Here is a 56,622-nt window from a genome sequence, read left to right as displayed (position 1 = left end):
CGGCATCGGCGCTTGCGACGATTTCGTCCGACCAAGCCTTAAAGCGCTCCCGATCGTTGGCGGGTACTCCCATCAGTTCGGCTATGACGATAACTGGCAGCGGGTAAGCAAAATCCCGGATCAGATCGATCTCCCCGCCGGGAATGACTACGTCCAGGAGCTCTCCGGCGATCTGCGTAATTCTTGGCTCAAGAGCGGCGACGGCCTTCGGCGTAAATGCGCGGTTCACCAGTGAGCGCAGATCACTATGCCTCGGGGGATCGATATTGATCAGGCTGAAACCCTCCGGCTGCTTATGCGAATCGGCATCTCTGGGCGGCGCGCTTGGCCGTGAGGAAAACCGGGAGTGATCAGAGAGGACGGTTTTCACATGATCGTAGGTAAAGACAGACCACAATTGAAGCGGTTCCATGTACGCGACCGGTTGATTCCTTCTGAACGTCTCGTACACGGGATACGGATTCAAAAGAAATTCAGGGGATAACAGGTTGGTCATAATCGACACATCCTTTCAAAATGGTTTACTATGATGATAACGCCAAAAAGTGGAAGACACAAATGATCCGGTTGTACGGTCAGGTATGTTCGATGGAAAAACCGCCGGTGAACTAAGGAACTTGGTTGACGACCTTCTTTTCGGCAACGAGTTTCCTGGTCTGGCCAGCCTCGTAAAATTGATAATGATAAAAATGGATATAGTCCAATCGGTTATGCATTTCGGAATTCAGGGACAGATGTGCTCTTTTTTCTTCCGCTCCTTAGAAGCGATTACGGAGTTGAGGGATTGATTCGAAGGTTGAACAAAAAAAGGACTGCTCAGGGTTTCATGAAAATGACATCCCCGAGTAGTCCCTTTATGTCGTACAAGAAAGTAAGAAACCTGCTGTACAACAAACAAATGGTGAAGCCATTTCTACTTTATTGAATCGACTCCGCAAGGACGCGGTTCTTCATTAATCTTGAGCTGGCAAGTTTCAATAGGTGGGGTTATCCTCGGATTTTCTTTTCAGCATCAGCAAAACACCCGCTACAACCAGAGAGATAGACGCTGCGGTTTGTCCAATGAAGTGAAAGCTGAAGATTGTTCCCAGCGTGAAAGCGATAAAGAAGATGATAGAAGCGCTCCCGAGAATGAACACCGGCACAAGAATCCACCGGTTTCGTTTGCCGAACCAGTAGAATTCAAACAGTCCGAACGCTACAGCCATCGGAAAAGCCGGCCACATATAAGCCCAGCTGTCAAACAGCATGGAGATCTGGCAGACGATGCCGGCCCCGAATAAAATACCTCCCGGAATTAACAACCCAACCCCCCTGCGCTCTGTCGCATAGAAATACATCCAGTGAAACAGCAGCCCAAGCGGAATAACGAATAAACTTGGCCAAAAATAAGCCATGACCTTGCCTGGTCCCATAACATTGTCCCGGTTTGTAAATAGGAATATTCCGAACAAGACCAATAGTGCGCCGAGTGGTGCTTTTTTAGACACAATCTTTTCCTCCGTTCGTTTTCATAGGCTTCCTAAATCGTAACATGAGTATGTTTATTGTAAAATCTGCTTGAGGATGATTTCTTCTCAGTCTTCAGACTGAGAACCAGCAGACGACCTCTCAAAACTAACACTTGCGGAGCTGACGCTGCTAGCGGCGGTGACGTCCAGATGCCGGATTCGCATGCCTTCCGTACTAACAGAACCGATGTGACTCACGGCAGCGCTCAACTAACGGGCAGGATCAGTGCAACTATTATATATAAAACGGCGTCCTAATATATGGAATTTTCACATTTAACATCTCGGATAGCTTAGCAGTTGAACAAATGGGGATGTGTTACACTTTAGGATAATAGGAGGTATTACAAGTTATGTATGAATATATTTTTGTTGAAACCTCTCTAGGAGGGCTTTGGTCCGATCCTACACATCGGGAAACTATTCAAAAATATGCTAAAGAAGGGTGGCGCCTAGCTCAAGTTCTTCCTACAAATTATAGCATGGATGGAAAGCCAGCCTTTTGCGATATCATTTTTGAAAGGCTATTAAAAGAATAGCCGATTATCGTTGAGCTAGCGGGTACGATAGCTCAATGCATCAAGGAGCAGTTTGCCGTCGGCAACTGCTTCTTTTTCATTATGCTAACGGGCAGTGTAATGCAACTATCCAAGTATTGGAAACGTAAAACTAATGGATAAGGTTGTGGGTGTTCAAACCATATTGCCACATGAGGAAGGCGATCACATGAAAAGAATGATTATAATATGTTCATTTCTCGTACTTCTTTTAGGTTGTTCGCAAATTGAAGTGAAACCCGATAACCCAGTGCATACCACTCTCTTGATGAAAACCTCCATTGATCGGCAAGATTACGCTCGCTTTACTTAGTTGTTTTCTGAGGGAGGGCTAATAGTGTGCCGAAATCCGATTTTGAGGAGTTAAAAACCCTATCCTCCGCTAGTACACTCTTCAATAATTACGAATTGGTAAGGTTTGATAATGGAAATATGCTTCTGGTCAGACTGACTCCACCGAATGAAAATGGACAAGTTGAAATCGAGGATGCGAAAATAGTTCCAGAGGAAATGAAAAGTTTATTTGATTGCTAATATCGCTTTTATTTAATAAGTCATTTGAGCGGAAGGAACGATAACACTATGAAATCATCCCTGAGAGAGATACATGCTTCTCATGAAACAAGACTTGCAAGCTATGCCGCCGTGTCCACCGCCTTAACGTTGCTCAGCGATGAGCGGCTTCGAGAGCGAGTGGAACATGCTGCGATTATGGGGACTGGCATCGGTGGTACAACGGCGTTATTGCAACTCGAAGACACGTCAGTCTTTATGAAAATAATACCGCTGACGGAAATAGAAAGACGTACTCCGAATATCATGTCCACTAGAAACGTATTCGAACTCTCTCCGTTTTGCCACTATGGCATAGGTTCACCAGGGGGTGGCGTGTGGCGTGAGATCGCCGCCCACACCATGACCACCAACTGGGTGCTGGCGAAACAGTGTGAGAGCTTTCCGATAATGTATCACTGGCGGGTGTTACGCGGTTTGAAACGAAGTGCACCAATCTCTGACGAACTGAGCGATGTTTCCGGCATGGTTGAGTTTTGGGGATCCGAGACAGTGGGGAATCGTATCGAGGCAATTATGGACGCAGCGGATAGTGTTGTACTGTTCTGTGAGTATATTCCTCATAACCTTCACGACTGGCTTATCGAACAGGTAGCTATTGGTGAGAAGACATCCACCTCTGCTTTCTCTATGGTGGATTCCCACTTGCGGTCTGCTGTCTCGTTTATGAACACGAATGGATTACTCCATTTCGATGTTCACTTCAGAAACATTTTAACCGACGGACACCGTGTTTATATTACGGACTTCGGACTTGCAACGTCTTCTCGGTTTGAGCTGTCCGAAAATGAATCGGAGTTTCTCGATCGGAACAAGGCTCATGATGGGTGTTATGTGGTTACAGAGTTCGTGAACTGGCTTGTAACGGTGCTAAACGGTGCGAAGAATCATACAGAACGTGTAGACCTCATACGCCGATATGCTGAGGGTGATAAGTCAATCGAGGTGATGGAGGCAGCAACGTTATTTATTAAACGGTACGCTCCGATAGCCTTAGCGATGAATGACTTCTACATGAATCTCGGTTCGGTGAGCAGAACCACTCCATTTCCAGTTGAGGAAATTCAACGAATTTGTACAACAACTGGGTTTGAGCCACTAAGATCATGATGACTATAAGTGAACGGGGTTTAGGCAAGCGGATCATTGATTTGTGTGAAGGAGGGGAACGCATGAGGATGATACTATTAGTTTTTTTATTGGTGTCTTTCCTCACAGCAGGTTGTGGTATACAAAATAAGCAGTCAAACTCTTATCCAAGTGCCATAGCCTGGAATAATATCCTGTACGGACTTTCGATTGAGGAGGTTTCCATTGGAGAAATCGGCAAGGAGATTGGAAAGATTAAAAGACAAGAAACCCCTATGCCGAAAAAAAATGGGGACTCAAATGACCAACGTATGCCAACAGGAAGTATGTTGTTTGAGATAAAAGGAAAAGACCCCACTCAAGTAATTGCAGTAAAAGTAAATGATAAATATTATAATGCTTCAAAACTGGGACCTCTGAATTAAACTAACGGGCAAAATTACGCAATAAACACATTAACTTTACGTATAGGAAGTAAATGAAAACAAAGGCGGAATACAAGCGGATCTTCAACTAAGTACGGCACTAATTCAGAGTATAACCTTGCTAGTAATAGTGTTTCTGGGATTCGTAGTCTATAGGGTTGTAAAACGGAGAAAATAGTCATGCAACATGCGATTGAATTAACTGGGAACGATAATACAATAAACATCTTTGATGAAGCTGCCAGCACGTTCGGTGGCTTCATAAAGTTAACGGCAGGATACTTCCATAAGTCGGGTTGTTTGATTCGTTACCTTACTGGATAAAATCACTTATTGGAATCGTAGTATTAATAGCATTGATATTTAGAGGAATACGTGGAAATAAAAAATTACAACGATGAAATTAGCGGTTCCTGGTAGTATTGCTGTAGTTAGATAAAATGAAAGTGCCCACCTTTTGCAGGTGGGCACTTTTTAATTTGTTGCTTCTGGACGATCCAGCTGCCAAGTACCCATTAAACAACTTTACTTAGACCTTTGATCGGGGGGTTATTTATGTTTTTTCGTGTGAGTTAACCTCTCACTAATTATGAAAACGAGCCTTGGTAAATCAACGTTTTCTCAGTTGTTTTCTTAATTCTGACATCACACATAAATGCGTGGTGTCATAAATACTGAGAAAATTTTATCTAGCGATCAATAGAAAGGAGTCATCGACGAGATTACATTTTGGTCTATTGGATTCGAATTTCGAAATTGACAAGGACTTGATCTCATTCCCGTCGATTGGCAGGCAAGCGCATAATGAAACGGCTGAGTATTGCTACTATGATCGTAGGGATAGACATACGAATACTGTACGGGAGTACCCCCCTCCGAGTAGTCGCTGCCATCCACATCCAGGCCATCCCGCAAAAAAGGAGCAACAAGCGTCCACTGCCGCAGCCCAGATCAAGCGCGGGTTGTCCGGACGTCTCGATCAGTTTCTTGTAGTACGCCGCTTCCGGACCAACTTCCGTCCACAATTCGGCATGCGCCCGAGCGACAAGGCCATAGTGCCATATTTCGCGCCCCCTTTTCTTCTTTCCAAGAGTGGTAGCTGGTATAAGAGCAAGCAGACCTGACACAATGAACCGATCATTAAGATGATCGGTTTCATTGATCGGATTTATGTGCTTAGCATGTATCGCCCATCGAAATATATAGTTCGATTTTGTTTTTCAGATGTTCTTTTTCCTGAAGTCCAACAAATTGTTCTACCAGATAACCGTCTTTAAAAAGCATTAATGTTGGAATAGTCCTCACACCGTATTCCGATGCAAGTTCCGTTTCATTATCAATATCCACTTTCACGACGGCAGCATGTGATTTCATTTCTTCAGCCAATTCTTCTACGATCGGCAACTGAATTTTACATTGGCCGCTCCATGTCGCATAAAAATCAACGAGCGTAACCCCATGTTCGATCTGTCCACGAAAATTTTCCTTGTTAACTGAGGAAATTACCATCTTGTTGAAACCTCCTTCTCTTCGATGCCTTCATCTTAACCTGCTATTGTGCTACCGATTAACCTGCTATTGTGCTACCGAATTTCTTGTATCTGCATTCTTATAACCTCCTTGTAAACAGTAATGTGTAAACTATTTTGTATTTCCGCTCCTCTGTGCTATAAATAAATATATTTGCGATAAGTTGGTGTAAGAGGATATAACCAAGTATAGCGGCGATTACGAATAAACAGAATAAGTTGACGAAACGGTTTTCTGCTTCCAAGTTTCACGATGAAAGGATAAATCATTATGATTGATCATGTGGATCTCAAGATACTGGCTTTATTAAGGGAAAACTCAAGAATACAATGGAAGGATATTGGTAAAGAAATACATATGACTGGACAGGCTGTGGGAAATCGCATTCGAAGGTTAGAGGAATTAGGCATCATTGAACAGTATACGATTGGGACAAATAAGGCGAAACTTGGACAGCCTGTGACTGCGTTTATTACGATTTTTGTGGATGCAGCCAATCATCCAGCATTTCATGCGTTTTTCAATGCGGAAGAGGCGATTTCCGAAGTACATCGGGTCAGTGGGGATGGATGCTCCTTTTTGTTAACCGCACACTTTGCCTCCAATGAAGAAATGCAATTACTTCTTGACCGCATCTTAAAATATGGCCACTATCGCGTTAACCTATCAACTGGAAAATTAAAGTCCTAAAAGGAGACCGTGCGAAAAAAGACCATCATACAAAAGAAACCGAAAAACGGCACTCGTCGTTCGTTATGTCAGTCCCCTTGTGATAACAAGCCTTCTTTTACCTGCCGGTATGCTGCAGAAATACACATCAAAACTCCTGTTGTTACAAAAACACCAACTGGAAACCACCAGCTACCCCATTCTAAAGATATAAGAGGCATTAACGAAACCCCGAATGCAACAGGAACAGGGGCCTTAAACAAATAACCAAGCATGAATGTAATCAATACATTTACGACACCGACCCAAATAATTGAACCTGCCAATAAATGATAGACTCCAACCGAAAGAATGGCCGTTGTCGTCAATAGCGCCAAACGAAGAGGAATCAATTTCCAGGTGAATTTGGCATTATGAAAGAGCTCGAAAATAAGGACAAACAGAGGTGGAACCACCAGAACTTTCAAGTCTGTTGCGTATGCCAGCCCAATCCAAAGGGCTAATATCATGGTTACGATTACGGTATCCGTTTTCTTTCGAAAACTAACCAATCCTTCGGGCAACCGATCTGCGCTTCTCCATTTAAAAGCGGCTAACATAATTACAAACGTAAAGATCCCAGTGGAAATGGCAAAAACAAAATCATGCAGATTTAAATAGATCGGCAGCAGCGCAGCAGGAATCGTTGGCGCAAAATTGATTCGAAATACATGCATGAGAATGATAACAATCACGAGTCCAAGCCACATTTTCATCAGAGGGGTCAAGGATAAATCGTTCGATACAGTACCCAAGCATGCACCTAAGGTCGGGGAAAGCCAAAGGTGAGCCGGCTTCTTGATCCAATGCGCTACCGGCACCGCCATAATTCCCATGGCCATACCAGCAATTTCAGGAAAGAGAATGTCCCTTTGTCGTAGAACTACACTACTAACAAGCATAATAATGACCAACAAATAAGCGGATAAAAAACCTTTGGATTTCAAACTGCTCCAAACCATTTCAATAATTCTCCTTTTCGACCTCAATCTTGATTCCTACAAATCCTGAAAAGGATTGCGCATACCGCAACCTTATTTCCGGCATCTCCTCCGTATTTTCGCAATAAACGGCCTGCGAAGAGCCTTACCCCCTGCATTACGCACACAATTTATGACCCCTCGTATCTTCCCTGGAATGCATGCTCTTCGAACGAAGGCGAGTTGGTGACGTCGGACGTCGTAAGTCGGCGCAAGAGGATATAAGTAAGTATAGCGACGATTACTACTAAACAGAATAAGTTGATGAAACGGTTTTCCGCTTTCAATTTTCATGATGAAAGGGTATAAGAAATGTGATTGTTAACTTGGAGCTCAAAATACTGGGCTTATTTAGGGAAATCTTAAGAATGAAATGGAAGGATGTGGGTAAATAAACGCATATGACTCGGAGGTCGTCGTCGTCCGTTGTCCGTTAAGAAGAACATTGTCCGATTGAACTCCGCGCAAATCGCGGACTTTTTTAGTTATCGGTTCAAGTGCATGTCATTTGGAGATGACAAGGACTTTAAGCATAGTAAGCCATTGTTAATGGCGATGAGGGATAAAAATCATTGCTTGTTGGAAACTTAAGATTGGTTACGAAGGAAAATGAAAGGAGCATGTCTAATGAATCAATCCGCAGATGCAATGACGGCAAAGGAGTTGGAGTATATCGCCGATTCCATGTCCAATGAGGATTTATTGCTGAAACAATGCGCAGTCGCCTCTTCAACTGTCCAAAACCCGGCCATAAAACAAACCGTAGACCAGTTCAAGATGAAACATACGCAGCATTATCAAACGCTGCTCAACATGATGGAGCAACATCGAACGATGGCTCCAACGCAACCCCAACAATAAGAGGAGGACGTCAATGAATAGTCAACTCACGTTACCGGAAGAAGATATCGCAAATACCATTTTGGCAGACTTAAAACGCGTCACTAGAGAATATGCGACGGCTGCAACGGAATCCGTTTGTCCGCAAATCCGGACGATGTTTTCGAATCTGCTGAATGAAACCCTTACGATGCAAGGCGAATTATATACGGTTCTGAAGCAAGCGAACCTGTATAACGCGTCTTCTCCCGTTCTTCAACAAGAAATCGACAAACAACTTGCGCAGTACAAACAGACGCAGCAGAAAACAGCGCATTTCGCGGAACAAAGCGCCGTTCATATTCAATGATGGCGGTCAGAATTGCAGGGCAGAAGAGAACGGGAGCGGGGTGATAACAAGATGGAATCCGCAAACGAATTCGTGAATAAAGTCAACGAAACGCAAGAAAAGCAACGGAAAAACACGGAGAAACAGGGAAAAGGCAAGCCGTCGCAGAAACTCCAAAACGTACAGCATACGAATAACCCATAAGTGAATGTATAACAAAATACTTAGAAACGAAGGACCGTCTACATGGTTTAATCCATGACGACGGTCTTATTATTATTTTCAGGATGGTTGATGATCAAGTAACTCCGATCCGCACTATCTAGCGTTGACCCACGTCTAATTCACATAACGGCGGAAATTCTTCGTCCGGCGTACGAGCCTGCAGTGCCGCATATAACGGTGCGTGCTTTTTTTCTGCGTATGGCTGTTCCAGTTTTTACGTCGGATGCAAACATAATGCCGCTTGGAGACGGAATAAACGCGAAATCCACGGCGAACGCAGACCGAGAGCCATTTGGAATCCGTACCGGCTTTCCGGTTAGCGGGGAATTTGACCCGGCGCCATACCGACTTGCGAAATACCAGCGTACCGCCTTTGACTTTACGCTTGTATTTCCTCTCGCCGCCTCTCCGGAACACCATCAGCGCCCGCTTGGCTTTGAAATAGAGGTAGGAGGTATGCTTGCCGACGATGGATGCCTTCCCGTGCTTAATCGCGCGAGCCGCCTCCCGAAGAAACTTAGGGCCGTAGTAATCATCGTCGTCGAACTTGGCGATGAAGCCGTTTTCTGCTTTTTTAATCGCATAGTTCAGGCATTTGCCGAGCCTGTATTTCTGAGGCAACTGGTATACGGTGACTTCGCCTTCCGGATATTGGCTTGCCCGCTCCTTGTAGACCTCAATGTCCATTTTGTTATTGTTCAGAACGATGATCATCTTCTTGTTCTTCCATAATTGACGATCATAATTTTCGAACACGTTATCGATGCAAGACGACCTTATCGTGCAAGCGATCACGGTAATCATCTAATCCTCATCTCCGTTCGATGTGGGTTGGAGCTTCGGCGTTCATCCGGCCATCAGGTTGGCCAAGAAGACAAACCGCAAGCTCATCATGGCAGGCACCCTGAACGACAAGAAATATTACAAAGCCAAAATCAAGCCGCATCTGGGCAAAAAAATCCGCTACATCGGGCCCGTCGGAGGCGACCGCAAGCGTAAGCTGCTGGCTTTTCCTTCATCGGCCTGCCGAGGAAGAGCAGGTACTTTTGTTTCCTTTTCTTGAATAGGCATACACTCTAGGATATGAGCGGACTTCCCGGCGGGGCACGGCTCTGATGGCCAATATCAAGTGAAAACAGTCTCAAAAACTTGGCTAGCGAGGGAAGAGAGAGTCTCGATCTTTGGTGTCGTAAAAACTTATCCGCTCAAGGTCATTGTGGCGGGCCATGGAAAGCAGGTGCCGGAGAACGATGCGTATATGTACGAGACGGAGCTGCTGAATCTCGGCGGATTCGAATTCCGGATGACCGAGAATCTCGAAATCGCCCAAAGGCTCGGACGAGTTCTTTACTCCTTGACCGGTGATGCTCTTGTTAAGGTGGAGAATGGAGCCTGCATCATTCCTGTCAATGTCCTGTCACTTTCGCCGGCACAACTTCTCGTTTGGTCCTCCTTGGTCAACGAGCAGCTGCAAGCGGAAGATTTCGGGCCCGATGAAGCTATTATTCTTTGCGCCGGAAAGAAGTATCGCGGCTCTCTTCCCATCGGCACCGCCATCGCCCATGGCATCAGCATAAGAGCCTATTTTCATTACGTTTTCCCTCCAGGATACGATATCATCATGCCGACAATTATTGGCAATATACTGATATATTCCGTATAAAGGAGGGAAACACGTCCGGCTAGTTGGAATTGAATCAAAAGGCTTATTTTCTAATTATAACTAAGTCTTTGAAACTCATCCGATCAAAACTTCGCATCGGCTGGCAGCCGATTAACGCTTTTGAATGTTCTTGCCGCCTTTTTTCGCGTTTTGTCCGCCTTCGTTGGCATAGGTGCCGATGTTGCGGTTGATTTGCGAGTTGCCGCTTACCCGTTGGTATACCGTGATATGCTTGTTGACCGTGATGTAATAAATCGAGATGTTCTTGCCGCCGTGCTTGAATTTTCGCATTTTTCCATGACCTCCATGCTTGTATTTCGTACAGGATATGTCCGTTTCGCCATCCTGCTTATGTGGATGTCCAAGTGCCGGCAAGATGGGTGACAAGTATGCGCGAATGCCGGTTCATGATATAATGGCGGGGTAAGCCAAGCATTTCCATTCATTTAAAATTTTTGCAGGGAGCGTGCAGGGATGTCGGTTGAAGTGTATTTGAATTTTAACGGCAATTGCAGGGAAGTCGTCGAGTATTACGCGGACGTTTTCGGTACGGACAAGCCTAAATTCATGACGTTCGGGGAAGTTCCCGCCGATCCGTCGTATCCGGTTCCGGAAGAGGCGAAGTCGATGATCATGCATTCGCGCTTGAAAATCGGCGGCAGCACCGTCATGTTCTCCGACGTTTTCCCCGGCATGCCGTTCGTCCAAGGCACCAATATCACGCTTGCTTACGTGACGGAGGATCGGGAAAGCCTCGAGCGCGTGTTCAATCAGCTGCAGGACGGCGGCCAAGTCGTGATGGCGCTGCAGGAAACGTTCTGGAGCAAATTGTACGGCAGCGTGACCGACCGTTTCGGTATCCAATGGCAGTTGAATTTGGGCATCGGCGAGTGGTAACCGGCGACTTTCAAGGCTAACCTGCTCCTAAAATATAACGCTGCACCAAGAAAGAAATTATACTCGCATTGCAGCTCACACCCCGGCGGTGTGAGTTTTTTCTTGTTACGGGGTAATAGGGACAGACAAGAAAGGAGCGTCCGCCATGCGTCTGTCCGAACGAATTTCATCCTGGAGGCACGCCGCCATGACGCTGCTGATCATTGCGGCCAGCCTGGAATACGCGGTTGCGCACACGCCATATCACGGGGCGTTGAAGTCGGTTAAGGTTGCGGCGGCGCTTGTGCTTGCCTGGGGGTTCTACAGGGATCAGCGGCTCGTGTTCGCGAACTGGCAGATGAAGCTTTCGCGGCAGATGCTGCTTCACGTCGCGCTGCTTCTCCTGGCGCTGCTCGGTTTCCAGGCGTCCGTTGCCGCGATTCAAATCATCGTTCGGGAAACGAACGCATACGGACCGGATTCCGCGCAGGGGCTGGAAACCGCGTTGCAGATGGCGGTATATCCGCTCCTGACCGCGGCGTTATGCATCGGCACGAACGGCTACGCAGCTTGGCTCAGGCGCAACTCGAAGCATTTGACGATGCTGCTGTATCTGTTCGTGTGGGTATGGTTCGGTTCGTATTATTACTACATGGCGAGCCGGACGATGGGGGACGACTTCGTGTTCTCGGAGCAGGCGAAGATACAAGCGACGCTCAAGGGGATAGCGGCTGACGGCCAGTACGATGAGTACGACGAATATCGGCTGAAGGAGATTTTGGAGAAAGCGCAGTATAAGAAAGATTACCTGAACATGGAAGGGAACGCTTATCTGACGCTGGATGCGACCGGCATCGATTGGGGCGAGATCTATGAGCATCTGTTCGCGAGGGAAGGCTATGCGTACTATTCGTTCGAGGTGTCGGGCAAGCCGCTCGTCATCGAGCCGGCCATGCTCGATTACGATTCCATGGCTGCCTGGGAGAATGAACTCGGCAAGCGATACACGGAAGTGGTCGTGAAGCTGTATCCGGCCGAGGAGCCGGGCCAAGCGAACGAGAACGGGGTGCGATATACCGAGGGAAACGGCGGAGAATCCGTTGACGGAGCACCGCCGAAGAAATCCGTCAAATCGCTGACGCTCTATTTTGCCGGTCGGGATTACGCGCATTTCAAGCAAATCTTCGAACGCGACCCGGCAGACCGCCATCTGAGCCGGTTGATCGCGGCTTCCCATACGCTGCCAGACAGCAAGTTTCTCGAACTGTACGTCGGCATCAACGGGTACGTGAATTATCGCATCGAGGACTTCTGGTACTTCAGCGCGATCACGATCACGACGCTCGGGTTCGGCGACATAACCCCGAATTCCGGCCCCATCAAAGTGGCGGTCATGATCGAGACGCTGCTCGGCGTGCTGCTCGTCGGCATCTACGTCTCGCTGGTCAGCAGCAGGAAGCGGGAATCCGGTTGAATTCCTTCGGCTCAGAGCAGGGCGAGCGCGACGTTGACGCTGTCTTGGAGCGTTTGCCGGTCCGGCGCGGTCTTGGCCATGACGTACAGGCCGCTGCGCAGGGTGACGAGAAACCGCGACAGTTCGCGGAGCGTATGCTTGCCGCGCAGTTTGTTTTGCTTCTGGGCTTGCAGCAGGAAGTCATAGAACCGGGACTCGATATCCAACGAATACGCTTCGATGCGGGTGGAGATCGTCGGATCGACGGCGCCGAGCTCCATGGCCGTATTGGCGATAAAGCATCCTCTGCGGGAGCTGTCCGGGCCGATCGCATTGTCGATGACGGCATCGAAATACAGGGCCAGCAGCTCCTTAGGCTCGCCCGGCTCATCGAGAATCTTCAACCGATTAAAGGATTTTTGCCGGAATCGGTCCAAGCAGGACAGGAAAAACTGATTCTTGTCGCCGAACGTATCGTACAGGCTGCCGCGATGAACGCCCGTGTGGTCGACGAGATCCTGAACGGACGTGCGTTCGTAACCTTTGCTCCAAAAAAGCTCCATCGCCTTGTCAAGCGCGAGCTCCTGATCGAATTCCCTAGGACGTGGCATGAAGATAACCCCCTTTCGAACAGTATAGCGATTAAAGAATGTACAGTCAACAATGAGCGAAGGGAGCTGCCAAGCAAATTGAGGGAGATATAGAGGATGGGGAAAGGCGATAAGAAGCAGCTGCGGTTATCTTTATTGCCCAATGATCCAATATTTCTCACGTTCAATGCCGACTGAATGTTCTTGAATATAACGTCGCAAAAGTAAACCGCGTCAAAATCGATAGCCTTTCATTGCATAAATTAAAGAATATACATTCTTAAATAAAACAATGCAAACGACCGGAGAGAATCACGAATTGTTGACTTGTCGGGTCGATATGGGATATGATCGGATTACAGTTAGTAAATTAGTAATTTAGTAATTCGACGCAATCGCAGAATCACCCGATATGCCATTCAATCGACAGCAGAACAGGAGCAGCGAAGATGAAAATTCCGACGACGTTAAAGCATAAACCGGTCATCGTGTCCGAGAATTACGAGCATATTGACGGCAGGTACGCCAACCATTCCGACGCGAAGGGCATTTCCCTCGGCTTGGCGCAATGGAACGACCGGGGGAAACTCGACATTTCGGCGAAAGTATGGCGGTATACGGGCGAGAAATGGTCCAGGCAATCCGAGGAGCTGCCGCTCCATCGCGTTCTTGATTTGGCGATTCTGGTCAGCCGCAGCATGGTTCATTTCCGGGAGGCCTATCGCTACAAGCATCTTTACGACGAGCAAAATCCCGTCATCGACCGGGTGGGCTTGCAGGGAGACGCGATGACGATCGCCGTATGCACGGACAACGAGAAAATCAACGAGGACATCAAGCTGTTCAGCCAAGCGCTAAGCGACGACGACGAACTGATCGGCGAACGGCTGCGGACGTTGTCCCGCATGTTGAAGGAACTCGGCTATTAACGCGTGCTTGACGGGCAATGCGAGAATCCCGGACCGTTTGCGCCGAGTAGCATCGAACCGACGGTTTGCCGAAAGGGCGTTCCAGATCGACTCTGGAAGGCTCTTTTATTTTGCGCGCCGATCGGGTCCCGAAATCAACCAGAATCCTCCAAGCTCGAACATGCATTTTCGCGGAAACCGAATTTCGCCTGCGCGTCTCATAAATATTACACCTATGCAAACGATCTATTTCCGGATAGAATAGGTGCAAAAACGCTTTCAAAAAGGGAGTACGCATGAAAAAGCTGCTTTTTGTCACGGTATTCGCGGGCAGTCTGGCTGCGCTCGCGGTCACGTTGTACCTCATGCTGACGATTTACCGCGGCGATATGGACCTGTCGGGCGGCACGCGGACGGCGCCGAACGAGCATTCGGAGCGGATCGTCGTCATCTCGCAGGAGCAGGGCAGCTACGTCATGAACGAAATGCAGAAGGGCGCGCGCGACGCGGCCGCGGTTCACGGCATGATGATCGACTTCTGGGGCGTGTACCGTTCGAACGTCGAGGAGCTGCTCAAGCAGGTTGATATTGCAATCGCTTCCAAAGTGGACGGGATCATCATCGAAGGCGTGGACCGGCCGGATTTTGCGCGGATGGTGAACAAGGCGACCGAGAAGGGCATTCCGGTGATCACGATCAATTCCGACGTTCCGGGCAGTCTGCGCAAAACTTACATCGGCTCGGACCATTACCGGGAGGGCATCCTGATGGGCCATCATCTCGCGGCGCAGCTGAAGGGCGAAGGCATCGTCGGCGTCGTGATGAATTCCGAGTCGTCGGATACCGACCAGCTCCGGCTGAGAGGACTGCGGGAGGTACTGAACGCGTACGCGGGCATCCGGCTCGTGTTCGCCTCCGAGGATGCCGCGAAGCTGCAGGCGGACATGCAGACCGACGACATCTTGAACCATTATCCCGGGGTCGGGGCATTCATCGGGCTGCCGGCCGACTCCGGGAAAAGCATCGTCGAGGCCGCCGGTTCGCGGTCCAAGCGCAAAACCTCCGATGTGTTCATGTTCGACGATTCGCCGCAGACGGAGTCGCTGCTTCGAGCCGGACTCGTGCAGGCGGGCTTGTCCCAGCATTACGAGGAAATGGGGAAAATGAGCGTCGACCTGCTGCGGCGCTGGCTCGATAACGACCGGCTGCCCCTCGATGCCAGCTACTTTACCCCGATCAGCGTCGTTGCCGTCCCCGGCGCGAAGGAGGCGGCGCCATGAAGACGATCCGCAACAAAATGATGATGCTTTCGCTGATCATTTGGATCATCATGGCATTCATTTGGATCTCGATGAGTATTTTTAACCAACGCACGGTCGAGAAGTACAACGGGATTCTGCAGCGCTATCTGCTGATGAACCAGGCCTCCGAACTGAGCCGCCAGGCGCTGATGACGTTGAATAGCTACCGGATGTCGCCGACCGAGGAAAACCTGCGACGCTACGTGGAGGACAATAACCGGCTGCTGCGGACGAAGCTGGATATGAACAAGCTGCGCAATCCCAATAACGACATGCTGCTCGTGAATTTCCAGCATATGGTGGACAGCCAGTCGGAAGCGATGGATCTGGCCGTCCGGTTCCAGCGGGATAACGACGACGATGCGGTAGCGGCGCAGTTCGACGAGGCGTCGAACATCTCGGCGTACATCTCGGAGACGACGCTGTCGCTGATCGGCGGAGAACAGAAGACGTACGATGCCTTCTATCGGCAGATCATCGCGCGCAGCAACGAGATCAAGAAGATGGGCTTTTGGGCGCTGGCCTTCGTGTCCCTGCTGCTGCTGCTGTTCTCCTACCGGTTCGTCAGCGGCGTCACGCGGCCGATCCTGAAGCTGACGCAGTCCGCGCGCGAGCTCTCGCGGGGGAATTTCCAGAATCCCATCGTCGTCGACAACAACGACGACATGGCCTTCCTCGCCAAGACGCTCGACAGCATGCGGCTGAACATCGGCAACCTCTTCGACGAGATCCAGAGCAAGGCGCAGCTGGAATACGACCTGCACAAGCATAAGCTGATGCTGAAGGAAAGCGAGCTGAAGAGCCTGCAGAGCCAGATCAATCCGCATTTTCTGTTCAATACGCTCAACATGCTGTCGAAGGAAGCGTACCTGTCGGGCGCGGACAAGACCAGCGAGCTGATCAGCTCGGTGGCGGGCATGCTGCGGTACAATCTCCGGCGGATGGACAGCCGGGTATCGCTCAAGGACGAGATCGACGTGCTGGAGGAGTACTTGACGATTCAGCAGGCGCGCTTCGGCGACCGCGTGCGGATCGTCCGCGAGATCGACGAGACCGCGCTGGAGATTGAAGTGCCGATCCTAATCCTTCAGCCGCTCGTAGAAAACGCGTTCATCTATGCGATCGAGCCGTCCGAGGACGGCGGAACGCTGACCCTGCGCGTGAAGAACGAAAAGGATGCCGTTCTCGTGCAGGTACAGGACAACGGCCCGGGGATGGAACCCGGGAAGCTCGGCAGCCTGCTGTCCGACCCGGATCCGCCGGGCTATAAAGGCCATTCCACCGGCATCGGCATCCGCAACGTGTTGGATCGGCTGCGGTTGTTCTACGGAGCAGAGGATATCATCGCGATCGATTCGGCGATCGGAGCAGGAACATGCATAACGCTTACGCTTCCAAGGAGGCCAGAACTATGATTACGGTATTGATCGTGGACGACGAGCCGATCGAACGGACCGCTTTGCAGCGGATGATCCGCGAAGGCTTCGGCGATATCGAGATCGTCGGCCAGGCGTCGAACGGGCGCGAGGCGATCGAAGCGGCGGCGCGGCTGAAGCCGGATCTCATTACGATGGACATCAAGATGCCGGGCATCGGCGGACTGCAGGCGATCGAGACCATTCGGGAGTCGGACAACGCCGTCAAATTCATCGTCGTTACGGCTTACGACACGTTCGAATTCGCGCAGCAGGCGATCCGGCTCGGCGTTCGCGACTATCTGCTCAAGCCGAGCAAGACGGCGGTCGTGCTGGAGACGGTCGGCAAAGTCGCGGACGAGATCAAGGCTTCGCGCGACGAGTCGGCGAACCGGAGCCTGGACAAGGAAAAGCTGCGCCGGATGCTGCCGGTCGTGGAAGCGGACATCGTCTCGCAGCTGTTGTTCGACTTCGCGCCGTCGGTTCATTTGGACGAAATGATCGATCTGCTCGAGGTGCCGGAGATGAACGGCGGCTTCGTCGTGAACGTGCTGTTGCAGGGCAACGGGGAAGTAGCGGGCGGGCAAGGCGAGCTGGAACGACTCCATGCGGGCTTGGCGGAACAGCTGGCGGCGTCGTCGGTTCACTGCTGGATCGGCAAGCCGTCGGGCGAGCAAATTCCGCTGATCGTGTTCAAGGACGACGGGGAATCTTACCGTCGGGCCGCCGCCGGAATCGGGCGATGGCTCGTTCAGGCGCTGCGGCGAATGCACGGACCGGAGCCGTTTATCGGCATCGGCGGATTGTGCGCGGCCCGGACGGACATGCGCAGATCGTATCACGAGGCGCTGCTTGCCTCCGTGGATCCGTCGCTGCCGGCGCGGTTTTGCTTGTACGAGGATTTGCCGCAGCATGTGTTTACGCCGGACGGCCAGCGCTTGATGGAGCTGGAGAAGGGCGTCCTGGAAGACGTGCGGCGCGGCAACTGGGATTCCGCCATGGCCGGCATCGGGCGGCTGATCGATCTGTACGAAGGGTCCGGGCAGCCCATCGGCATCGCGCAGCAGCGGATATTCGAGGTGTTGGTCGTCGTGGCCCGGATGCTGGAGGAGATGGGCTACGAGGTCGGCAAGCCGTATTATCCGCACCAAGCGATGGGCTTCGCGCAGCTGAAGACGGATACGCGCGTCATCCTCGGCCGCTTGGCGGAAACGACGGCGCTGTCGGCGGGAGACATGGAATCGGGGCTGGTGGCGACGATGAAGCAATTCATCAAGGCGCATGCCCACGAGGATCTCTCGCTCGAGCGCGTGGCCGCCGCAGTCGACCGCAATCCGTTCTACGCCAGCAAGCTGTTCAAGACGCATTGCGGGATGAATTACATCGATTATTTGACGGAATGCCGCATGGAGACGGCCAAGCTGCTCATGCGGGAAACGGAGAAGAGCTTGAAGGAAATCACGTACGACATCGGCTATCACGACCCCAATTATTTCAGCCGGGTGTTCAAGAAGATCGTCGGCACCTCGCCGACGGATTACAGGAAGCTGCTGCTCCGGCCATCGGACAAGAAACGGCCGTAAGCGGCTCGCTGGAAGGAGGGCTCGAAGATGAAGCGGGGCTCAAAGCGGAATGGGATATTCGGCGCGGCGGCAGTCTTGCTTGTCCTGCTGTCCGCTTGTTCGACGAACCGGCCGCCGGGCACGGACGGCGTCTCCGCCGAAGCGCCGAATATCCGGAATACGGCGACCGAAGGTCAAGCCGCGCGCAAATTGGTCGTCGGCCTGTCGCTCGACACGCTCCTGGAGGAACGGTGGAAGAAGGACCGCGACTTGTTCAAGGCGGCGGTCGAGAAGCTTGGCGCGGAGGTGGACGTGCAGGCGGCGAACGGCGACGACGCCAAGCAAATCGCGCAGGCGGAGAATATGATCTCGCGGCATGTCGACGTGCTCGTCGTCGTGCCGCATGACGCGGAAGTGTCGGCGGCGATCGTGGCGAAGGCGCATCAGGCCGGCATTAAAGTCATCTCCTACGACCGCTTGATCTTGAACGCGGACGTGGATCTGTACGTCTCGTTCGACAACGAGAAGGTGGGCGTGCTGGCGGCGCAGGCGATCGTCGCCAAGGTGCCGCGCGGCAATTACGTGCTGATCGAGGGCGCCGATACCGACAACAACGCGCATATGTTCAAACGGGGACAGATGAGCGTCCTGCAGCCGCTCGTGGACCGCGGCGACATTCAGATCGTGTACGACCAGTTCACGAACGAGTGGAAGCCCGTCAACGCGCTCGCGAACATGCGCACGGCGCTTGCGGCCAACCGCAACGCGGTCGACGCCGTGATCGCGGCGAACGACGGGACGGCGGGCGGCGTCGTGACCGCGCTCGCCGAGCAGCATTTGGCCGGCAGCATCCCCGTGACCGGGATGGACGCCGAGCTGGCCGCCGCGCAGCGGATCGTGGAAGGCACGCAGACGATGACGGTCTACAAGCCGATCAAGAAGCTGGCGGAGACCGCGGCGGCGCTCGCCGTCCAGATGGCCAAAGGCGAGCGGGTGAGCACGGACAGGACGGTCTTCAACAAGAAGATCGACGTCCCCGCCGTCCTGCTGGAGCCGATCGCGGTCAACCGGAATAATATCGACGCGACGATTATCGCGGACGGATTTCACAGCCGGGCGGACGTGTATCATAACGTGAAATGATCCGGGCGGCCGGGCTTGAAGACATAGGAAACTTATGCGCGGCGGCCAGGTAGCCGCGAGCGTCGCGCGCTTCATCGAGCGGCGGCTTCTCATCCGAATGCGGTCCGCGCGGCCGCATTCGCAAGCAATCGCATATGCCCAGCCCATGAACGGCGTTTCTGCACTTCGCAGAGGCGCCGTTTTTTTTGGCGTATCCGGAAACCTGCCTTCGCGTGCCGGACAGGGACCCGGAGCCCGTCCAAGCGGATCTGGACAACCCGAGCGCAAAATAGTGTAGACGGTATAAAAAATGTGCTAGTGGACAGCGCTTTCAATGGCCGGCAGCGGTGCTATAGTTTGTCATGTAAGCGCTTAAGACAATTTTCGAGAGGGGTAACAAGCATGGGAAAAGGAATGAAACGGATCTCGCTGCTGCTGGTCATCATGATCCTGGCGGTCGCGGTTGCGGCATGCGGCAAAAACGGAGGCAGCAAAGTGAGCGTGGGCATCGTGCTCCCGACGAAGGACGAGTCGCGATGGGTCCAAGACGAGCAGCGTTTCAAGGACGCGCTGGACGGTACGGAATATACGACGGAAATATTATTCAGCCAAGGTTCTTCCGCGAAAGAGAAGGAAAACGTGGAAACGCTGATCAATAAAGGCATTCAAGTACTGATCATCTGTCCGCAGGACGGCGATGCGGCCGCGGCCGCCGTCGAATCGGCGAAGAAAGCCGGCGTCAAGGTCATCTCCTACGACCGTCTGATTACCAATACGGACGCGGTCGATTACTACGTCACCTTCGACAGCGTGGCCGTCGGCAAAGCGCAAGCTCAATATCTGGTCGACAACGCGAAAGGAAGCGGCGAACCGCTCTACTTATACGCCGGCTCCGCTACCGATAACAACGCGTTCTTGTTCTTCCAAGGCTCTTGGTCCGTCCTGCAGCCGAAAATCGCCGACGGCACGTTCAAGATCGCCAATTCCAGCGAAGCGGTCGCGTTACAGGACAAAGCCGAACTGTCTCGCGCCGAGATGAGTAAAATCATCGGACAAGTGACCACGAACTGGGATGCCAACGAAGCGAAAAACAAAGCACAGACGCATTTGACGGCAGCCGCCGCGGATATGAAAGGCGACGTTGCGATACTGGCGCCGAACGACGATACCGCGCGTTCGATCGCGGACGTCTTCTCATCGGATAAAGCGGTGACCAGCTTCGTGGTGACAGGTCAGGACGCCGTACAGGCTTCGATTCAATACGTCATCGACGGCAAGCAATCGATGACGGTCTTCAAGGACGTCCGCAGCCTCGTGAAAGACGCCATGGGCATGGCGGTCTCGATTCTCGACGGCGGCACGCCGGAGACGACGGGTTCGTACAACAACGGCAAGATCGACGTCAAAGCGAAGCAAACCGAAGTCATCGTCGTCGACAAAGCGAACGTGAAAGAGAAGCTGGTCGATTCCGGTTATTACGAAGCCGGCGACTTCACGGGACTGTAAACCGCAATCATCGCAAGCATGCTGCTTCGGAGAAACGGCGGCGGTCAATCCGCCGCCGCTTCCCGCTAGCAGGAAGGCCTGGTAAGGAGCGATAGCACATGAGTGATTATATATTGGAAATGAATGGCATATCCAAGGAATTCACGGGCGTCAAAGCGCTCGCTAACGTGAATTTCAAGGTGGAGCGGGGCGAGATCCACTGCTTGATCGGCGAGAACGGCGCGGGCAAATCCACGCTGATGAAGGTGCTGAGCGGCGTCTATCCGCACGGCACGTACAAGGGCGACATCGTGTTCGAAGGCGGCGTGCAAAGCTTCGCGAGGATCGGCGAAAGCGTCAAGGCCGGCATCGCGATCATTTATCAGGAGCTGGCGCTGTTCCCGGATCTGACGGTGTACGAGAATATCTTCGCCGGCAACGAAATCACGCAGGGCGCGTTCGTGAATTGGAACCGGACGATCGTCCAGGCCAAGGAAATGCTGCGGAAAGTGAAGCTGAACGTGAATCCCGAGACGCCGGTCAAGGAGCTGGGCGTCGGGAAGCAGCAGCTGGTCGAGATCGCGAAAGCCTTAAGCAAGGACGTCAAGCTGCTCATCCTCGACGAACCGACGGCGGCGCTGAACGAGGACGACAGCGAGAATCTGCTGGCGCTGCTCCGCGAACTGAAGAGTCAAGGCATTACGTGCATCATGATTTCCCACAAATTGAAGGAAGTCATCGCCATCGCGGACAAGGCGACCGTGCTCCGGGACGGCCAAACGATCTGCACGCTCGACGCGTCCAAGGGCGAAATATCCGAAAGCGTCATCATCAAAAACATGGTCGGCCGCGAGATCGACGACATTTATCCGAAACGGGCGTCCGGCGGCATCGGCGGCAACGTGCTGGAGATCCGCGACTGGACCGCCTATGATCCAAAGCTCGGCAGGAACGTCGTGAAGAACGTCAATCTACACGTGAAAAAAGGCGAAATCGTCGGCATTGCCGGCTTGATGGGCTCCGGAAGAACGGAATTGGCGCTGAGCCTGTTCGGCAATCCGAAGTCGTATAAATTGCAGGGCGAATTGCTGCTGGACGGCGCGAAGCGCGTCTTCAAGCATCCTCGCGACGCGATCAAGGCGGGGATCGCCTACGTCACGGAGGACCGGAAGGGCGACGGATTGTTTCTCATCCAGGACATCAAGAACAATATCACGGCGGCGAATCTGGGGGCGGTCGCTTCGCGTGGCGTCATCAACGCCAACGAAGAAGTGAAGGTCGCGAACGGCTACAAGCAATCGATGAACATCAAGGCGCCTTCCGTCGAGCAGATCGTCGGCAACCTCAGCGGCGGCAACCAGCAGAAGGTGTCGCTCGGCAAATGGCTGTTCGTCGGGCCGAAGCTGCTCATTCTCGACGAGCCGACGCGCGGCATCGACGTCGGGGCCAAATTCGAAATCTACACGATCATGAACAAGCTGATCGGCGAAGGGATGAGCATCATCATGATCTCGTCCGAGCTGGGCGAGGTGCTCGGCATGAGCGACCGGGTGTACGTCATGGCGGAAGGCCGCATGACGGGCGAGCTGTCCATCGCGGACGCCGATCAGGAGAAAATCATGCATTTCGCAACGCAATAGGGGGAAGACAGATGAATCTTATCAAGGAAGCACGGTCGTTGATCAAAGTAAACATTCGCGAATACGGGATGTACATTGCCTTATTCGTCATCATGCTCACCTTCTCGATCATGACGGACGGCCTGTTCATGTCGTCGCGGAACATCAGCAACTTGCTGGACGCGACGGGGTATATCGCCGTGTTGGCCGTCGGCATGACCCTCGTCATCGTCATTCGGCATATCGACTTGTCCGTCGGCTTCGCCGCCGGCTTCATGGGCGCCATCGCGGCGATCTTCATGACCCAGCTCGGCGTGCCGTTCTACGTCACGATTCCGATCATTCTCGTCATGGGCATCGTGATCGGCATGTTCAACGGCTTTCTCGTCGCCCAGCTCGGCATTCCGTCCTTCGTCGCTTCGCTCGCGGGCATGCTCATCTTCAGGGGCGCGCTGCTGCGCGTGACGGAGGATACCGGCACGATCATCGTCAAGGACGAGCATTTCAACGCGATCGGCAACGGATTCCTCCCGGCGCTGGCCAATATCGGAGGCCTCAATCTGTTGTCGCTGATCCTTGGAGCCGTCGTGATCGTGCTGTTCCTGTACAGCGAGCTTTCGAAGCGCCAAAACAAGCAGAAGTACAACTTCGACGTCATCTCGAAGCGGATGTTCGCGGTGAAATTGGTGTTCGTCTCGGCGATCATCGCGTATATCACCTGGATCATCGCCGGCTACAACGGCTTTTCCTGGACGGTCATCATCATGCTGCTGATCGTCGTCGTCTATCACTTCCTCACGACGCAGACGGTGCTCGGGCGGCATATCTACGCGGTCGGCAGCAACCCGGAAGCGGCGCATCTGACCGGAATCAACGTCAAGAAAATCACCTATATCGTGTTCGGCTCCATGGGCATGCTGTCCGCGCTGTCCGGCATTCTGTTCACCGCCAGGCTGCAATCCGCCACCACGACTGCCGGCACGCTGTTCGAGCTCGATGCGATCGCGGCGGCTTATGTCGGCGGCGTGTCCGCGGCGGGCGGCGTCGGCAAAGTAACGGGCTCCATCATCGGCGCGATCGTCATGGCGTCGCTGTCGAGCGGCATGAACCTGCTCGGCGTCGGCATTTCGTACCAATACATGATCCGCGGCGCCGTGCTGGCGATCGCCGTGATCTTCGACGTGATGACCCGCAGGAAAAGAGCGTAGCGCTTGCTTCCGAACCGGCGACTGTTGCGAAACAGACGCCGGTTTTTTTGCCGTTTTCGGCGAGCGAAGCGAGTCAATGCCGAAGGTTTATTCGCTGGCAGCGGCAGCTCGTTCGGAAACGAAAATAGCTCATGACATCCCGATATCGTTGTGGTACCATGAAGTCGACTTTTTCCGCCTAAAATCTACAGGAAACATCATGGGGGAGCTAACTATGGGGTCTTCACTTACCATGTATATATCGCTTGTCGCGACCTCGGGCGTGTTTACGGTCTTTCTGTGCTTGTACGCTTACCTGAAGCGGGCGGAAATTCCGGGCGCGCGCATGTTCATGCTGTACACGATCGCGCAAGCCGTCTACATATTCGCCGTTTCGTTCGAAATGGCCAGCAGCACGCTGGAAGAAATCATGCGCTGGACGATGGTCCAGTACATCGGGATGGCGACCGCGCCGGCGCTAGGCCTCATCGTCGTGCTGCAGTATATCGGCAAGTCCGTGCCGCGCGAATTGGCGGCCGCGCTGTTCGTTATTCCGGTGCTGTCCATCATCATGGTGGCGACGAACGACTATCATCATTTGTTCTATCAATCGATCTCGTTCCGGACGGACGCGCCAAAGCCGATGACGACCATCGTCATCGGGCAATTCTACGTCGTGCACGGCGCATTCACATTTGGCTCCATGCTGGCTGGCGTCGTCCTGCTCATACGCAGATGGCGGCATACGAAGAAAGCTTACCGGATTCAGCTCGCGACGCTGATTACCGGGCAATTCATGCCCATGGCTGGCGCGTTCGTGTACTTGATGGGCTTGACGCCGTACGGCGTCGATCCCGTACCGGTCATCCTGTGCGTCACGTCCGGGATGTACATCTGGGCCATCCTGTCCACCCGCATGCTGACGATCGTGCCGATCGCGAAGGAAAGCATCTTCGAAAGCATGGGCGAAGGCGTTATCGTGCTGGACAACTCCGATCGGCTGATCGATTTCAACGGCGCGGCCGGCCGGATGCTGGCAGGTCTGAACGCCGGGATGATCGGACTGTCGTTGGACGAAGCCTGGCACAAGCTCAGCGGGTCCGACTTTCCGGTGGACAGGCTGCCCGACGGCGCGCAGGCGGAATTCATGTGGCAGGCGGTGGATGGCACGCCCTATTATTATCAGGTTCGCTCCTCCATCGTCCGCGGCCGGATCGGCGAGGCGATCGGCAGCCTGCTGATGCTTATCGACGTCACGGAAGCGAGAAGGCTGCAGGACCAACTGCATCAGCTCGCCTACCACGACGGCCTGACGAAGCTGCTCAACCGCACGGCGTTCATCTATCGCGCCAAGCAGCGGTTGTCGGAATCGCACGCGAAAAGCGCGCCGTCGTCGATCGTGTTGTTCGATATCGACCACTTCAAGCGCATCAACGATACGTACGGGCATGAAACCGGCGACTACGCCATCCAGCACGTCGCCGCCGTCGTGAAGCGCCAGCTTGGGCCGGAAGCGCTGTTTGCCCGCTACGGCGGAGAGGAGTTCGTCTTCTTCCTCCCGGCGAGCGCGCTGGACGAAGCGGGCGGCGCGGCGGAGCGTATTCGCGCGGCGCTGGCGGTCGAGCCGCTGAGCGCAGGGGGCGAGACCATTGCGATCACGGCGAGCTTCGGGGTATCCCAGTCCAGTCCGCTCGGGGAATCGCTGCAGGCGCTGCTGAAGAACGCGGACGTCGCGCTCTATCAAGCGAAGCGGGAAGGACGCAATCGCGTTCGCATGTACGATGCCGTATTGACGCTATAATCGCGGAAGGACACCGGCCTTAACAAGGCGGCGTCCTTCTGGGGTGGTCCATGGTCATGCGTGCGTCTGCGGTACGCATATTCGTAAGTCTGTGCGTGCGTCAGTGGTCCTTGCGCGCGTATCCCCGTATCTCAATGTCTCCGTATTTCAATGTTTCAGTACCTCCGTGCCTCTCCATCTCAATGTTTCAGTACCTTCTGGCCTCGGCGTCTTCATGACTCCGTGCCTCCGCGCGCCCGAGTCTCCGAACCTCCGAACCTCCATCTCTTTCGAGCTTCCCCATCCAATGCCGAAGCATGGCAATGTCGAAATTCGGATTGTCGAACGATGGCGCGCGGAATGCCGTCGTATCCGCATGTCGATTAAGGGTGTCGAAATCTAGCCATGTCGAAGCTTGGATAACGGGATGCAGCCTGATAGCCATTCAAGCCAATTGACGCAACGCGATGATGAAGAAGCCCAGTGAAGCAAAGCTGAGGATGGTTCGTACATGATTCCATGGCGTCCAGACCGCGAGGTAATGCGACCATACGTCGCCGCCCGTTTCCGGGTTGGCGGCAGCCAGCGAGTCGTTCAACGGAACATTGAACACGATCGTCACCAGAAACGCGCCGAGGAGATAAAGCAGACTGCCCGCAAGCAGGGCAGCCGCGCCCGATTCGCCCAACCGGAACAAGGAGGTGAATGCGAGGATCGCGCAAGCCACGGCCGTTCCGCCGAAAACAAATCCGAACAACGGGTTCAGAATCGTGACGTTGATCGATTGCATGGCCGCGATTCCTTGGGCCGCAGGAAGCCGGGAGAGCGCGGTCATGACGCAGATCGAGAACGCGAAGAACAAACCGGCGATCAGGCCGGAGCCCAGCGTCGAGAAAAATACCAGTACATGCATGCCGCGGTTGATCATCGCGCGCGCACCTTCAGTCGTGCTTGTCGATTCATTCAAATCGCTCCTTTGAAATAGGGTGGAAAATCAAAAGGCATAATAATTGCTTGCGCAAGCAAATAAATAACTTAATAAAAAGCGCGAAGTCATGCTTTATTTTCCAAACGATCCGCGACGGCGTTCAAGTGAAGCGATAGTTCGTCGCCTTCTTTTTCCCCCGTAAAGACGGAGTAGCGAGCGCGAAGGTTCATCCAGCAGGCATTGATCGAGTCGTTCAGGGCCCTGCCTTTCTCCGTGGAAGCAATCAGCGACAGGCGTCCCTCCGACTTGCTGGCGATCAGCCCTTTGATCGCTAGCTTCTCGATCAGACGGGTGACCGTCGATGGCTGCAGCTGAAGAATCTCGCCAAGTTCCTTTTGGGAGATGCCTTCCTTTTCGTAGACGGCCATTAACAAGAAAGCGGCAGTGGGCGACAGGCCGCTCGCGGCGAACTCGTCCTCCGCCATCTTCGTAATGACGCGGCTCAGGCGGCTGGTCGAGAAATAGAGACATTCTTTCAAATACTGATCAAGCATCGCGATTCCCCATTTTTCCATTATTTGCTTGCTCATACAACTATAATGAATTTCCAACTTTTTGTAAAGCCTTCATCGGCCTGGGCGGCATGCGATCGGATTTCAACGCGCGATATTGGTAAGCTTGGGAATGGAAGGGTATAATGGATTCAAGTGAAACCGTCGCAATCGTCCAGGCCGCACCACGCAGGTAGACTATTATTTCGAAGGAGTCGTGAATCGAATGAAGGATACGATCGGGAAAGCATTTTCGTTAGGTCTGGGCTTGGCGCTTGCTGGCAAGGAGCAAGTCGAGAAAGCGTTCGACGAGCTCGTGAAGAAAGGCGAGCTCGGCAAGGCGGAGTCCAAAGCGATGGTGGAAGAGCTGCTGGTGAAAGGCGACGAGCTCCGCAAGCAAGTGGAAGCGATGGCGCGCGAGCGCGTGCAGGCGATCATGGGCGAGAACAAGCTGGCGACCCGGGAGGACATCGCGAGAATCGAGCGCCGCTTGGAGGCGCTGGAACGGCCGAACGCTTCGGAGCAATGACGGGAGGCTGCCGATGAGCGCAGGAAAACGGCTTCGACAACTGCAGCGATACCGAAAAATCGTTTCGGCTTTTGCGCGCAACGGGCTCGGTTACGTGTCCCATGAAATGGGCCTGACCGACAAACTGCTGTTTTTCCGCAGCGAGGAACAGAAGGAACTGCATAACATCGGCGTCGGGGAACGCATTCGGCTGATGCTGGAGGAGCTGGGTCCGACCTTCGTGAAGCTGGGGCAGATCGCAAGCACGCGTCCCGATCTCGTCCCGGCCGACATCGTGACGGAACTGGAACGTCTGCAGGACAACGTGCCGCCGGCTCCGTTCCCGGAGATCGCCAAAATCATCGAGGAAGAACTGGGATCGCCGATCGAGGGGATGTTTCGCTCGTTCGCCGTGGAGCCGCTCGCCGCGGCTTCGATCGGTCAAGTGTACCAGGCGTACCTGCACGACGGCACGAAAGTCGCGGTCAAGGTGCAGCGCCCCGGCATTCAGAAGCTGATCGATACCGATCTGGATATTCTGGCGGATTGGGCGAGGCTGGCGGAGGGCGGCTTGGAGTGGGCGCGCAATTACCGGCTGCGGGAGATCGTGGACGAGCTCGGCAGCGTGCTGCGCAAGGAGCTCGACTATACGCTCGAAGCGCGCAACGCCGAGCGCTTCATGGCCCAGAGCCAGAGCCTGCCGCATGTCCACGTGCCGGACGTGTACTGGGATTACAGCTCGAAGCGCGTGCTCACGATGGCGTACATGGACGGCATCAAGCTGTCCGACCGCGAGCAGCTGGAGCGGGCGGGATTGGATGCCCGCAAGCTCGCGGACCGGTTCGCGACGACGATCCTGCATCAGGTGCTCGTCGCCGGCCTGTACCACGGCGATCCCCACCCCGGCAACGTGCTGGCGCGTTCGGACGGGAGCCTGGCGCTGCTGGATTTCGGGATGGTCGGCCGGCTCAATCCCGGCATGAAGAAGCAATTCGTGTCCTTCGTCATCGCGCTGCGGAACCAGAGCTCCAAGGGCGTCATCCGCGCCATATCGAACATGGGCGTCATCCCGGAGGACGCGGACACGGACGCGCTAAGCGCCGACGTCGACGAGATGCGCGAGAAGTACTACAAGGTGCCGTTCAACCGGATCGGTTTCGGGGCGGTCGTGAACGATCTGTTCTCGCTGTCGTTCCGCCACCGGATTCGCATTCCGGCCGAGCTGACGCTGCTTGGCAAGTCGCTGTTGACGATGGAAGGCGTCGTGACGGCCCTGGATCCGACGTTCAGCGTCTTCGACGTGGCCGAGCCGTTCGGGAAGAAGCTGTTTCTGGAACGGCTGGACCCCCGCAATATCGCGAAAAATTGGCTGGAGGACATTCCGGAGCTGATCGACCTGATCAGCGACGTCCCGCTCAGCCTGAAGCAATTATCGCGCGTCATGCGCCAAGGGAAGCTGCGCGTCGAGGTGGCCTCGCCGCAGGTCGAGCTGCTGACGACGAAGATGGACCGGATCAGCAACCGGCTGTCGTTCAGCATCGTGCTGCTGTCCTTGAGCATATTGATGGTCGGTTTGATTATCGGCGCCGCCCTGAGCCATTCGCAGACGATGATATGGCGCGTCCCGATCATCGACATCGGAATCGTCGTCGCCGTGTTCATGTTTCTGTGGCTCATCTTCGCAATTATCCGTTCCGGCCGATTCTGACCAGCCTGATCGCCGAAACATGCGCTCCGCATGCTGCTACGTACGGGTGACCGATACGGCGCGGCCGGGGCTTTTTTTGTCCGACATGACATCCGTAAGGGAATGAAGAGCAGGAGGATCGCGTTCAACATGGACACCGCAGAGATCATCGCCAAGATTACGAAGGCCGCTGGCCGAAAATCGTTGTACCATTTCACACGATCGAAGAACCTTGAGGCGATCGCGCATTTCGACGCGCTCTGGTCCGGCTGCCGCATCACGGCGGAAGTCTCGGGCGAACGCCGGTTAATGCAGCATGAAGCGACGCATGAAGGATACACGCTGATCGTGAATTCACATCTGCGAATTCCGCAAGCGATGATGAAGACGGGTTGGACCGTGGAGCAGTTCCGGGCGCGCTTGGATAACCACGTCTTCTTCTGGCCCACGCGAAAGGATTGTTTGGCGATGCTTGACACCTACAAGCGGAGAGAACCGGACGAACGGTTCGCCGTGCTGGAGCTCGATGCGGCGGCCTTGCTCGCGGCCAACCGCGAGACGGCGCGGTTATCCAAGTACGACTCCGGCAGCGCGCCGCGGTTTCCGCTGCGCACGGGGTACAGGAAAAGCCCGGACATGTTTTTGCCGCTCGCCGAATTCGGCCGCTTGCTGAACAACGAGGTGCCGGCGAAGGCGTCGGAGATCAAGGAGGTGCTGATCGAGGATCGGGTGAATCAGGTCAGCCGCTGTCTGCGGGCCGTCTACGTACAGGACAGGCAAGAAGCGCCCGAGCGCTGGCGCGGCTTCGCGGCGGCGATGGAATCCTTATACCGGCCGCTTGCGCCTTGATCGGCGGGCTTGGTCCGCCTATGGCGCTATCGTGTCAGATAGAATAACAATCTTCTCCCGATTCGGAATTGAAAACGCAGCCGACGACGAACCTCGGTCCCCGGCTTTGAATAGGATATTACCTATTCAAAGCTCTTTTTGCGTTCGCGGAGGGCTCGCGAATATACCGGTTCCGGGCGAACCGTTCACATACGGCGTTTCGCAAGCAAGAGAGCCATCCAGACCGATGAAGGAGAGGACAATATGAGCAGAACGATCAAGCCGGTGCTGCTGCTGCTGGCGACCATGCTGCTGGCCATGACCGCGGCCTGCGGAAGCAGCTCGGGCAAGGACGAATTGACCACCGTTAAGTTTTCCGAAATCATCCGTTCGATATTCTACGCGCCGCATTACGTGGCCATGTCGCAGGGCTTTTTCAAGGAACAGGGCCTGAACGTCGACATGAACACCGCGCAGGGCTCCGACAAGGGCGCGGCCGCGCTCCTCGCCGGCACGGCGGACGTTTCCATGGTCGGACCGGAGACGACGATCTACATTTACAATCAGAAAGGCGACAAAACGCTGAAGGTGTTCCACCAGATGACCGCCAAAGACGGCTCCTTCCTGCTGTCCAGAGACAAAATTGACAATTTCGCTTGGAGCGACCTCGCGGGTAAGACGGTTATCGGCTGGCGTCCGGGCAGCTCACCGCAAATGGTGCTTAATTCGATGCTGCTGAAGGAGCAGGTGGCCGACGTCAACGTCGTCACGAATATTGCTTCACCCGCCATGGCTGGCGCGTTCACCAGCGGGCAGGGCGATTTCATCCAAGTGTTTGAGCCGATCGCCTCGACGCTCGTCAATGAAGGCAAAGCGTATTACGTAACATCGCTCGGCGAAGATTTCGGCGCTTATCCGGAAACGTCATACGTTGCGACGTCCGATTACATCAAAGCACATCCGGACATCATCAAGAAATTTACGGCTGCTGTCACAGAAGGCACCAAATGGCTGAACACGGCTTCCGACGAAGAGATCGTCAAGGCGCTCCAGCCGTTCTTCGAAGGCACGTCGGACGATCTCATTCTCCAATCCGTTAAGAGGTACAAGGAACAGGGCACGTGGCCGACCGATCCCGAGCTGACGCAGGATCAATTCGATATTCTGCAAAACGTGCTCGTGGAGAACGGCGTGCTGAAGGCGGAAGACAAGGTGACGAAGATGGACGACATCGTCGACATGAGCTTCGTGCGGCAGCTCGGAAAGTCGGACTGACCGCGATGGCGCGCAGGGAAAGCGGCACGCGGGAGACGAGCGGCGAGCATATCCGGCTGAGCGGCGTCGGGCTCAGCTATTTCACGCCGAGAGAAGAGACCGAGGCCTTGCGCGACATCGAGCTCTCGATCGGCAAAGGCGAGTTCATCAGCATCGTAGGGCCGAGCGGCTGCGGCAAAAGCACGCTGCTCTCCCTCGTCTCGGGCATGCTGAGGCCGACGAAGGGCAAGGTGTCGATCGACGGCGCCGAGGTGACCGGGCCTTCCGCCAAGGTCGGTTACATGCTGCAGCATGACCACCTGTTCGAATGGCGGGACGTGCTCGGCAACGTGACCGTCGGCGCCGAGATTCGGCGGATGGAGAAGGCGGCGGCGAGGCGAAGGGGAGCGGAGCTGCTGGAGCGGTACGGGCTGGGCGACTTCATCCGCCATGCGCCCGTCCAGCTGTCCGGCGGAATGCGCCAGCGGGTGGCGCTGATCCGCACGCTCGTGGCGGAACCGGATATTTTGCTGCTGGACGAACCGTTCTCCGCGCTCGACTACCAGACCAGGCTCACCCTCTCGGAAGAAGTGTTCCATATCATCAAGGACCAAGGCAAGACGGCGGTGCTCGTCACGCACGACCTGTCCGAGGCGATCAGCATGGCGGACCGGGTCATGGTGATGTCGAAGCGGCCGAGCACGATCTCCGCGGTCCACGATATCGTCTTCGACGAAGGCGAAGCGCTGTCGCCGTGGAGCAAACGCCAGGCGGCCAAGTACCACGAGTATTTCAACGCCATCTGGAAGGAGCTCGATGACCATGCCGTCTCCCCTCTATGAACGCTATCTCCGCATCCAGAAGCGCAGGCAGCGGTTGATCTGGCTGACCCGGCTCGTGCTGCTGGCGGCATTCCTCGTGCTATGGGAGCTTGCGGCCGAATGGAAGTGGGTCGATTCCATGCTGACGAGCAAGCCGTCCCAGCTGTGGGACTCCTTCCGCGAGCTGGCGATGGAGGGAAGCCTGTTCCGCCACACCTGGATCTCGGCGCAGGAGACCTTGGTCGGCATCGCCGTCTCCATGGCCGTCGGCACGCTGGCCGCGATTCTGTTCTGGTGGTCCACGTTCGCGTCCAAGGTACTCGAGCCGTATATGGTCGTGCTGAACGCGCTGCCGAAGGTGGCGCTCGGTCCGATCTTCTTCATCTGGCTCGGGGACCGCTATTCGGTGTACGGGATGGCGGTGGCGATCTCGATCATCGTGACGATCATCATGATCGAGAACGGCTTCAAGGACATCAGCCGCACCAAGCTGAAGCTGATGGAATCGTTCGGCGCGTCCAAGCTGCAAATGCTGGGCATGGTACTGCTGCCGGCAAGCGTGCCGCATTTTATCGCGACGTTGAAGGTCAACGTCGGGTTGACGCTGGTCGGCGTCATCATGGGCGAGTTTCTGTCCTCGAAGGCGGGGCTCGGGTACCTCATCATCTACGGCGGCCAAGTATTCCAGATGAACCTGGTCATGGTCAGCATCGCCATGCTCGCGCTGCTGTCGATCGCGCTGTACGGCGTCGTGAACGTCTTGGAGCGGTATGCGCGCAAGAAATATCATCATGAATCGTAACCCGCCGTCGGACGGGAACATCATGCTCGGCAAGCGCTGCAGGCGCATACGGGAAGCGAGTCACGCCATGGGAAAACGGGCGTGGCTCATTGGTGTTTTCCCGCTGCATATCGGGTATGATGGATGGAAACCAATCTTGCAACCGAAGCGGGGAATAAACGTGTTGATGCAGCAATTCCGTCCCCATCCGTCATTAAGCCCCTACATCGAGAGCCTGCTGCTGCAGGAAGATCTCAACCCCGTCAATTACGCCAACCGGTCGCCCGTGAAAGTACTGCCGTCGACGCTCGCGGTCATCGGCATTCAGTACGGCAGCCGGATGAAGACGATCGGAACGCAGGGCGAGCAGCTTCTCGGGACGAGCGGCATCGCGGGCTTGCAGACGACTTACAAGGAGTACGTCGGCACGGGCGGGATCGGGACGATCATCGTACGCTTCAAGCCGGGCGGGCTGGCGGCGTACACGCCGTACCCGATTCAGGCGTTCCAGGACGCGAACATCGACCTGCATGCGGTCTTCCCGCCCGGTCTCGTCGGCGAGATGGAAGAACGGCTGCGGGAAGCGGGAACGGCCCATGCGCGCATTGCCGTCGTACAGGCTTTCCTGCGGGCCGTGCTGACGCAGCGCGACCGGGAGCCGTGGGTCGCCGAAGCGGCAAGGCTGATCCAGGTGCATCGCGGCGGCATGTCCATCGAGCGGCTGGCAGGCGAGTTTTACGTCAGCAAGCGAACGCTGGAGCGGAAGTTCAACGAGCTGATCGGCATTTCGCCCAAGAGATTCGCGGGCATCGTCCGGTTTCAGCATGCGGTGCAGCTTCGCAAGACGGGCCGCGATTACTTGGATATCGTGACGTTGTGCGGGTTCGCCGACCAAGCCCATTTCGCGCATGCGTTCAAGAGCTATACGGGACTGCGGCCGGAGCTGTTCTTCCGCGACGGCGAGGAATCGGAGCTGGCGAAGCGATTCAACGGCAAGAGCGCCGATTCCTCGGATTCGCCGGATTCCCCCGGTGCGCCGGCGATGTATCGGTAGCCCTTCGTCCCGCTAGGAGCGCGGGCGGCAAGGGCATGCTTTTTTGCTTTGCGTTCAGCTTGTCGCATTTATACAATGCGCCCTCTCCGCGGCATGATAAGATCTGGACATCGGCAAACCATTCATGACCAAGGAGCTGTTGAACCATGTCCAATCACGAAATGCCCTCCGCCACCGGCGCGTATCCTTTCGAATCCCGTTATCTGGACATCGGCGGCCATCGTCTGCATTATATCGATCAAGGTTCGGGCGATCCCGTGCTGCTGCTGCACGGCAATCCGACTTGGTCGTACATGTACCGGAATATCGTTCCGTACCTGGACGCGTCCGCCCGCTGCATCGCGCCCGATCTGATCGGGATGGGATTGTCCGACAAGCCGGACATCGGCTACACGTTCCGGGAACACGCGGAATACGTCAGCCGGTTCATCGAACGACTGGACTTGCGCGATCTCGTTATCGTCGGACACGACTGGGGAATGGCGATCGGGCTGCAGTATGCGATGCGCCGTCCGGATAACGTGCGCGCCGTCGCGATGCTCGAACCGCAGGCTTTGTATCCGTGCCCGGATTGGTCGGCGTTCACCCCCGCCGAATCGCGGGGGTTGTTTCGCACGCTTCGGGATCCGCAGGAGGGATGGCCGTTCATGCGGGACAACAACCCGTTCGTGGAAGGCATGCCGCATATCGTCATCAACCGGTCGCTGACGCCCGAAGAACACGAGCGGTACCGGGAGCCGTTCCGCGAGCCGGAGCATCGCAAACCGTCGTGGGTCTTCCCGAACCAGATCCCGATCGAAGGCATGCCGGACGAAGTCGTACAAGCCGTAGAAGCACGGAATGCCTGGTTTACCGAGACCGATATGCCAAAGCTGCTGTTCCATGCCTCGCCCGGCTGCACGATTCGTCAGCCGCAGCTGGATTGGTGCCGGACGAATCTGCGGAACTTGAGCTGCTTCGATATCGGCAAGGGCTTCCACCACCTGACGGAGGAAAATCCCCAAGCGATCGGGCAGGAGCTGCGCCGGTGGCTGAGCCAGATCAATGCTGGGTAGCGAGATGCGTAGGGATGAGCCGGATCAACGCCGAATCGCGACATACGATCGGCTTACCGAATCAGCGAACGGCAGCCGGCCAGATCGTTCCTGAACCCGCGCGCCGCGCGCAAAAAGCTCCGGATACCATCGATTCGACGGTTCCCGGAGCTTTTCGTGCTGTTCTTGCGTCTGCACGGGCGGTTACTTCCCGGCCGCGTAATAGCCGCGGAGCGCATCGGCGATGCCAAGCGGATTGCCGCGCAAATCCTTGGCGCTGAAGAAGATGTCGCCGTCCACTTCCGCATGGCTTTTGTTATAGTCCAACTGATGAATGATCTCGTTCGACGACTGCCAACCGATCTCCGCCGTGCCCAGCTTGTAAGGCGAGTGGCCGATATAGAGGTCGACATCGGTGCCCTTCACCTCGTTCGACCACCAGTCCACCAGCTTGCCGTAAGGCGCCGCGATCGTATCGAAGCTCCAGTAGAGCTGAGGCGCGACGTAATCGATCCATTCATTCTTGATCCAGGTCCGAACGTCGGCATACATGTTATCGTAGTCGGTTACGCCCGCGCGGGTAGGGGAGCCGGTGGGATCGACGTTGCTGTTGCGCCATACGCCGAACGGACTGATGCCGAACCGGACGGCCGGCTTGACGGAATGGATCGAAATTCCCAGCTGGCTGACGAGCGCGTTCACGTTGGCGCGCCGCCAATCCGCCACGGACAGGATCAGCGGATTATTGGCCGTGAAGGAGGCCGAATCCGGGAAGTCGCCGCTGGACGGATAGAAATAATCGTCCAGGTGGACGCCGTCGATGTCGTAACCGCGAACGACCTCCATGATCGTGTCGATAATATGCTGGCGCGCGGCGGGAATGCCGGGATTCAGATACGGTTTTCCGCCCGAGTAGACGATCCACTCCGGGTGCTGCACGATGACCTGGTTCGGCGCGAGCTTGTCGGTCTTGGCATCGAGGCCGGCCCGGAACGGGTTGAACCAAGCATGGAATTGCATCCCGCGCTTATGCGTCTCCTCGATCATGAACGCCAGCGGATCGTACGTCGGCGCCTTGCCCTGCGTGCCGGTCAAATAGCTCGACCACGGCACGAGCGAGGACGCGTAGAAAGCATCGCCGGCCGCCCGCACCTGCACGAATACGGCATTCATTCCCATGCCCTGCAGATCATCCAGGAGCTTAACGAATTCCGCCTTTTGTTTGTCAGCGTTCCCCGCGGACTGCGCGCTGGGCCAGTCCAGATTGTACACCGTCGAGACCCAGGCGCCGCGGAGCGAGCCGGTACCGGGTTCGGGGCCGGATCCTGGATTGGTTCCGGGGTCCGTACCGGGTTCGGATCCAGGATCGGATCCCGGATCGCTTCCGGGTTCGGTCCCCGGATCGGAGCCGGGAACGGAAGCGTCTGTCTCGAAGAGAGAGATCGTTCGAAGCGCGGGATCCCAATTCACCGTCAGCCCGAGCGACTCGCCGACGAATCGCAGCGGGACCATCGCTCTGCCCGAAATGATTTGAACGGAGCCGTCCAGCTTAACCTGCCGACCGTCGACGACGGCGTAGCTTTGACCGCCCTGCAGCGTAATAAGGGTGCCCGATCGTTGAATGGCGACGGCGCGCGTCCGCTGATTCCAGTCGACGACGGCGCCGAGCCCTTCGCTGATCACGCGCAGGGGCACCATCGTGATGTTCAGCTTCGGTACGATATAGGGAGGGACATCGGCAGCGAGTTGTCCGCCTTCGAGGTAGATGGCGATTTCTTGATTCGCCGGCGCCTTCGCGGACGCGGCGTTGGCATCATGCGGCAAATAAGCCGACTGAGCGAAGAGCATGGCAAGCAGGAGACAGTAGATTCGTAACGAGCGCGGAAACCGGCGGGAAATTAAGTGTGACATAGTTCCTCCTAAATGTTGTTAAACGGTTAGACGTTGGAGCGCCCCTTGAAGTTGCGGTCGCGGTCGAAACAAAGACGGCTGCCCGGCTGGATGTCATGGCGGGGTTAGGACGAAGCGGATCGGGTAAATAAGTTGTGGGACCTGTCGAATTATGGCATAGAACCGGAATCGGAGTAGCAACCTATGTGCAGCCGGCACGATATTTCGCGCCCGAGGCGCGATACTTCGTGCCCGAGGCGCGACACTTTGGAGGGATACGGATGAAATTGACGTCGGAGCAGCGCATCACCTTGCATGGCTTCAACAATTTGACCAAGTCGCTCAGCTTCAACATGTACGATATCTGCTACACCAAGACCAAAGAAGAGCGCGAAGCGTACATCGCTTACATCGACCAGCAGTACAACGCGGACCGCTTGACCGCCATCCTGAATTCGGTCGCCGACATCATCGGGGCGCATGTGCTGAACATCGCCAAGCAGGATTACGAGCCGCAGGGCGCGAGCGTGACCATGCTGGTCTCGGAGGGACCGATCGAGCAAGCGCCGCACGAATCGTTCGAGGAGTCGCCCGGTCCGCTGCCGGGTGCGGTCGTGATGCATTTGAACACCAGCCATATCACGGTGCACACGTACCCCGAATACCACCCGGACGAAGGCATCAGCACCTTCCGGGCCGATATCGACGTCTCCACCTGCGGCGAGATCTCGCCGCTCAAGGCGCTGAACTACCTCATACGTTCCTTCGATACCGACATCATGACGATGGATTACCGGGTCCGGGGCTTCACCCGCGACATCAGCGGGCATAAGCTGTTCATCGACCATGAGATCAGCTCCATCCAAAACTACATCCCGGCGGAGATTCAAGACATGTACCACATGATCGACGTGAACGTGTACCAGGAAAATATTTTTCATACCAAATGCAAGCTTCGCGAATTCGATCTCAACAACTACCTGTTCGGGTACGCGAAAGATACGCTGAGCAAAGAAGAGCAGCAGGAAATCGAGAAAAGCGTCAAATGGGAAATGGACGAAATTTTCTACGGGAAGAACATGATCTTTGCCTGAAAGCGGGGTGGATTAGTGGCAACGAACCGCAAGCCTAATCGATTGATCGCCGAGAAATCGCCGTTTTTGCTTCAGCATGCGTACAATCCGGTCGATTGGCATCCGTGGGGAAAGGAAGCGTTCGATAAGGCGATACGCGATGACAAGCCCGTCCTTCTCTCGATCGGCTACAGCACCTGCCACGCTTGCCATGTCATGGAGCGGGAGTCGTTCGCGGACGAAGAGGTGGCGGAGCTGCTGAACCGGGCATTCGTCGCGATCCTGGTCGACCGGGAGGAACGTCCGGACCTCGACCACCTGTTCATGGCCGTCTGCCAGGCGATGACCGGGCAAGGCGGTTGGCCGCTTACGGTGCTGCTGACGCCGGACAAGAAGCCGTTCTTCGCGGGCACGTATTTTCCGAAGAAGCGGCAGACGGGCCGCTACGGCCTGATGGATATCCTCGGTCAAATGGCCGAGCGGTGGCGAGACGAGATCGGTGACGTGCTCGGGATCGGCGATCAGGTGATGGAGCAGCTGAGCGAACGCATGCTGGCCAGCCAACCGGGCGAGTGGGACATCTCGCTTGCGGGACAAGCGTATGATCGGTTGGAGCGGCTGTTCGACCAGGAGCACGGCGGCTTCGGCGGCGCGCCGAAATTCCCGAATCCGCATCAACTATCGTTTCTGATGGCGTACGCTCGCCGGTTCAACGAGCCGCTTGCGCAATACATGGCGGAAAAGACGCTTACGGCCATGGCTCGCGGCGGCATTCACGATCATATCGGCTTCGGCTTCGCGCGGTATTCCGCTGATGCCGAATGGCGGGTGCCCCATTTCGAGAAGATGCTCTACGATAACGCGCTGCTCGCCATGGCGTACCTGGAAGCATGCCAGCTGACGAACCAACTGGTCTACCGGACGACGGCAGAGCAGATATTCGGCTACGTCCTGCGCGAGATGACGGACGCCGGGGGCGGGTTCTACACTGCGGAAGACGCGGACTCGGAAGGCGAGGAGGGAAGATATTACGTCTGGTCGCCGGAGGAAATCATCAATGCGGCCGGCGTTGGCCCGGGAGAGCGGTATTGCCGGACATATGACGTCACGGACGAGGGTAATTTCCAAGGAGCCAGCGTCCCGAACCTGATCGAAGCGGACTTGGACCGGCTTGCAGACGAATTCGATATGGCGCCGGATGCGTTGGCCGACGAACTCGGGCGCACGCGGGCGCTGCTTTTCACGGCACGCCAAGAGCGCGTTCCGCCCCTCAAGGACGATAAAATCCTGACCGCCTGGAACGGGCTGATGATCGCGGCGCTGGCCAAGGGCGCGAAAGTGCTGGTCAAGCCGGCATACGCCAAGGCCGCCGGGAGTGCAGCCGCTTTCGTTCGCGACCGGCTGACGCGCGAGGACGGCCGGCTGTTGGCGCGCTATCGCAAAGGCGAAGCGGCCTATCCCGCTTATATCGACGATTACGCGTTCATGCTATGGGGGCAGCTGGAGCTCTACGAGGCGCTGTTTCGCGAAGAGGACTTGGCATGGGCGGTCGAATTGGCGGAAGGCATGATCCGGCTGTTCGAGGATCGGGACGCAGGCGGTTTCTTCTTCGCGGGCAGCGACGGCGAGGCGCTGCCCGTCCGTTTGAAGGAAGCGTACGACGGCGCGCTGCCGTCCGGCAACAGCGTTGCGGCCAGGCAGCTGCTCCGCCTATGGCAGTTGACCGGCGAGCGCCGCTATCGGGAGACTGCCGTGAAGACGCTGCAGGCGCTGGCCGGAGCCGCGGCCAATTACCCTTGCGGGCATGCCATGCTGCTTCTCGCCGGACTGGCTGCCGAGAATAGCGGTCCCGACATCGTCATCGCCGGCGATCCGGAGACGGAGGAGACGAAGTGGATGCTGCTCATCGCGCAGCAGGCGTATTTGCCGCATGGCAGCATCCGGCTTGTCGATGTTTCGAGGCACGAAGCGCTCCCCGCGCATCTGGCGGATATGCCGGCGGTCGCGGGGCAGTCGCTCGCTTACGTCTGCCGGAACTTCGCCTGCGAAGCGACGGTAACGTCGGCCGACGAGCTTGCGCGGCTGCTGCATGGCTAGCCGCAGCTTTTGCTTGCGGGGACGGCTGCAGCGGCACGACAAGGATACCGTCCGCCGCCGCGGTGAGCGCTTTTCGCAATATCCGCAATCGCAGGCCGCTTTTCTTGTCGTATTTTGACATGACGCGGCCTGTTTAATTTCCCGAAGTTCCCAATTTTGTAAGATATTGACTTAATTAGGTCATTAAGACTAGTTAAATTCTTCAATCTTGCATTGAAAAGCGGCGAATAACAGGTATAATTTAGCTCGAAGGTATTAATTATGACAAATTTCGCGTAGGGCTTTGGTTATACATTCGATAGCGGCAGGGGGTGAACTTATCGTTTACGACGGGCATCTCCTTCTCATGTTGGCGCCGATCTTGTTTCTGTTTTACGCATCGGTCGTGATTTACCGCAGAAATCCCGCCGGATGGGAGAATCGGACGGCCAGTTTCGTCATGCTGCTGCTGCTCGCGCTCTTTATCGTCGATTTCGCCCAGTTGATCGTTCCGCACGCGCATGTTCCGATGCTGACGGCCGCGGTGAAGTATCCGCTGACGCTGCTCTCGGGGGGGCGCGAGCGTATGCCTGCACGTGATTATCACGCGCAAATACCATCGCATCCCCGCGGCAGCCGGAATCGTCGCGGGACTCCTGCCGGCGGCGGCTTATCTGGCGCAGCTTGCCCTGCACGGATCTGCTTATTTCATCATCCGCGCGGATGCCGACGGTCCTTGGACATGGGAAGTCCCGAGCCGGGCGCTCGACGCGTACTTGCTGGTTATCGTCTGCTTCACGCTATTTAACGTCTCGCTGGCGTATCGCGCTTGGCGCCGCTCGGACGCGCGATTCGACAGGAACCGATTTTTTATTCTGATCCGAACGGATCTCCTCTTCCTGGGCACTTCCGCCGCGACCGCGAGCATCGGCGCGTTCGTTCGCCTGCATGCTTTCCTGCCGTCGACATACACGCTGCTTCCCGGTCTGGCATGGGGATTGTCGATCGGCCTCATGATGATCAACACCGATTTTCTGCAGCGGCCGATCCGCAAGTACGAAGCGTTGTTCCGCATGTCGCCGGCGCCGATATTGATCCTCGACGAGGAGGCGCGGATTCGGGAGGCCAATCCCAAAGCGAAGGAATTGTTCGGCATCGGCGAGGAGGGGCGGCGCGTCCATGCGCTGGAATCGTTCTTCACCCCCGAGGACCGCGGGCTGTTCCGCGATATGTACCTCCCGCAGTTTCCGAACATCAGCTGGCAGGGCAAGGAGATGGCGATGCGCGGAAAGGACGGCGAACTGATCAGCGTCCTGCTCGACATGGAGATGATGGCGGAGAACGGAGAGCCCTACGGGCTTGCCATTATCAGGGACATTACCCAGCGCAAGAACATCGAGCGGCAAACGGACTATTTGGCGCATCACGACGTATTGACGGGCTTGCGCAACCGGTCGGCCTTCAAGAAGGTCCTGGATGAAGCGCTGGCCGCCAAATCCGGCGCGGCCACGTTCGATGCCGTGCTGCTCGTCGATCTGGACCGGTTCAAGCTGATCAACGATACGCTAGGCCACCAATGCGGCGACGACGTGCTCAAGATCATCGCGGCCCGATTTCGCGAATGCCTGGACGACGAGGCGCTGCTCGCGAGGGCGGGCGGCGACGAATTCATGATTCTCGCGCGCGGCGCCGAGGAATACGACGAAATCATCCGAATCGCCGAGAAATTGCAGCAAGCGCTCGAGTCGCCCGTCTTGTTGCTGGGGGCCGAGTATTACATAACCGCGAGCGTCGGCATCAGCCTCTTCCCCGGCGACGGCGTGACTGCGGACGCCATCATCAAGAACGCGGACATCGCCATGTACCACGCCAAATCGAGCGGAGGCAGCCAGTACCGCTTCTTCTCGAAGGAGCTGAACGCCTCCATCCAACGGATGGTCGACATGGAAGCGAGCCTGCGCCGTGCCTTCGACGAGAACGAATTTTACGTCGTGTACCAGCCTCAGATCGATATCGAAAGCGGGGCGACGATCGGAGCGGAGGCCTTGGTCCGCTGGAATTCCAAGGAATACGGCATCGTTTCCCCTGCCGATTTTATCCCGTTGGCGGAACAAACGGGGCTAATTCTGAAGCTAGGCCAATGGGTGCTCGAGGAAGCTTGCCGCGAAGCGAAGCGATGGGAGCGCGCGGGCCGGACGTCGCTGACGATATCGGTGAACGTGTCCGCCAAGCAGTTCAAGCAGCCGGATTTCGTCGATATCGTCAAGGGCATCTTGAAAGCGACCGAATTGAATCCCGCGAAGCTGTGCATCGAGATCACCGAGAGCGTCGTCATCGATAAGCTGATGTTTACGCTCAAGCTGCTCGACGAGCTGGCGGCGATGGGCATCGGCATATCGATCGACGACTTCGGGACGGGCTATTCCTCCTTGAGCCTGCTGCGGCAGCTGCCGATTTCCATGATCAAAATCGACAAATCGTTCGTCGCGGAAATGGTCGAGGAGCGCTCGGTGCGCGCCGTCGTCGCCGCCATGATCACGATGACGCATCACCTCGGCATCACGGTCGTCGCCGAAGGGATCGAGTCGGAGCAGCAGATGGAATGGCTTCGGGAAATGGGCTGCGACAAAGGCCAGGGCTATTACATCGACAAGCCGCTGTCGGCGGAACGCATGCAAGCGAGGCTGAACGAACCGCCTGCAATAACGAAGATCACCTCCTGACGGAACGAAAGAAGCCCCGGGCCGAAGCGTATCGATAACGCTTGCCCGGGGCTTCCTTTGCCATGAAGGAGAAGGTTAGTTCATGACCGCATTCATATGCGCTTCCGTAATGGACCAGTGCGACGCCGTCCAATATTTCGCTTTGTCTTTGACGAGAATGACCTGAGGCGATTCATGCTTGACGGAGATGTCCTCGGCGATTTGGTTGGAGACGGGACGGGACTCGATGACTTTCACGAGCACGTAGTCCGTGTCGGCGGATGCCGCGTCGCTGTTCAGGTAGTTCGAGAACTCGCCGTACGCGTTCGCGCTCACCGGGCAGGTCGTGCTGTGCTTGAAGACGAGCAGCGGTCGGGAGGCGGAACCTTCCAGCGCGGCGTTCCATTCTTCGATGGACGTAATTTCCTTGTATTGTTGCGACATGGTGCATTCTCCTAACTGTTATGAAATGAGTTACAGTACCTCTTGCTCACATCATACCATATTCGATTGCCGGAACACCACTCGTCCTAACCGCCGTTATTTCTGCAGCAGCAGCGCGTTCCACAAATCGGCCTGCTCGAAGCCGAGCCGCCACGCGGCAACCCCGGCCAAGTCGTACTTCTTGGCGATCGCGAGCCGCGCTTTCACCGTATCCGGCGTTTCCGCCCAAAAGACGTGCGTGTAGCCGTCGTGGCCGCTATACGTGTATTTCATTTGGCCGGAAACGGAATCGTAGGCGCCTTTGGCTCCGGTGGTTTGGATCAGATCGGCAAGGTTGCGCATGATGATGGCTTGGCTGTCGATCAGCTTGCCGGAGCCGTCGATGCGCCATTCGCGCGCGTAGAACGGGATGCCGAGCATCAGCTTGCCGCGGGGAATTCCGTACGCCAGAAATTGCTTGACGCCCTCCTCTACCCAAGCAAGCTCCGCGACGGAGCCGGCATCGTCGCCGCCTTCCCAGTGCTGATCGTAGGCCATCATCATGATCATGTCGACGATGCCTGCCAGCGCGGCTTGATCGTAAGCCGTCTGGGCATCCCACAGCACGTCGCCGCGCGGCAAGTCCACGGACACGGTGAGCCCGGCTTTATGGGCAGCGGACGCGAGCGACCGGATGAAATCCGTGTACAAGGCGCGGTCGCCGCCCGCGAGACCTTCGAAATCGACATTGACGCCAGTGACATGCAGCGTGGACAGTTTGGCGACCAGATTCGTGATGAATCTCGTCTTCGCCGCCGCGCTGCGCAGAAACGCGCTGGTCAGCTTACTGTCGAACTGGTTGCTGACTAGAGGGATAAGCTTGATGCCGGATGGGGAAAGCGCTTCGACGAGCGCGGGATCGGAACCGTCCGTTATCGTGCCGTTCGCGTCCGCAAGCTCGAACCAGGACGGGGAATCGATATCCAAGCCCTGCGTCCGGCTGAGCTGATCCAGCACCGTCGTCGTGCTCGAGGTGCCGTTCCAGCCGAGATACAGCAGCTTTTTCGCGTTGCTCCAGACAGCCCGTCCGTCCGCCGTTTTGACGACGGCGTCCTGATACTGGGCGGCATATTGAACCGCGCTCTTCCGGGTATGGAAGGTCCTGAGCGGCTTGTCCCCTTGCAAAACGGTCAAGTAGGGCATGTTCGTCCACCAGGCTGCGCCGTCCTTCACGACGGTCGAACCGGATAAGGTTTTGGCATACGCGATGGCGCTGTAAATGCTGAAGTAGTAGCCGAGCGCCTTGCCCGATTGATAGACCGCGAACGCAGGAATATTGCTATGTATCACCTGGTTCGTCCGCGTATTGACGACGGTGCTGCCCGGCTTTCCGGCAGAGGCGCGGACGGCGTCGAGCAGGAAGCCGTACGACTTGTCGCCAATCGGCGCGCCGTCCTTGAGCAAGCTGTACTTCGGAGAAGCCTGGCGCTGCGCGGCTGCTTGGGCATCCGAAATATTGTCCCATACCCATTGATTGCTGGACAAATCCATGATATGCACGCCCGCGAACGACTTGGCAGCTTGTTTGGCATCCGCGAGCGTGGCGAACGACCAAGCGGCAAGCGATTTGTCGCCCTGATACATGCGGAAGTTCGGAAAAACGCTTTCAACGAAGCCCGGAGCTTCCAAGTCGCGGATCTGGGAGAAGCGGGTTTTGTTGGCGAATTGCTCGGCTTCCTGCAGCGTTTTGAATTCGCGCCCCGGGGACGAGACGCCGTTCTCGTAAACTTTATACCGCGGCCAATTGTCCCAGACCCACGCGCGGCCGGTGATTTTCTCGACATGGGCATAAGCGAACGACTTGGCGTAGCTGATCGCGCTCGCGCTGGCGGCGAAATCCCGGATGGCTTTATCGTTCTGATAGACGCGGTAATTCGCGGTGCCGGAGGCGGCGTGCGCTTCCGAAACGCCGAACGTCGGCAAACCGGCTTGAAAAGCCAGGGCAACGGCAAGTATGGCGGTCCATTTGATGCGGTGTGGCATATGCGTATACAACACTCCTCTCCAGACGTATACCGTTAGACGCAAAAGAGGGGGCGCGGTTGCGACAATTCGACAAATTTCGATAATAAAGTCTTCTGCGAACGCAAAAAAAGGGGCAGCCCGAAAGCTGCGCCCTTCATTCGCGATTACATTAATCCTCGATGTCGGCCCAGAACTCCTCGTCCGCGTCCAGCGTGATCTGCGAGCGGAATTTGCGGAGCTGATACTGTTTGTAGAGATACTGTTCGATCGCTTCCAGCAAATTGGCTTCGATCAAATACTGGCTCCGGCCATTCACCCACACTTCGGCGGTAAAGCCGTATTGTTCCTCCCAGGACAGCTGAACTTCGACATCCGTAGGCGAGACGCCTCTGCGTTCTGCCATATGGAGGCAAACGGCATTAATGATCTCGTCCGTATAGAGACGCATGATTAGTAGGGTTTCCGGTTGCCGGGGTGGGCCGGCCGTTTACGGTTTCGGAAGTAGCGCACGATGCCGCTGATGGCCATAATGATGACGTAGATGGCCAAGACGTTGACGAGCAGGCCGACGATGTTGCCGAAGAAGCCCATGTTGCCGAACAAGCCGCCGAACATCAAGCCTGCCAGGCCGCCGATCATGAGTCCTTTCATGAAGCTGCCTCCGCTGAAGAAACCGCGGTTCGCGTTCGTCGTCGTGCCGGCTTTCGTGGTTCCGGTGCCGGAAGTGCTCTTGTTGATATTATCCGCGGGCTTGGATGGCGCCGGCGTGTAGCTCTGCCTCGGCGATGATTTGATTCCGCCCCCGCGCGGTTTGGCGTCTGCGGCGCTTGCGCTGAACGCGAAGAACAGCGCGAACGCCATCAATACTAAAATCCCCTTCTTCATCTGCAAGTCTCCTCCTGTTATTCTGCTTCGTCTAGACTTATTGCGCCTTGGTACATTTACGTTTAATATAATCAAAGGTTTCAGTTTTCATTCTTCATTCTAGAAGACGTTGGCGAAAACGGGGGATTGCGATGAAAAACGGCCGGTATCCGGAGGCTTACGAGTCTTTTCTATACGAGTTTCACGCCACGAGAGACTATTTTGAATGCCATGAGCTGCTGGAGGAATATTGGAAGGACCATGCCGGAGACGGCTTCGGGGATGCGTGGGTCGGCCTGATTCAGCTGGCGGTCGGATCCTACCATTACCGCCGGGGCAATCGGCGGGGTGCCGCGATGATGTTGCGCCAATCCCGCAACCGGCTGGCCGCGCGGCAGCTGGAGGAGCTGGGCCTCGATGGCGGAGTGTTGATGGCCATGCTGGACAGCGTGATGGCCGCCATCGAGCGCTCCGAGCCGTTCGCCGATCTGAACCTTCCGCTGGAGGACGGCCTGCTGCTCGAACGGCTGAAGGCGGCTGCCGCGGCGAACGGCCATGCATGGGGGGCGCCGAGCGGAACGGACGAGGCGCTGATTCACCGGCATGCGCGCCGGGATCGCAGCGAGGTCATTGCCGCTAGGGCGGCTGCCGCGGAGGCGAAGAAGAGACGGCTGGCCGATTGACGGCCCGCTCGCCATACTTGTCGCAAGCGCGGCGATGACTTCCTTAATATAATGAAAAAAAAGCTTCGCTTCGCACGGTGACGATGCAACCCGTGCAAAGCGAAGCTTTCTTGTTTTACGCGGATACCTCTTGCTTGTAACCGTCGACGACGACGTCCAGCTTGCCCGTGGTCGGATGGATGATCATGCCGTGCACCGGCGTGCCGGGCGGCAGCAGCGGGTGGTTCTTGATGATGCCCACGCTTCGCTCGACGCTGTCCTGCACGTTATCGAAACCGGTCAGCCAACGCTCCAGGTGCATGCCTGAATTGCTGAGGGTCCGGATCGTTTCCTGCGATACGCCGCGCTCCAGCATGTGCTGGATCACGAGCTCCGAATTCAAGCCCGTCATGCCGCACTCATGATGGCCGATGACGAGGACTTCCTCGGCGCCGAGTTCGTAAACGGCGACGAGGATGCTGCGCATGATGTTGCCGAAAGGTTGGGTGACGATCGCGCCGGCGTTCTTGATGATTTTGGCATCGCCATTGCGCAGATTGAGCGCTTTGGGGAGCAGCTCGGTCAGGCGCGCATCCATGCAGGTGACGATGGCGACTTTTTTGTCGGGGAACTTCGTGGTCCGGTATTGCTCGTAATCGCGATTCTCCACGAACTGCGCATTAAAGGCTAGCATGTTTTCAACTGTACTCAAGCGAGCTCCTCCTCCCATGCATTGCCGCATGTATGTCTGTTTTCTTCTTGGCCCGTCCTGGCGGACCGCAGGCGTTCAATTCAACTTCAGCAGGCGCAAATTCGCGGTATAAATCTGGCTGTCGCTCTTCAGGACGAAAGCGTTGCGCGACGCGTTATAGTCGATCTTGAGCTCGGGCTCGAAGAACACCTCGTAATTCGGCTCGTACCATACCGGGTAGGGCGTCCCTTCTCCGAGTTTGTCGTTCGGATCCGGTTCGCGGACGAGGGCCAGCGTAGGCACGCCGTTCATGACGCAGCCGCAGCCCTCCGTGTCGTAAAGCAGCTTCAGGCTTTTGTCGCCTTCGGCAAGCGGCTCGCGCAATCGTTCCGCGGCGTTCGATGTAAAGGTAAAATGCATGATCAGGACTCCTTCCGCTTGTACGCCATTTGAATCAGGATTAAAGTTGATTATACGGTTTGCAAAAAGTATGATCAAGTAGCAGTACGATAACATGCGCGGAAAGGCGATGATCGGAATGACGACTAAGCAAGAAAACGGAGTCCTTCAACGGTTTACGGAGCGAATCGGTCTTATCAAGAGCTACGAAGAAGCGCTGGGCGTCTTGTATTGGGATTTGCGCACGGGAGCGCCGCGCAAGGGGATGGAAGTCCGTTCCGAGGCCATCGGCAATTTGTCCGGGCAGATGTTCAAGCTGTCCACGGCGCCGGAGCTGGGCGAATGGCTGACGTCGCTTGAGGAGCCGGCTACATACGCGGAATTGAACGACGTACACCAAAGGCTCGTGAAGGAAACGCGCAAGGAGTACGACCGCAGCGTTAAGATTCCGCCAAAGCTGTACCAGGAATACGTCGTGCTGACCTCGCAGGCGGAGTCCATGTGGGAAGAAGCGAAGAAAAGCAGCGATTATGCGTCGTTCGAGCCGTATTTGGACAAAATCATCACCTATACGAATCAATTCATCGATTTGTGGGGCGTCAAGGGCACGCGCTACGATACGCTGCTCGATATGTACGAGCCCGGCATGACGACAGAGCAGCTGGACCGGGTGTTCGGCGGCTTGCGCGAGAAGCTCGTTCCGCTGTCCGCGGCGATCGCCGACTCCCCGCATCAGCCGGAAACCGGCTTCCTGGAGCAAACCTACGAGAAGGACGCGCAGAAGAAGTTCAGTCTGTTCATACTTGAGCAGATGGGCTTCGATTTCGGAGCCGGACGTCTGGACGAGAGCGCGCATCCGTTCGCGACGGGCCTCAATCCGGGCGACGTGCGGATTACGACGCGTTACTTGACGGATGACGTGACCAGCGCGCTGTTCGGCACGATTCACGAAGGCGGACATGCGCTGTATGAACAAAATATCCGCCAGGATCTGGTCGGCACGACGCTCGCGACGGGGACGTCGATGGGCATCCACGAGTCGCAGTCGCGGTTCTGGGAGAACGTGATCGGCCGCTCGATGAGCTTCTGGAGCCGTTATTACGGCGATTTGCAGCGACATTTCCCGGGGCAGCTGGACGTGTCCGTGGAAGATTTCTACCGCGCGACCAACGTCGTGCAGCCGTCGCTGATCCGGATCGAAGCGGACGAACTGACGTACAACCTGCACATCATCATCCGCTACGAGATCGAGAAGCAGATCTTCAACGAAGGCGTGAAGGCTTCCGAGCTGCCCGCGCTGTGGAACGCGAAGTACAAGGAATACCTCGGCATCGAGCCGCAGCATGACGGCGAAGGCGTTTTGCAGGACGTTCACTGGTCCGGCGGGGCGTTCGGCTACTTCCCTTCGTATTCGCTCGGCAACATGTACGCGGCGCAATTTACGGATACGCTCGAGCGCGAGCTGCCGAATTTCTGGGAGCTGGTCGAGAAGGGCGATCTGCATCCGATCAAAGCCTGGCTGACGGACAAAGTCTATCAGTACGGCAAGCTCAGAACGCCGTCCGAGCTGATCGAGGGCATTACGGGCAAGCCGCTCGACCCGGATTACCTAGTCGCGTATCTGAAGAAGAAATACACCGCCATTTACAAGCTGTAATCGTCAACCGCAGCAGCAAGGCCGCTTTCGCCGTACGGGCGAAGGCGGCCTTTTTCGTTTGGGTATTTCCATTCTGGCGGGGACATGCTGTTTACCGAGCGGACCAACCTTTTATTGCGGCGACTTTCCTTTCTCCATCAGCTGCCTAAGCTTCGTCTCCGTCGGGGAATCGGGATCCGGCGTGTAGATGCTGCAGCGCAGGTCCGAATTGCCCTGGAGCTGCAGGGAGGTGAGATGGAACAGCATTTTGCCCGCCCTGGCATGCCGGAATTCGATCAGCACCTCGGGGGCCGCGCTGACCCGGCTTTTCTCCCACAGCGGATTGAAATCGGGATAGGCGGCGGTCATGTCGCGGAGAAACGTCTCGTACCAGTCGTCGTCGACGTACTGTCCGTAGTAAGCGCGGAAGATCGCCAGAAATCCGCTGATGAAATGCTCCCAGTTGCCGGCCAGACGGCGGAATTCCTTGCGTTCAAACAGCAGCGCGATCATGTTGCGCTTCTCTGCCGGTATGCGCTCGAAATCCATGAACACGTGGGAAGCCGCTTCGTTCCAGCCGACGATATGGCAGTGCCGGTCCGAGATGATCGTCGGGCAGGTCTGCAGCTCGTCCAGGATGCGGCGCAGCGGCGGGCTGATGCCGGCCGTGTCTTCGCGCAGCGATGAGAAGCCGGCGCCGGACTCCAAGGCGAGCGCGAACAGGTATTTCCGCTCGTCGGCATCGAGGCGCAGCGCGGAGGACACGGCTTCCAGCACGGAAGCGGACACTTTGATATCGCGCCCCTGCTCCAGCCAGGTGTACCACGTCGGGCTGACGCCTGCCAGCTGGGCGACCTCCTCACGGCGCAATCCCGGCGTTCTTCGGCGCGTCCCGGGAGTCAATCCGGCATCCTGCGGCGACAGCTTGGCGCGCTGCGCCATGAGGAAGCTGGAGAGGGCTTTCAATCTCGTGGGCTGGTTCATTGCAAAGCTCCTTTGGACCGAATCATAATGTGGTAGTCATTATACTAGGATAATTGACAACTTGTAATAGGATAACATGTATGTCAACATAGCACCACAAGGCAAGTAGAAGGAGGAAGTCGGCAATGGAGAAAGTATTCATCACGGGCATGGGGACCGTTTCCCCGCTCGGAAACACGGTGGAAGGTTACTGGGAGGCTTTGAAGCGGGGAGCGTCCGGCGTCGGACCGATCGATCGGTTCGATCCGGCGCGGCACAAAACCCGCATCGCGGGACTCGTCAAGGATTTCGATGCCGAGGCTCTGTTCGGGAGAAAGGAAGCGCGGCGCATGGACCGCTTCTGCCAGTTTGCCCTGGCGGCCGCGGATCAAGCCTGGACTGATGCAGGGCTCAATGCCGATTCCATCGACGCCGAGCGCGTAGGCGTCTATGTCGGCTCGGGCATCGGCGGATTGGATACGCTGCTTGCCCAAGACGCGGTACTTCAGGAACGCGGCCCCGATCGCGTCAGCCCGACGCTCGTCCCGATGATGATCGCCAACATGGCGGCGGCGATGATCAGCATCCGTTTCGGGCTGCACGGCCCTACGATGGCCCCGGTAACGGCCTGCTCCATCGGCAATACGTCGATCGGCGAGGCGTTCCGTCTGATCCGTTACGGATTGGCCGACGTTGTCATCGCCGGCGGCACGGAAGCGGCCGTCAACGAAATTTCGCTGGCGAGCTTCAGCAACGCGACGGCATTGTCCGGACGCAACGACGAGCCGACCAAGGCCAGCCGGCCGTTCGACGGCGGACGCGACGGATTCGTCATGGCGGAGGGAGCCGGCATCGTCGTCCTGGAATCCGAGTCGCATGCCCGCAAGCGGAACGCGCGGACGTACGCGGAGGTTATCGGCTACGGGGCCAGCTCCGACGCGTATCATATGGTAGCGACGCATCCGGAAGGCTACGGTCCTTTCCTCGCCATGAAGGCCGCGCTCAAGGAAGCGGGCATCGGCACGGAGCAAGTGGACGTGATTTTCGCGCACGCGACCAGCACGGAGCTCGGCGATTTGTCGGAGACGCGGGCGATCAAGCGGCTCTTCGGCGAGCGGGCTTACGACGTCCCGGTGACGGCAGTGAAATCGATGACCGGCCATATGCTCGGCGCAGCCGGCGGCACGCAGGCCATCGCGCTGGTAAAGAGCCTGCAGGAGGGGCTTATCCCGCCGACGATCAATCTGGAGAATCCGGATCCCGAATGCGATCTGGATTACGTGCCGCTCGCGGCCAGGCAGGCGAAGCTCTCCATCGGCGTCAGCAATTCATTCGGCTTCGGCGGCCATAATGCCGTCATCGTCTTGAAATCGGTTGACTCGCCGTAAGCGTGAGCGGTACCATAGGAAGAACAAACCAAGCCGGGGCGGTTGCGTCCCCGGCTTTTTATCTAGGAGAAGCGCATGGGAATTCGAGTGATCAAAACCGCGATAGCCGCGCTCGGCGCATTGTACACCGCATACTATCTGGGGCTGAATCCGGCGCTGTCCGCCGGATTGCTTGCCATTCTCGGCGTCGAGGTGACGCGGATGCGCGGCTTGAAGAGCGCCATTATCCGCATCGCCGCTTCCGTGCTTGGACTGGCATTCGCGTCGCTGCTGTTTCTGACGCTCGGCTTTCACCTGTGGACGATCTCGATCTTTATCCTGTTGACGATTCCGGTCCTGTCGCGGGCCGGCTTGAAGGACGGCATCGCGACGAGCGCCGTCATCGTCTTCCACGTCTATGCGCGCGAGGAAGTGACCCTCGGGCTGATCGGCAACGAGATCATGCTGCTGCTCACGGGCCTCGGCTGGGCGACGGTCATTAATTTGGTTTATATGCCGAAGGACGACCATAAGCTGCTCGAGCTTCGTCACGCGACGGAGGAGAACTTCGCGGAGATTTTCCGCAAGCTGGCCCAAACGCTCCGCGCGCCGGCGCTCGTCTGGGACGGGCAGGAGCTGCTGGACGCCGGCCATGCCATCGAAGAAGGAAGCCGCCGCGCGGAGATCAACCGCGAGAACCGGATCTGGGCGCACGGCGGCGGAGACAGCCGGTATTGGTCGCGCTACTTCGATATGCGACAGCTGCAGCTGGAAGCGATCGGACAAATGCTGTCCCATCTGTCGTTCGTCTACGAATCGCTGCCGCAAGGCGAGTACGCCGCCGAATTGTTCGACCATTTGTCCGGCGACGTCAAATCGGCCGTCTACGAGGGCGGCGTGGAGGACATGATCAAGCAGCTGGAAGCGCGGTTCAAAATCATGCCGCTGCCCGTTACGCGCGAGGAATTCGAAATGCGGGCCGCGCTTTTCCTGCTGCTGCAGGATTTGAAGCGCTACTTGGCGATCGCGAAACGGCTGAAGAAGCAGAAGAGCGGCCCATTGGCCGCGGCCGAAAATGAACCCGCATAACGCCAAGAAGCCGCCGGCTTCGGCCGCAACGGGGAAGATGTCCAAACCTCCTCTTGAACGCATGCATATAATGACATATATGACATGTTTCAAAGGGGGATGCTCATGCCAGTTTACGATACCGGCCCCATCGAAAATCGTTCGCCGCGCACGACGAATCTCGTGATCCGGCTCATGAACGGCGGGCGGGACAACGCGATCGCTTCCATCCAAGCGTATACCGTCGCTTCCGCTTCGGCAGGGTTCAGCAATCCGATCATCTACGAGGTCTATCTGGTTCATTTGTTTCCTTTTAACACGCAGGAGAGCACGTTTTCGCTCGTGGATCTCCCGGCCGATCTCGACGTCTTCGGCGTGCGGGTCGTCACGAGCGGACTGGCGGGCGATAACGTGTCCGTGGCGGTGACCCAAATCGGCGCCGGCGGTACCGTTATTGCCGCGCGCGACTTGACGGGGGAAATGTCCCGCGTCGGGCGGCTATTGTTTGCGTACAACGCCAACAATAGCCAGGATACGGTAACGGTCGTTAATACGGAAGCCAATACGATCGCGGCGACGGTCGCCTTGCCCGCGGGAAGCGGTCCGATCGCGGTCGGGATCACGTCGGACGGAACGCGCGCGTACGTCGCGAATTTCGGCTCCGATTCCGTCGCGGTCGTGGACACGGCCTCCAATACCGCATCTGGTTCCATCGCGTTGACGCCCGGGAGCACGCCGGCGGGGATCGCCGTTACGCCCGATAGTCTATTTGCCTACACGGGCAATTTGGGGAACGACACCGTCTCGGTCATCGACACGGTCGCCAATGTATTGTTGACGGACATTCAGCTTGACGCCGGCAGCAGGCCCTTCGGGTTGGCCGTGACGCCGGACGGCCTGCGCGTCTACGTCGCGGAGAGCGGACTGAATGCCATATCCATCATCTCGACGCAGTCCAATTCCGTCATCGGCAGCATTCCTTTGCCGGACGCGCTTCTGCCGATCGCGGTCGCGTTTCTGCCCGATGGCAGCCGCGCGTACGTCGTCAGCCAGAACAGCGATTCCGTCACGGTCATCGATACGGCGTCCGACATGATCGTGACGACGATATTGGCCGGCGTCGCGCCGTTCGGCATCGCCGTCGGCGTGACCGCGATCGCGCGCGAGGATAGACCCGCGGGAAGCGTACCCGTCACCGTGCCGGCTGCGACGTCGATGACGGCGATCGCGTCATTGAGCTGCGTGGATACATAGGCAACGGCGCCGTCCGGCGTAAACGCGACGGAAACCGGTCTGCCCACGGTCGTGATTTCCATGAGCACGGCGTTGGCGGCCGTATTGATGACGATGACGGAATTCGAGAGATTGCCGGCGACGAACGCCCGCGATCCGTCCGGAGATCCTCTTGTTCTGAATCTGCCGCTGCCGCAAGGAAAACGGCATGATCGAGCGGCCGGGAGTCATCGAAACAAGCGTCGAACCATACAATATAATAGTCGGGAACACGAAAACGGCGGTCCGGCAGCGGCCGCCGTTTCACTTCAGCCGGAAGGAGACGTCCGACCGCGCAAGTTTCGCGAACGGCCGATTGCCGAGGCCGAATCCTCGCTTCCGGGCCGCCGTGCGCGCAATCGATTCCCGTTCTATCCGGAAGTTCCGGCATTCAAAGAACAATATCTATTTGTTCTTCTTAGTTTAATCAACAAACGCCTATGTCCTGCATACACTTTAATTGAATGATTGTATGGAGGAGGTTAGATCGATGGCTTATGCAGATAAACAGCTTAAGGCTAGAGAAATCATTACCAAAGCTGTCTGCGGAAAAGGTCGTAAGTTTTCCACAGTAACCCACAACGTTACGCCGCCCCATCATCCCACGAGCATTTTGGGCGCATGGATTATTAACCATCAATACGAGGCGGTCCGTTCAGGGGACGGGATCGAGGTTATCGGTACTTACGATATCAACATTTGGTATTCTTACAACAAAAACTCGCAAACCGACGTAGCTAAAGAAACGCTTTCTTACGTCGAACACGTGCCGCTTTCCTATCTCGATCCGAAGCACCGGGCTTCGACCGAGGAAGTGTCCGCGGAATCGACGCAGGAGCCAAATTGCATCGAAGCCAATATTTCGTCCAGCGGTTCGGGCGTCGTCATTCGCGTGGAGCGCGAATTCGCGGTCGAGCTGATCGCCGAGACGAAAATATGGGTTGCGACGCTGCCGGGCGGCAACGACGACGGCAAAGATTTCGAGTACGGAGACGACGGAGATTTCGAAGATTTGGATCCGGAACTGCTCGACGACGAACTGTAATTCTCGCGGGTTACTGGTCTGATGTATCGTATGCGCGGGCAGGGAAAGATTCGAGGGCGAGAGCCCTCTTTTTTTTCCCGAAATACAATCATTCGCGGTTATTTTCGAAACGGACGGAGTGTTGGCCGGTGGCGGGCAGCGTGTGGTTATGGGATGGAAAAGCTTATCGCCTGTGCGCGGGCCGGCAGACGGCGGGGGATGACGGCGCCGAGCCGGACGGCTGCGATGCCGTCTTGCTCGGAGCGGGCGCTTCCGGCGCGGCGTTAGCCGAGCGGCTGGGGGACCGGCGAACGCTCGTCCTGAATGCCGGCGCGTCCGCGTTCGCCGGCTGGAGCCGGCAGGACGTCGTTCGGCGGCTGCGGCGCGCGGGCGCTGCCGTTCAAGCGCCGGATCAACCGGGCACGCGGCGGTACGCGGTATCGTTGTTTCACCTGCTGCCGCTCGCGGTCGAGAAGACCGGCGTCAAGGGACGAGCCTTGCGCCCGAACCGGCCGTCGTCAGAGCCGCAGGCGGAGCCGAATTCGGTGCCGGAGCAGGATGCCCGTTACCGTCCGCTCGTCCGGCTGGCGGCGCGCGCTTTGTACGCCTGCGGGCTGGACAACGGAATCGTCGAATTGGCGGAGGACGGCGACGGGAAATGCGCCGTTGCCGGGCTCCGGCTGCCGGAAGAGACGGATTACTTGCGCGGCATATGGCGCGATGCGGCGAACGGCTTGGCCCGACAGCTGCTCGCGCAGTACGAGTCCGGCCGAACCGAAGCCGAGCCGTCCATACTCCTTGGCGCCGATCCCGAGTTTCTGCTGCTAACGGACGGAGGCAAGGTCGTGTCCGCGGCGCGGTACCTCGAAGGCGGACACGGCGCCGGCTGCGACGCGGTCATGGTCGGCGGGCAGGTCAAATACCCGATCGCCGAGCTGCGCCCGGCGCCGTCCCCGACGCCCGAAGGCCTGGCGCGCAATCTGCGCATGCTGCTGCGCCGGGCCGCGCTGCTTATCCCGGACCGGCCGCCGCTGCGCTGGGCGGCGGGGGGCATGCCGGCCGCGGGCTTCTCGCTCGGCGGCCATCTGCATCTGAGCGGCGTGCCGTTGACCGGCAGGCTGCTGCGCCAGCTTGACAGCTACGTCGCGTTTCCGCTCGCGATGATCGAATCGCCGGCCGAGCGGGCGAGGCGGCCGCGCTACGGCGCGCTCGGCGATTTCCGGCTGCAGCCGTACGGCGGCTTCGAGTACCGGACGCTGCCGAGCTGGCTCGCTTCGCCGCTCGCCGCGAAGGGCGCCTTCGCGCTGGCGCTGC

The 56,622-nt window shown here is 56.6% G+C and carries 56 protein-coding genes (2 of these 56 cut by a window edge); 39 read left to right on the top strand and 17 right to left on the bottom strand.

The genetic code is table 11. The features are described from left to right. Positions 1–496 carry the 5' end (the start) of a cytochrome P450 gene (locus AC50YL_RS11615; protein WP_494832044.1) on the bottom strand. It extends 683 nt beyond the left edge of the window, so 496 of the gene's 1,179 nt are visible here — the first part of the coding sequence; its start codon is at positions 494–496; its stop codon lies off the left edge, out of view. A 478-nt stretch (positions 497–974) separates the two neighbouring features. Next, positions 975–1,490, bottom strand: coding sequence for a hypothetical protein (locus AC50YL_RS11610; protein ID WP_494832042.1), 516 nt, complete (start codon positions 1,488–1,490; stop codon positions 975–977). Between the two features lie 374 nt (positions 1,491–1,864). On the opposite strand from AC50YL_RS11610, the gene AC50YL_RS11605 reads away from it, so the two are divergent. From AC50YL_RS11605 to AC50YL_RS11595, 3 genes are all read left to right on the top strand, one after another. Beyond that, a complete protein-coding gene (locus AC50YL_RS11605; RefSeq protein ID WP_494832040.1) occupies positions 1,865–2,050 on the top strand; it encodes a DUF4177 domain-containing protein in 186 nt (61 codons plus the stop codon). Between the two features lie 600 nt (positions 2,051–2,650). Continuing rightward, positions 2,651–3,751: a protein kinase domain-containing protein gene (locus tag AC50YL_RS11600; protein ID WP_494832038.1), complete on the top strand. Its 1,101-nt coding sequence runs from the start codon at positions 2,651–2,653 to the stop codon at positions 3,749–3,751. A 62-nt stretch (positions 3,752–3,813) separates the two neighbouring features. Next, positions 3,814–4,155, top strand: a complete 342-nt coding sequence (locus tag AC50YL_RS11595; protein WP_494832036.1) for a hypothetical protein — start codon at positions 3,814–3,816, stop codon at positions 4,153–4,155. Positions 4,156–5,331: 1,176 nt separating this feature from the next. Here the strand turns inward: AC50YL_RS11595 and trxA are convergent. Further along, on the bottom strand, positions 5,332–5,664 hold the full coding sequence (trxA, locus tag AC50YL_RS11590) for a thioredoxin (protein WP_494832034.1): 333 nt from the start codon (positions 5,662–5,664) through the stop codon (positions 5,332–5,334). Between the two features lie 291 nt (positions 5,665–5,955). Here trxA and AC50YL_RS11585 point away from each other — a divergent pair, with 291 nt between their 5' ends. Further along, a complete protein-coding gene (locus AC50YL_RS11585; RefSeq protein WP_494832033.1) occupies positions 5,956–6,375 on the top strand; it encodes an Lrp/AsnC family transcriptional regulator in 420 nt (139 codons plus the stop codon). A 68-nt stretch (positions 6,376–6,443) separates the two neighbouring features. On the opposite strand, the gene AC50YL_RS11580 is transcribed toward AC50YL_RS11585, so the two are convergent. Further along, positions 6,444–7,355 carry a hypothetical protein gene (locus tag AC50YL_RS11580; protein ID WP_494832031.1) on the bottom strand — a complete coding sequence of 304 codons (912 nt, stop codon included), beginning with the start codon at positions 7,353–7,355 and terminating at the stop codon, positions 6,444–6,446. Positions 7,356–8,000: 645 nt separating this feature from the next. Here AC50YL_RS11580 and AC50YL_RS11575 point away from each other — a divergent pair. The 3 genes from AC50YL_RS11575 to AC50YL_RS11565 are packed head-to-tail and all read left to right on the top strand — an operon-like array spanning position 8,001 to position 8,745. Beyond that, positions 8,001–8,234 carry a hypothetical protein gene (locus AC50YL_RS11575; RefSeq protein WP_494832030.1) on the top strand — a complete coding sequence of 78 codons (234 nt, stop codon included), beginning with the start codon at positions 8,001–8,003 and terminating at the stop codon, positions 8,232–8,234. A 13-nt stretch (positions 8,235–8,247) separates the two neighbouring features. Continuing rightward, the gene (locus AC50YL_RS11570; protein ID WP_494832028.1) at positions 8,248–8,562 is read left to right on the top strand and encodes a spore coat protein; all 315 of its coding nucleotides are present in this window, start codon (positions 8,248–8,250) and stop codon (positions 8,560–8,562) included. 51 nt (positions 8,563–8,613) lie between these two features. Continuing rightward, positions 8,614–8,745 carry a DUF4023 domain-containing protein gene (locus AC50YL_RS11565; RefSeq protein WP_494832552.1) on the top strand — a complete coding sequence of 44 codons (132 nt, stop codon included), beginning with the start codon at positions 8,614–8,616 and terminating at the stop codon, positions 8,743–8,745. A gap of 135 nt (positions 8,746–8,880) precedes the next feature. Here the strand turns inward: AC50YL_RS11565 and AC50YL_RS11560 are convergent, their stop codons facing one another. Further along, the gene (locus AC50YL_RS11560) at positions 8,881–9,570 is read right to left on the bottom strand and encodes a glycosyltransferase family 2 protein (protein ID WP_494832027.1); all 690 of its coding nucleotides are present in this window, start codon (positions 9,568–9,570) and stop codon (positions 8,881–8,883) included. Positions 9,571–9,628: 58 nt separating this feature from the next. Between AC50YL_RS11560 and AC50YL_RS11555 the strand changes: the two genes are divergently transcribed. Both AC50YL_RS11555 and AC50YL_RS11550 read left to right on the top strand, forming a co-directional pair. Continuing rightward, on the top strand, positions 9,629–9,829 hold the full coding sequence (locus AC50YL_RS11555) for a hypothetical protein (RefSeq protein WP_494832026.1): 201 nt from the start codon (positions 9,629–9,631) through the stop codon (positions 9,827–9,829). Between the two features lie 66 nt (positions 9,830–9,895). Beyond that, the gene (locus AC50YL_RS11550; protein ID WP_494832024.1) at positions 9,896–10,429 is read left to right on the top strand and encodes a hypothetical protein; all 534 of its coding nucleotides are present in this window, start codon (positions 9,896–9,898) and stop codon (positions 10,427–10,429) included. A 111-nt stretch (positions 10,430–10,540) separates the two neighbouring features. Here the strand turns inward: AC50YL_RS11550 and AC50YL_RS11545 are convergent, their stop codons facing one another. Beyond that, a complete protein-coding gene (locus tag AC50YL_RS11545; RefSeq protein WP_161742077.1) occupies positions 10,541–10,720 on the bottom strand; it encodes a hypothetical protein in 180 nt (59 codons plus the stop codon). A 183-nt stretch (positions 10,721–10,903) separates the two neighbouring features. Here AC50YL_RS11545 and AC50YL_RS11540 point away from each other — a divergent pair, with 183 nt between their 5' ends. After that, a complete protein-coding gene (locus AC50YL_RS11540) occupies positions 10,904–11,326 on the top strand; it encodes a VOC family protein (RefSeq protein WP_494832023.1) in 423 nt (140 codons plus the stop codon). Positions 11,327–11,513: 187 nt separating this feature from the next. Then, entirely contained in the window at positions 11,514–12,779 is a 1,266-nt protein-coding gene (locus AC50YL_RS11535) for a potassium channel family protein (RefSeq protein ID WP_494832022.1), read from the top strand. Positions 12,780–12,790: 11 nt separating this feature from the next. Here the strand turns inward: AC50YL_RS11535 and AC50YL_RS11530 are convergent, their stop codons facing one another. Next, on the bottom strand, positions 12,791–13,369 hold the full coding sequence (locus AC50YL_RS11530; protein ID WP_494832020.1) for a TetR/AcrR family transcriptional regulator: 579 nt from the start codon (positions 13,367–13,369) through the stop codon (positions 12,791–12,793). Positions 13,370–13,797: 428 nt separating this feature from the next. On the opposite strand from AC50YL_RS11530, the gene AC50YL_RS11525 reads away from it, so the two are divergent. From AC50YL_RS11525 to AC50YL_RS11485, 9 genes are all read left to right on the top strand, one after another. Next, positions 13,798–14,277 (top strand): DUF6530 family protein, encoded by a 480-nt coding sequence (locus AC50YL_RS11525; RefSeq protein ID WP_161742068.1) that lies wholly within the window; start codon positions 13,798–13,800, stop codon positions 14,275–14,277. 275 nt (positions 14,278–14,552) lie between these two features. Then, positions 14,553–15,536 carry a substrate-binding domain-containing protein gene (locus tag AC50YL_RS11520; protein ID WP_494832018.1) on the top strand — a complete coding sequence of 328 codons (984 nt, stop codon included), beginning with the start codon at positions 14,553–14,555 and terminating at the stop codon, positions 15,534–15,536. Next, positions 15,533–16,972 (top strand): sensor histidine kinase, encoded by a 1,440-nt coding sequence (locus tag AC50YL_RS11515; RefSeq protein WP_494832016.1) that lies wholly within the window; start codon positions 15,533–15,535, stop codon positions 16,970–16,972. The genes AC50YL_RS11520 and AC50YL_RS11515 overlap by 4 nt, the downstream gene beginning before the upstream one ends. Further along, on the top strand, positions 16,969–18,555 hold the full coding sequence (locus AC50YL_RS11510) for a response regulator (protein WP_494832015.1): 1,587 nt from the start codon (positions 16,969–16,971) through the stop codon (positions 18,553–18,555). Before AC50YL_RS11515 ends, AC50YL_RS11510 begins: the two co-directional genes overlap by 4 nt. Before the next feature lie 27 nt (positions 18,556–18,582). After that, positions 18,583–19,677: a D-xylose ABC transporter substrate-binding protein gene (xylF, locus tag AC50YL_RS11505; RefSeq protein ID WP_494832014.1), complete on the top strand. Its 1,095-nt coding sequence runs from the start codon at positions 18,583–18,585 to the stop codon at positions 19,675–19,677. A gap of 381 nt (positions 19,678–20,058) precedes the next feature. Then, entirely contained in the window at positions 20,059–21,162 is a 1,104-nt protein-coding gene (locus AC50YL_RS11500) for a substrate-binding domain-containing protein (protein ID WP_494832013.1), read from the top strand. Positions 21,163–21,260: 98 nt separating this feature from the next. Beyond that, entirely contained in the window at positions 21,261–22,781 is a 1,521-nt protein-coding gene (locus AC50YL_RS11495; protein ID WP_494832011.1) for an ATP-binding cassette domain-containing protein, read from the top strand. A gap of 11 nt (positions 22,782–22,792) precedes the next feature. Next, positions 22,793–23,968 (top strand): sugar ABC transporter permease, encoded by a 1,176-nt coding sequence (locus tag AC50YL_RS11490; protein WP_494832010.1) that lies wholly within the window; start codon positions 22,793–22,795, stop codon positions 23,966–23,968. A gap of 214 nt (positions 23,969–24,182) precedes the next feature. Then, complete coding sequence (locus AC50YL_RS11485) at positions 24,183–25,748, top strand: histidine kinase N-terminal 7TM domain-containing diguanylate cyclase (protein WP_494832009.1); 1,566 nt, start codon at positions 24,183–24,185, stop codon at positions 25,746–25,748. Between the two features lie 424 nt (positions 25,749–26,172). Here AC50YL_RS11485 and AC50YL_RS11480 read toward each other — a convergent pair whose 3' ends face one another. After that, positions 26,173–26,655: an anthrone oxygenase family protein gene (locus AC50YL_RS11480; protein WP_494832007.1), complete on the bottom strand. Its 483-nt coding sequence runs from the start codon at positions 26,653–26,655 to the stop codon at positions 26,173–26,175. 125 nt (positions 26,656–26,780) lie between these two features. Continuing rightward, complete coding sequence (locus AC50YL_RS11475) at positions 26,781–27,209, bottom strand: MarR family winged helix-turn-helix transcriptional regulator (RefSeq protein ID WP_494832550.1); 429 nt, start codon at positions 27,207–27,209, stop codon at positions 26,781–26,783. 223 nt (positions 27,210–27,432) lie between these two features. On the opposite strand from AC50YL_RS11475, the gene AC50YL_RS11470 reads away from it, so the two are divergent. The 8 genes from AC50YL_RS11470 to AC50YL_RS11435 all read left to right on the top strand — a co-directional run bounded on the left by AC50YL_RS11470 (position 27,433) and on the right by AC50YL_RS11435 (position 35,194). Beyond that, the gene (locus tag AC50YL_RS11470; protein WP_494832005.1) at positions 27,433–27,735 is read left to right on the top strand and encodes a phasin family protein; all 303 of its coding nucleotides are present in this window, start codon (positions 27,433–27,435) and stop codon (positions 27,733–27,735) included. A 13-nt stretch (positions 27,736–27,748) separates the two neighbouring features. Further along, positions 27,749–29,422 (top strand): ABC1 kinase family protein, encoded by a 1,674-nt coding sequence (locus AC50YL_RS11465; protein WP_494832003.1) that lies wholly within the window; start codon positions 27,749–27,751, stop codon positions 29,420–29,422. A 129-nt stretch (positions 29,423–29,551) separates the two neighbouring features. Further along, positions 29,552–30,250 (top strand): DUF7002 family protein, encoded by a 699-nt coding sequence (locus AC50YL_RS11460; protein ID WP_494832001.1) that lies wholly within the window; start codon positions 29,552–29,554, stop codon positions 30,248–30,250. Positions 30,251–30,493: 243 nt separating this feature from the next. Next, entirely contained in the window at positions 30,494–31,504 is a 1,011-nt protein-coding gene (locus AC50YL_RS11455; RefSeq protein WP_494831999.1) for an ABC transporter substrate-binding protein, read from the top strand. Between the two features lie 5 nt (positions 31,505–31,509). Beyond that, complete coding sequence (locus AC50YL_RS11450; protein WP_494831998.1) at positions 31,510–32,325, top strand: ABC transporter ATP-binding protein; 816 nt, start codon at positions 31,510–31,512, stop codon at positions 32,323–32,325. Further along, positions 32,300–33,106 (top strand): ABC transporter permease, encoded by an 807-nt coding sequence (locus AC50YL_RS11445; protein ID WP_494831997.1) that lies wholly within the window; start codon positions 32,300–32,302, stop codon positions 33,104–33,106. The genes AC50YL_RS11450 and AC50YL_RS11445 overlap by 26 nt, the downstream gene beginning before the upstream one ends. Then, positions 33,096–34,139, top strand: a complete 1,044-nt coding sequence (locus AC50YL_RS11440) for a helix-turn-helix domain-containing protein (RefSeq protein WP_494831995.1) — start codon at positions 33,096–33,098, stop codon at positions 34,137–34,139. Before AC50YL_RS11445 ends, AC50YL_RS11440 begins: the two co-directional genes overlap by 11 nt. A gap of 146 nt (positions 34,140–34,285) precedes the next feature. Next, on the top strand, positions 34,286–35,194 hold the full coding sequence (locus tag AC50YL_RS11435) for a haloalkane dehalogenase (protein ID WP_494831994.1): 909 nt from the start codon (positions 34,286–34,288) through the stop codon (positions 35,192–35,194). Between the two features lie 183 nt (positions 35,195–35,377). Here AC50YL_RS11435 and AC50YL_RS11430 read toward each other — a convergent pair whose 3' ends face one another. Next, positions 35,378–37,021 (bottom strand): family 10 glycosylhydrolase, encoded by a 1,644-nt coding sequence (locus AC50YL_RS11430; RefSeq protein ID WP_494832548.1) that lies wholly within the window; start codon positions 37,019–37,021, stop codon positions 35,378–35,380. A gap of 323 nt (positions 37,022–37,344) precedes the next feature. On the opposite strand from AC50YL_RS11430, the gene speD reads away from it, so the two are divergent. The 3 genes from speD to AC50YL_RS11415 all read left to right on the top strand — a co-directional run bounded on the left by speD (position 37,345) and on the right by AC50YL_RS11415 (position 42,935). Next, positions 37,345–38,157, top strand: coding sequence for an adenosylmethionine decarboxylase (gene speD / locus AC50YL_RS11425; RefSeq protein WP_494831993.1), 813 nt, complete (start codon positions 37,345–37,347; stop codon positions 38,155–38,157). Positions 38,158–38,172: 15 nt separating this feature from the next. Then, entirely contained in the window at positions 38,173–40,233 is a 2,061-nt protein-coding gene (locus tag AC50YL_RS11420; protein WP_494831992.1) for a thioredoxin domain-containing protein, read from the top strand. A 575-nt stretch (positions 40,234–40,808) separates the two neighbouring features. Beyond that, positions 40,809–42,935: a putative bifunctional diguanylate cyclase/phosphodiesterase gene (locus AC50YL_RS11415; RefSeq protein WP_494831990.1), complete on the top strand. Its 2,127-nt coding sequence runs from the start codon at positions 40,809–40,811 to the stop codon at positions 42,933–42,935. Positions 42,936–43,010: 75 nt separating this feature from the next. On the opposite strand, the gene ytxJ is transcribed toward AC50YL_RS11415, so the two are convergent. The 4 genes from ytxJ to AC50YL_RS11395 form a co-directional block, all read right to left on the bottom strand. Beyond that, positions 43,011–43,358 (bottom strand): bacillithiol system redox-active protein YtxJ, encoded by a 348-nt coding sequence (ytxJ, locus tag AC50YL_RS11410; RefSeq protein ID WP_494831988.1) that lies wholly within the window; start codon positions 43,356–43,358, stop codon positions 43,011–43,013. A 96-nt stretch (positions 43,359–43,454) separates the two neighbouring features. Next, on the bottom strand, positions 43,455–45,380 hold the full coding sequence (locus AC50YL_RS11405; protein WP_494831986.1) for a glycosyl hydrolase family 18 protein: 1,926 nt from the start codon (positions 45,378–45,380) through the stop codon (positions 43,455–43,457). A gap of 151 nt (positions 45,381–45,531) precedes the next feature. After that, positions 45,532–45,810 (bottom strand): YxcD family protein, encoded by a 279-nt coding sequence (locus AC50YL_RS11400; protein ID WP_494831985.1) that lies wholly within the window; start codon positions 45,808–45,810, stop codon positions 45,532–45,534. Positions 45,811–45,812: 2 nt separating this feature from the next. Continuing rightward, a complete protein-coding gene (locus tag AC50YL_RS11395; RefSeq protein WP_494831983.1) occupies positions 45,813–46,247 on the bottom strand; it encodes a hypothetical protein in 435 nt (144 codons plus the stop codon). A gap of 131 nt (positions 46,248–46,378) precedes the next feature. On the opposite strand from AC50YL_RS11395, the gene AC50YL_RS11390 reads away from it, so the two are divergent. Further along, complete coding sequence (locus AC50YL_RS11390; RefSeq protein ID WP_494831981.1) at positions 46,379–46,909, top strand: DUF309 domain-containing protein; 531 nt, start codon at positions 46,379–46,381, stop codon at positions 46,907–46,909. A gap of 115 nt (positions 46,910–47,024) precedes the next feature. On the opposite strand, the gene AC50YL_RS11385 is transcribed toward AC50YL_RS11390, so the two are convergent. Beyond that, positions 47,025–47,582, bottom strand: coding sequence for a beta-class carbonic anhydrase (locus tag AC50YL_RS11385; protein ID WP_494832546.1), 558 nt, complete (start codon positions 47,580–47,582; stop codon positions 47,025–47,027). Between the two features lie 93 nt (positions 47,583–47,675). Next, positions 47,676–47,999, bottom strand: coding sequence for an iron-sulfur cluster biosynthesis family protein (locus AC50YL_RS11380; protein WP_494831979.1), 324 nt, complete (start codon positions 47,997–47,999; stop codon positions 47,676–47,678). A 118-nt stretch (positions 48,000–48,117) separates the two neighbouring features. On the opposite strand from AC50YL_RS11380, the gene AC50YL_RS11375 reads away from it, so the two are divergent. Further along, positions 48,118–49,635 carry a carboxypeptidase M32 gene (locus AC50YL_RS11375; RefSeq protein ID WP_494831977.1) on the top strand — a complete coding sequence of 506 codons (1,518 nt, stop codon included), beginning with the start codon at positions 48,118–48,120 and terminating at the stop codon, positions 49,633–49,635. Positions 49,636–49,746: 111 nt separating this feature from the next. Here the strand turns inward: AC50YL_RS11375 and AC50YL_RS11370 are convergent, their stop codons facing one another. After that, on the bottom strand, positions 49,747–50,598 hold the full coding sequence (locus AC50YL_RS11370; protein ID WP_494831975.1) for a helix-turn-helix transcriptional regulator: 852 nt from the start codon (positions 50,596–50,598) through the stop codon (positions 49,747–49,749). A 125-nt stretch (positions 50,599–50,723) separates the two neighbouring features. Between AC50YL_RS11370 and fabF the strand changes: the two genes are divergently transcribed. The 6 genes from fabF to AC50YL_RS11340 all read left to right on the top strand — a co-directional run. Then, positions 50,724–51,965, top strand: coding sequence for a beta-ketoacyl-ACP synthase II (fabF, locus tag AC50YL_RS11365; RefSeq protein WP_494831973.1), 1,242 nt, complete (start codon positions 50,724–50,726; stop codon positions 51,963–51,965). Positions 51,966–52,040: 75 nt separating this feature from the next. After that, the gene (locus AC50YL_RS11360; RefSeq protein WP_494831971.1) at positions 52,041–53,033 is read left to right on the top strand and encodes an aromatic acid exporter family protein; all 993 of its coding nucleotides are present in this window, start codon (positions 52,041–52,043) and stop codon (positions 53,031–53,033) included. 105 nt (positions 53,034–53,138) lie between these two features. Continuing rightward, the gene (locus AC50YL_RS11355; protein WP_494831970.1) at positions 53,139–54,266 is read left to right on the top strand and encodes a YncE family protein; all 1,128 of its coding nucleotides are present in this window, start codon (positions 53,139–53,141) and stop codon (positions 54,264–54,266) included. A gap of 87 nt (positions 54,267–54,353) precedes the next feature. Next, positions 54,354–54,752 (top strand): hypothetical protein, encoded by a 399-nt coding sequence (locus AC50YL_RS11350; protein ID WP_494831969.1) that lies wholly within the window; start codon positions 54,354–54,356, stop codon positions 54,750–54,752. Positions 54,753–54,774: 22 nt separating this feature from the next. Further along, on the top strand, positions 54,775–55,329 hold the full coding sequence (locus tag AC50YL_RS11345) for an outer spore coat protein CotE (RefSeq protein ID WP_161742009.1): 555 nt from the start codon (positions 54,775–54,777) through the stop codon (positions 55,327–55,329). A 140-nt stretch (positions 55,330–55,469) separates the two neighbouring features. After that, on the top strand, positions 55,470–56,622 hold the 5' portion of the coding sequence (locus tag AC50YL_RS11340) for a putative amidoligase domain-containing protein (protein WP_494831967.1). The gene runs 248 nt beyond the window's last position; 1,153 of the gene's 1,401 nt are visible here — the first part of the coding sequence; it begins with the start codon at positions 55,470–55,472; its stop codon lies beyond the right edge, outside the window.

It is taken from the genome of Paenibacillus sp. J22P277 (assembly GCF_059383675.1).
Note: the sequence above shows the minus strand (reverse complement) of the source record. Positions and strands in the feature narration are given on the sequence as shown.

Excerpts from the sequence above, each read along its gene's own strand:
- AC50YL_RS11605 (WP_494832040.1), top strand. The coding sequence starts at position 1,865 with ATGTATGAATATATTTTTGTTGAAACCTCTCTAGGAGGGCTTTGGTCC.
- AC50YL_RS11600 (WP_494832038.1), top strand. The coding sequence starts at position 2,651 with ATGAAATCATCCCTGAGAGAGATACATGCTTCTCATGAAACAAGACTT.
- AC50YL_RS11595 (WP_494832036.1), top strand. The coding sequence starts at position 3,814 with ATGAGGATGATACTATTAGTTTTTTTATTGGTGTCTTTCCTCACAGCA.
- trxA (WP_494832034.1), bottom strand. The coding sequence starts at position 5,664 with ATGGTAATTTCCTCAGTTAACAAGGAAAATTTTCGTGGACAGATCGAA.
- AC50YL_RS11585 (WP_494832033.1), top strand. The coding sequence starts at position 5,956 with ATGATTGATCATGTGGATCTCAAGATACTGGCTTTATTAAGGGAAAAC.
- AC50YL_RS11580 (WP_494832031.1), bottom strand. The coding sequence starts at position 7,355 with ATGGTTTGGAGCAGTTTGAAATCCAAAGGTTTTTTATCCGCTTATTTG.
- AC50YL_RS11575 (WP_494832030.1), top strand. The coding sequence starts at position 8,001 with ATGAATCAATCCGCAGATGCAATGACGGCAAAGGAGTTGGAGTATATC.
- AC50YL_RS11570 (WP_494832028.1), top strand. The coding sequence starts at position 8,248 with ATGAATAGTCAACTCACGTTACCGGAAGAAGATATCGCAAATACCATT.
- AC50YL_RS11565 (WP_494832552.1), top strand. The coding sequence starts at position 8,614 with ATGGAATCCGCAAACGAATTCGTGAATAAAGTCAACGAAACGCAAGAA.
- AC50YL_RS11560 (WP_494832027.1), bottom strand. The coding sequence starts at position 9,570 with ATGATTACCGTGATCGCTTGCACGATAAGGTCGTCTTGCATCGATAAC.
- AC50YL_RS11545 (WP_161742077.1), bottom strand. The coding sequence starts at position 10,720 with ATGCGAAAATTCAAGCACGGCGGCAAGAACATCTCGATTTATTACATC.
- AC50YL_RS11540 (WP_494832023.1), top strand. The coding sequence starts at position 10,904 with ATGTCGGTTGAAGTGTATTTGAATTTTAACGGCAATTGCAGGGAAGTC.
- AC50YL_RS11535 (WP_494832022.1), top strand. The coding sequence starts at position 11,514 with ATGACGCTGCTGATCATTGCGGCCAGCCTGGAATACGCGGTTGCGCAC.
- AC50YL_RS11530 (WP_494832020.1), bottom strand. The coding sequence starts at position 13,369 with ATGCCACGTCCTAGGGAATTCGATCAGGAGCTCGCGCTTGACAAGGCG.
- AC50YL_RS11525 (WP_161742068.1), top strand. The coding sequence starts at position 13,798 with ATGAAAATTCCGACGACGTTAAAGCATAAACCGGTCATCGTGTCCGAG.
- AC50YL_RS11520 (WP_494832018.1), top strand. The coding sequence starts at position 14,553 with ATGAAAAAGCTGCTTTTTGTCACGGTATTCGCGGGCAGTCTGGCTGCG.
- AC50YL_RS11515 (WP_494832016.1), top strand. The coding sequence starts at position 15,533 with ATGAAGACGATCCGCAACAAAATGATGATGCTTTCGCTGATCATTTGG.
- AC50YL_RS11510 (WP_494832015.1), top strand. The coding sequence starts at position 16,969 with ATGATTACGGTATTGATCGTGGACGACGAGCCGATCGAACGGACCGCT.
- xylF (WP_494832014.1), top strand. The coding sequence starts at position 18,583 with ATGAAGCGGGGCTCAAAGCGGAATGGGATATTCGGCGCGGCGGCAGTC.
- AC50YL_RS11500 (WP_494832013.1), top strand. The coding sequence starts at position 20,059 with ATGGGAAAAGGAATGAAACGGATCTCGCTGCTGCTGGTCATCATGATC.
- AC50YL_RS11495 (WP_494832011.1), top strand. The coding sequence starts at position 21,261 with ATGAGTGATTATATATTGGAAATGAATGGCATATCCAAGGAATTCACG.
- AC50YL_RS11490 (WP_494832010.1), top strand. The coding sequence starts at position 22,793 with ATGAATCTTATCAAGGAAGCACGGTCGTTGATCAAAGTAAACATTCGC.
- AC50YL_RS11485 (WP_494832009.1), top strand. The coding sequence starts at position 24,183 with ATGGGGTCTTCACTTACCATGTATATATCGCTTGTCGCGACCTCGGGC.
- AC50YL_RS11480 (WP_494832007.1), bottom strand. The coding sequence starts at position 26,655 with ATGATCAACCGCGGCATGCATGTACTGGTATTTTTCTCGACGCTGGGC.
- AC50YL_RS11475 (WP_494832550.1), bottom strand. The coding sequence starts at position 27,209 with ATGCTTGATCAGTATTTGAAAGAATGTCTCTATTTCTCGACCAGCCGC.
- AC50YL_RS11470 (WP_494832005.1), top strand. The coding sequence starts at position 27,433 with ATGAAGGATACGATCGGGAAAGCATTTTCGTTAGGTCTGGGCTTGGCG.
- AC50YL_RS11465 (WP_494832003.1), top strand. The coding sequence starts at position 27,749 with ATGAGCGCAGGAAAACGGCTTCGACAACTGCAGCGATACCGAAAAATC.
- AC50YL_RS11460 (WP_494832001.1), top strand. The coding sequence starts at position 29,552 with ATGGACACCGCAGAGATCATCGCCAAGATTACGAAGGCCGCTGGCCGA.
- AC50YL_RS11455 (WP_494831999.1), top strand. The coding sequence starts at position 30,494 with ATGAGCAGAACGATCAAGCCGGTGCTGCTGCTGCTGGCGACCATGCTG.
- AC50YL_RS11450 (WP_494831998.1), top strand. The coding sequence starts at position 31,510 with ATGGCGCGCAGGGAAAGCGGCACGCGGGAGACGAGCGGCGAGCATATC.
- AC50YL_RS11445 (WP_494831997.1), top strand. The coding sequence starts at position 32,300 with ATGACCATGCCGTCTCCCCTCTATGAACGCTATCTCCGCATCCAGAAG.
- AC50YL_RS11440 (WP_494831995.1), top strand. The coding sequence starts at position 33,096 with ATGAATCGTAACCCGCCGTCGGACGGGAACATCATGCTCGGCAAGCGC.
- AC50YL_RS11435 (WP_494831994.1), top strand. The coding sequence starts at position 34,286 with ATGTCCAATCACGAAATGCCCTCCGCCACCGGCGCGTATCCTTTCGAA.
- AC50YL_RS11430 (WP_494832548.1), bottom strand. The coding sequence starts at position 37,021 with ATGCTCTTCGCTCAGTCGGCTTATTTGCCGCATGATGCCAACGCCGCG.
- speD (WP_494831993.1), top strand. The coding sequence starts at position 37,345 with ATGAAATTGACGTCGGAGCAGCGCATCACCTTGCATGGCTTCAACAAT.
- ytxJ (WP_494831988.1), bottom strand. The coding sequence starts at position 43,358 with ATGTCGCAACAATACAAGGAAATTACGTCCATCGAAGAATGGAACGCC.
- AC50YL_RS11405 (WP_494831986.1), bottom strand. The coding sequence starts at position 45,380 with ATGCCACACCGCATCAAATGGACCGCCATACTTGCCGTTGCCCTGGCT.
- AC50YL_RS11400 (WP_494831985.1), bottom strand. The coding sequence starts at position 45,810 with ATGCGTCTCTATACGGACGAGATCATTAATGCCGTTTGCCTCCATATG.
- AC50YL_RS11395 (WP_494831983.1), bottom strand. The coding sequence starts at position 46,247 with ATGAAGAAGGGGATTTTAGTATTGATGGCGTTCGCGCTGTTCTTCGCG.
- AC50YL_RS11390 (WP_494831981.1), top strand. The coding sequence starts at position 46,379 with ATGAAAAACGGCCGGTATCCGGAGGCTTACGAGTCTTTTCTATACGAG.
- AC50YL_RS11385 (WP_494832546.1), bottom strand. The coding sequence starts at position 47,582 with ATGCTAGCCTTTAATGCGCAGTTCGTGGAGAATCGCGATTACGAGCAA.
- AC50YL_RS11380 (WP_494831979.1), bottom strand. The coding sequence starts at position 47,999 with ATGCATTTTACCTTTACATCGAACGCCGCGGAACGATTGCGCGAGCCG.
- AC50YL_RS11375 (WP_494831977.1), top strand. The coding sequence starts at position 48,118 with ATGACGACTAAGCAAGAAAACGGAGTCCTTCAACGGTTTACGGAGCGA.
- AC50YL_RS11370 (WP_494831975.1), bottom strand. The coding sequence starts at position 50,598 with ATGAACCAGCCCACGAGATTGAAAGCCCTCTCCAGCTTCCTCATGGCG.
- fabF (WP_494831973.1), top strand. The coding sequence starts at position 50,724 with ATGGAGAAAGTATTCATCACGGGCATGGGGACCGTTTCCCCGCTCGGA.
- AC50YL_RS11360 (WP_494831971.1), top strand. The coding sequence starts at position 52,041 with ATGGGAATTCGAGTGATCAAAACCGCGATAGCCGCGCTCGGCGCATTG.
- AC50YL_RS11355 (WP_494831970.1), top strand. The coding sequence starts at position 53,139 with ATGCCAGTTTACGATACCGGCCCCATCGAAAATCGTTCGCCGCGCACG.
- AC50YL_RS11350 (WP_494831969.1), top strand. The coding sequence starts at position 54,354 with ATGACGATGACGGAATTCGAGAGATTGCCGGCGACGAACGCCCGCGAT.
- AC50YL_RS11345 (WP_161742009.1), top strand. The coding sequence starts at position 54,775 with ATGGCTTATGCAGATAAACAGCTTAAGGCTAGAGAAATCATTACCAAA.